Origin of the sequence: Mitsuaria chitosanitabida ATCC BAA-476 = NBRC 102408 (genome assembly GCF_001598255.1) — a bacterium.
Taxonomy (GTDB): Bacteria; Pseudomonadota; Gammaproteobacteria; order Burkholderiales; family Burkholderiaceae_C; genus Roseateles; species Roseateles chitosanitabidus.
This window is the reverse complement of record NZ_BCYP01000014.1, coordinates 1-57,158: the sequence shown is the minus strand read 5'-3', so window position 1 is coordinate 57,158 and position 57,158 is coordinate 1. Positions and strand designations below refer to the sequence as shown.

The 57,158-nt window shown below is 70.2% G+C and carries 46 protein-coding genes and 1 pseudogene (1 of these 47 running past the window's edge); 31 read left to right on the top strand and 16 right to left on the bottom strand.

The window, feature by feature from the left end; translation table 11 throughout:
- The 5 genes from MCHT01_RS09130 to MCHT01_RS09110 form a co-directional block, all read right to left on the bottom strand.
- Positions 1–171 carry the 5' end (the start) of an alpha/beta fold hydrolase gene (locus MCHT01_RS09130; protein WP_067064838.1) on the bottom strand. The gene continues 648 nt to the left of window position 1, outside the view, so the window shows 171 of its 819 coding nt (coding positions 1–171); the start codon lies at positions 169–171; its stop codon lies beyond the left edge, outside the window.
- A 125-nt stretch (positions 172–296) separates the two neighbouring features.
- Positions 297–1,601, bottom strand: coding sequence for a benzoyl-CoA 2,3-epoxidase subunit BoxA (gene boxA / locus MCHT01_RS09125; RefSeq protein WP_067064837.1), 1,305 nt, complete (start codon positions 1,599–1,601; stop codon positions 297–299).
- A gap of 43 nt (positions 1,602–1,644) precedes the next feature.
- Positions 1,645–3,078 carry a benzoyl-CoA 2,3-epoxidase subunit BoxB gene (gene boxB, locus MCHT01_RS09120; RefSeq protein ID WP_067064836.1) on the bottom strand — a complete coding sequence of 478 codons (1,434 nt, stop codon included), beginning with the start codon at positions 3,076–3,078 and terminating at the stop codon, positions 1,645–1,647.
- 70 nt (positions 3,079–3,148) lie between these two features.
- On the bottom strand, positions 3,149–4,831 hold the full coding sequence (gene boxC / locus MCHT01_RS09115) for a 2,3-epoxybenzoyl-CoA dihydrolase (protein ID WP_067064835.1): 1,683 nt from the start codon (positions 4,829–4,831) through the stop codon (positions 3,149–3,151).
- A 218-nt stretch (positions 4,832–5,049) separates the two neighbouring features.
- Positions 5,050–5,982, bottom strand: a complete 933-nt coding sequence (locus tag MCHT01_RS09110) for a helix-turn-helix transcriptional regulator (protein ID WP_067064833.1) — start codon at positions 5,980–5,982, stop codon at positions 5,050–5,052.
- 127 nt (positions 5,983–6,109) lie between these two features.
- Here MCHT01_RS09110 and MCHT01_RS09105 point away from each other — a divergent pair, with 127 nt between their 5' ends.
- The 8 genes from MCHT01_RS09105 (at position 6,110) to tet (ending at position 15,789) form a co-directional block, all read left to right on the top strand.
- Entirely contained in the window at positions 6,110–7,675 is a 1,566-nt protein-coding gene (locus MCHT01_RS09105) for a 3,4-dehydroadipyl-CoA semialdehyde dehydrogenase (RefSeq protein WP_067064832.1), read from the top strand.
- A gap of 1 nt (position 7,676) precedes the next feature.
- Positions 7,677–9,278 carry a benzoate-CoA ligase family protein gene (locus MCHT01_RS09100; protein ID WP_067064830.1) on the top strand — a complete coding sequence of 534 codons (1,602 nt, stop codon included), beginning with the start codon at positions 7,677–7,679 and terminating at the stop codon, positions 9,276–9,278.
- 167 nt (positions 9,279–9,445) lie between these two features.
- Complete coding sequence (locus tag MCHT01_RS09095; protein WP_067064828.1) at positions 9,446–10,606, top strand: ABC transporter substrate-binding protein; 1,161 nt, start codon at positions 9,446–9,448, stop codon at positions 10,604–10,606.
- 76 nt (positions 10,607–10,682) lie between these two features.
- A complete protein-coding gene (locus MCHT01_RS09090; RefSeq protein WP_067064827.1) occupies positions 10,683–11,561 on the top strand; it encodes a branched-chain amino acid ABC transporter permease in 879 nt (292 codons plus the stop codon).
- A 15-nt stretch (positions 11,562–11,576) separates the two neighbouring features.
- Positions 11,577–12,620 (top strand): branched-chain amino acid ABC transporter permease, encoded by a 1,044-nt coding sequence (locus MCHT01_RS09085; RefSeq protein WP_067064857.1) that lies wholly within the window; start codon positions 11,577–11,579, stop codon positions 12,618–12,620.
- Complete coding sequence (locus MCHT01_RS09080; RefSeq protein WP_067064825.1) at positions 12,617–13,366, top strand: ABC transporter ATP-binding protein; 750 nt, start codon at positions 12,617–12,619, stop codon at positions 13,364–13,366. Before MCHT01_RS09085 ends, MCHT01_RS09080 begins: the two co-directional genes overlap by 4 nt.
- 53 nt (positions 13,367–13,419) lie before the next feature.
- Positions 13,420–14,148, top strand: a complete 729-nt coding sequence (locus MCHT01_RS09075) for an ABC transporter ATP-binding protein (protein ID WP_067064856.1) — start codon at positions 13,420–13,422, stop codon at positions 14,146–14,148.
- A gap of 453 nt (positions 14,149–14,601) precedes the next feature.
- Positions 14,602–15,789 (top strand): Tet(A)/Tet(B)/Tet(C) family tetracycline efflux MFS transporter, encoded by a 1,188-nt coding sequence (tet, locus tag MCHT01_RS09070; protein WP_148661456.1) that lies wholly within the window; start codon positions 14,602–14,604, stop codon positions 15,787–15,789.
- A gap of 186 nt (positions 15,790–15,975) precedes the next feature.
- On the opposite strand, the gene MCHT01_RS09065 is transcribed toward tet, so the two are convergent.
- Positions 15,976–16,395 (bottom strand): endonuclease domain-containing protein, encoded by a 420-nt coding sequence (locus MCHT01_RS09065; RefSeq protein ID WP_067064823.1) that lies wholly within the window; start codon positions 16,393–16,395, stop codon positions 15,976–15,978.
- Between the two features lie 226 nt (positions 16,396–16,621).
- Here MCHT01_RS09065 and MCHT01_RS09060 point away from each other — a divergent pair, with 226 nt between their 5' ends.
- From MCHT01_RS09060 to MCHT01_RS09025, 7 genes are all read left to right on the top strand, one after another.
- Positions 16,622–17,626 (top strand): LLM class flavin-dependent oxidoreductase, encoded by a 1,005-nt coding sequence (locus MCHT01_RS09060; RefSeq protein WP_067064821.1) that lies wholly within the window; start codon positions 16,622–16,624, stop codon positions 17,624–17,626.
- A 94-nt stretch (positions 17,627–17,720) separates the two neighbouring features.
- The gene (locus MCHT01_RS09055) at positions 17,721–19,073 is read left to right on the top strand and encodes an LLM class flavin-dependent oxidoreductase (protein WP_067064819.1); all 1,353 of its coding nucleotides are present in this window, start codon (positions 17,721–17,723) and stop codon (positions 19,071–19,073) included.
- Positions 19,073–20,317, top strand: a complete 1,245-nt coding sequence (locus MCHT01_RS09050) for a M20 aminoacylase family protein (protein ID WP_067064817.1) — start codon at positions 19,073–19,075, stop codon at positions 20,315–20,317. Before MCHT01_RS09055 ends, MCHT01_RS09050 begins: the two co-directional genes overlap by 1 nt.
- A 76-nt stretch (positions 20,318–20,393) precedes the next feature.
- A complete protein-coding gene (locus MCHT01_RS09045; protein WP_067064816.1) occupies positions 20,394–21,020 on the top strand; it encodes a GNAT family N-acetyltransferase in 627 nt (208 codons plus the stop codon).
- Positions 21,017–22,957: an amino acid ABC transporter permease/ATP-binding protein gene (locus MCHT01_RS27815; RefSeq protein ID WP_084452252.1), complete on the top strand. Its 1,941-nt coding sequence runs from the start codon at positions 21,017–21,019 to the stop codon at positions 22,955–22,957. Before MCHT01_RS09045 ends, MCHT01_RS27815 begins: the two co-directional genes overlap by 4 nt.
- A complete protein-coding gene (locus MCHT01_RS09030; RefSeq protein WP_084452250.1) occupies positions 22,938–23,978 on the top strand; it encodes an ABC transporter substrate-binding protein in 1,041 nt (346 codons plus the stop codon). The genes MCHT01_RS27815 and MCHT01_RS09030 overlap by 20 nt, the downstream gene beginning before the upstream one ends.
- Before the next feature lie 19 nt (positions 23,979–23,997).
- Positions 23,998–25,047 (top strand): LLM class flavin-dependent oxidoreductase, encoded by a 1,050-nt coding sequence (locus MCHT01_RS09025; protein WP_067064812.1) that lies wholly within the window; start codon positions 23,998–24,000, stop codon positions 25,045–25,047.
- A gap of 193 nt (positions 25,048–25,240) precedes the next feature.
- Here the strand turns inward: MCHT01_RS09025 and MCHT01_RS09020 are convergent, their stop codons facing one another.
- Together MCHT01_RS09020 and MCHT01_RS09015 are read right to left on the bottom strand one after the other, a co-directional pair.
- Complete coding sequence (locus tag MCHT01_RS09020) at positions 25,241–25,660, bottom strand: endonuclease domain-containing protein (RefSeq protein ID WP_067064811.1); 420 nt, start codon at positions 25,658–25,660, stop codon at positions 25,241–25,243.
- 175 nt (positions 25,661–25,835) lie between these two features.
- Positions 25,836–28,436, bottom strand: a complete 2,601-nt coding sequence (locus MCHT01_RS09015) for a TonB-dependent receptor plug domain-containing protein (protein WP_148661455.1) — start codon at positions 28,434–28,436, stop codon at positions 25,836–25,838.
- A 295-nt stretch (positions 28,437–28,731) separates the two neighbouring features.
- Between MCHT01_RS09015 and MCHT01_RS09010 the strand changes: the two genes are divergently transcribed.
- The 3 genes from MCHT01_RS09010 to MCHT01_RS09000 are packed head-to-tail and all read left to right on the top strand — an operon-like array spanning position 28,732 to position 31,111.
- The gene (locus tag MCHT01_RS09010; protein WP_067064851.1) at positions 28,732–29,568 is read left to right on the top strand and encodes an ABC transporter substrate-binding protein; all 837 of its coding nucleotides are present in this window, start codon (positions 28,732–28,734) and stop codon (positions 29,566–29,568) included.
- A gap of 15 nt (positions 29,569–29,583) precedes the next feature.
- Positions 29,584–30,285: an amino acid ABC transporter permease gene (locus MCHT01_RS09005; RefSeq protein WP_067064809.1), complete on the top strand. Its 702-nt coding sequence runs from the start codon at positions 29,584–29,586 to the stop codon at positions 30,283–30,285.
- A gap of 22 nt (positions 30,286–30,307) precedes the next feature.
- Positions 30,308–31,111: an amino acid ABC transporter permease gene (locus MCHT01_RS09000; RefSeq protein ID WP_084452258.1), complete on the top strand. Its 804-nt coding sequence runs from the start codon at positions 30,308–30,310 to the stop codon at positions 31,109–31,111.
- 164 nt (positions 31,112–31,275) lie between these two features.
- On the opposite strand, the pseudogene MCHT01_RS08995 reads toward MCHT01_RS09000, so the two are convergent.
- Positions 31,276–32,214, bottom strand: a pseudogene (locus MCHT01_RS08995) (MFS transporter); the annotation flags it as partial.
- Between the two features lie 98 nt (positions 32,215–32,312).
- On the opposite strand from MCHT01_RS08995, the gene MCHT01_RS08990 reads away from it, so the two are divergent.
- The 4 genes from MCHT01_RS08990 (at position 32,313) to MCHT01_RS08975 (ending at position 37,402) form a co-directional block, all read left to right on the top strand.
- On the top strand, positions 32,313–32,924 hold the full coding sequence (locus MCHT01_RS08990; protein ID WP_067064806.1) for a TetR/AcrR family transcriptional regulator: 612 nt from the start codon (positions 32,313–32,315) through the stop codon (positions 32,922–32,924).
- Between the two features lie 227 nt (positions 32,925–33,151).
- Positions 33,152–33,844 carry a PEP-CTERM sorting domain-containing protein gene (locus tag MCHT01_RS08985; protein WP_067064804.1) on the top strand — a complete coding sequence of 231 codons (693 nt, stop codon included), beginning with the start codon at positions 33,152–33,154 and terminating at the stop codon, positions 33,842–33,844.
- A gap of 16 nt (positions 33,845–33,860) precedes the next feature.
- Positions 33,861–35,774 carry a S8 family serine peptidase gene (locus MCHT01_RS08980; protein ID WP_067064802.1) on the top strand — a complete coding sequence of 638 codons (1,914 nt, stop codon included), beginning with the start codon at positions 33,861–33,863 and terminating at the stop codon, positions 35,772–35,774.
- The gene (locus tag MCHT01_RS08975; protein ID WP_067064801.1) at positions 35,771–37,402 is read left to right on the top strand and encodes a hypothetical protein; all 1,632 of its coding nucleotides are present in this window, start codon (positions 35,771–35,773) and stop codon (positions 37,400–37,402) included. The genes MCHT01_RS08980 and MCHT01_RS08975 overlap by 4 nt, the downstream gene beginning before the upstream one ends.
- On the opposite strand, the gene MCHT01_RS08970 is transcribed toward MCHT01_RS08975, so the two are convergent.
- Positions 37,384–38,517 carry a DMT family transporter gene (locus tag MCHT01_RS08970; RefSeq protein ID WP_369688610.1) on the bottom strand — a complete coding sequence of 378 codons (1,134 nt, stop codon included), beginning with the start codon at positions 38,515–38,517 and terminating at the stop codon, positions 37,384–37,386. The two genes, MCHT01_RS08975 and MCHT01_RS08970, sit on opposite strands and share 19 nt — an antisense overlap.
- Before the next feature lie 183 nt (positions 38,518–38,700).
- Between MCHT01_RS08970 and MCHT01_RS08965 the strand changes: the two genes are divergently transcribed.
- From MCHT01_RS08965 to MCHT01_RS08935, 7 genes are all read left to right on the top strand, one after another.
- Positions 38,701–39,564, top strand: a complete 864-nt coding sequence (locus MCHT01_RS08965) for a LysR family transcriptional regulator (protein ID WP_067064799.1) — start codon at positions 38,701–38,703, stop codon at positions 39,562–39,564.
- A 185-nt stretch (positions 39,565–39,749) separates the two neighbouring features.
- Positions 39,750–40,739, top strand: a complete 990-nt coding sequence (locus MCHT01_RS08960; RefSeq protein ID WP_067064798.1) for a tripartite tricarboxylate transporter substrate-binding protein — start codon at positions 39,750–39,752, stop codon at positions 40,737–40,739.
- A 116-nt stretch (positions 40,740–40,855) separates the two neighbouring features.
- Complete coding sequence (locus MCHT01_RS08955; protein ID WP_067064796.1) at positions 40,856–42,016, top strand: acyl-CoA dehydrogenase family protein; 1,161 nt, start codon at positions 40,856–40,858, stop codon at positions 42,014–42,016.
- 10 nt (positions 42,017–42,026) lie between these two features.
- The gene (locus MCHT01_RS08950) at positions 42,027–43,220 is read left to right on the top strand and encodes a CaiB/BaiF CoA transferase family protein (RefSeq protein WP_067064794.1); all 1,194 of its coding nucleotides are present in this window, start codon (positions 42,027–42,029) and stop codon (positions 43,218–43,220) included.
- Positions 43,217–44,176, top strand: coding sequence for an HpcH/HpaI aldolase/citrate lyase family protein (locus tag MCHT01_RS08945; protein WP_067064792.1), 960 nt, complete (start codon positions 43,217–43,219; stop codon positions 44,174–44,176). Before MCHT01_RS08950 ends, MCHT01_RS08945 begins: the two co-directional genes overlap by 4 nt.
- Positions 44,177–44,301: 125 nt before the next feature.
- Positions 44,302–45,180: an HTD2 family dehydratase gene (locus MCHT01_RS08940; RefSeq protein WP_067064849.1), complete on the top strand. Its 879-nt coding sequence runs from the start codon at positions 44,302–44,304 to the stop codon at positions 45,178–45,180.
- Positions 45,177–46,640 (top strand): MmgE/PrpD family protein, encoded by a 1,464-nt coding sequence (locus MCHT01_RS08935; RefSeq protein WP_084452246.1) that lies wholly within the window; start codon positions 45,177–45,179, stop codon positions 46,638–46,640. Before MCHT01_RS08940 ends, MCHT01_RS08935 begins: the two co-directional genes overlap by 4 nt.
- 24 nt (positions 46,641–46,664) lie before the next feature.
- Here MCHT01_RS08935 and MCHT01_RS08930 read toward each other — a convergent pair whose 3' ends face one another.
- On the bottom strand, positions 46,665–47,579 hold the full coding sequence (locus MCHT01_RS08930; protein WP_067064788.1) for a LysR family transcriptional regulator: 915 nt from the start codon (positions 47,577–47,579) through the stop codon (positions 46,665–46,667).
- Between the two features lie 105 nt (positions 47,580–47,684).
- Entirely contained in the window at positions 47,685–49,907 is a 2,223-nt protein-coding gene (locus tag MCHT01_RS08925) for a bifunctional diguanylate cyclase/phosphodiesterase (protein WP_067064787.1), read from the bottom strand.
- Between the two features lie 114 nt (positions 49,908–50,021).
- On the opposite strand from MCHT01_RS08925, the gene MCHT01_RS08920 reads away from it, so the two are divergent.
- Positions 50,022–51,872 carry a WD40/YVTN/BNR-like repeat-containing protein gene (locus tag MCHT01_RS08920; protein WP_067064785.1) on the top strand — a complete coding sequence of 617 codons (1,851 nt, stop codon included), beginning with the start codon at positions 50,022–50,024 and terminating at the stop codon, positions 51,870–51,872.
- An 84-nt stretch (positions 51,873–51,956) separates the two neighbouring features.
- On the opposite strand, the gene MCHT01_RS08915 is transcribed toward MCHT01_RS08920, so the two are convergent.
- Positions 51,957–52,577, bottom strand: a complete 621-nt coding sequence (locus MCHT01_RS08915; protein ID WP_067064783.1) for an FMN-binding negative transcriptional regulator — start codon at positions 52,575–52,577, stop codon at positions 51,957–51,959.
- 148 nt (positions 52,578–52,725) lie between these two features.
- Positions 52,726–53,502, bottom strand: a complete 777-nt coding sequence (locus tag MCHT01_RS08910; protein ID WP_067064780.1) for a GNAT family N-acetyltransferase — start codon at positions 53,500–53,502, stop codon at positions 52,726–52,728.
- A 237-nt stretch (positions 53,503–53,739) separates the two neighbouring features.
- Between MCHT01_RS08910 and MCHT01_RS08905 the strand changes: the two genes are divergently transcribed.
- Entirely contained in the window at positions 53,740–54,870 is a 1,131-nt protein-coding gene (locus tag MCHT01_RS08905) for a serine hydrolase domain-containing protein (protein WP_067064779.1), read from the top strand.
- Between the two features lie 404 nt (positions 54,871–55,274).
- Here the strand turns inward: MCHT01_RS08905 and MCHT01_RS08900 are convergent, their stop codons facing one another.
- Together MCHT01_RS08900 and MCHT01_RS08895 are read right to left on the bottom strand one after the other, a co-directional pair.
- Positions 55,275–56,027 (bottom strand): arginine N-succinyltransferase, encoded by a 753-nt coding sequence (locus MCHT01_RS08900; RefSeq protein WP_067064777.1) that lies wholly within the window; start codon positions 56,025–56,027, stop codon positions 55,275–55,277.
- Positions 56,024–57,079, bottom strand: coding sequence for an arginine N-succinyltransferase (locus tag MCHT01_RS08895; protein WP_067064775.1), 1,056 nt, complete (start codon positions 57,077–57,079; stop codon positions 56,024–56,026). Before MCHT01_RS08895 ends, MCHT01_RS08900 begins: the two co-directional genes overlap by 4 nt.
- Between the last annotated feature and the right edge of the window lie 79 nt (positions 57,080–57,158).

Below are 57,158 nucleotides of genomic sequence, written 5' to 3'. Positions count from 1 at the left end.
GCTCACCGCGCCCAGCGAGTCATGCAGCAGGACGATCGGCGGCGTGGCCGCGCTCGCGGACGCCGGTGTCCAGCTGCGCGCGTGCAGCGTGCCGCCGTTGTAGGGGAGGGCATGGACGGCGACCTCGCAGGTCGCCTCGGCGGACGGGGCTGGATCGTGGGGCTGTGTCATGTCGCGATTAGAGCTGTTGAGGCCCTCGCTGGGCGTCACCGGGGCGACCGGCGGGCCGTCGAAGACCCTCACCCCAGCCCTCTCCCGCAAGCGGGAGAGGGGGCCATACGAGTCCTCTCCCGCAATCAATACGTCTCCAGATGCAATCGCCCCTCGCGCTTGAGGCTGCCCGAGAGGGCGTCCCAATCCGCGCCCGCTTGCACCGCGATGTCGCGCAACGCCAGCACCACGCCTTCCTCCATCGCCTTCAGGCCACAGACGTAGAAGTGGGCCTGCGGATCGCGCAGCATCTCCGCCAGGTCGGCCGCGCGCTCGCGCATCAGGTCCTGCACGTATCGGCGCGGCTCGCCCGGCACGCGGCTGAATGCCAGGTTCACGTCGATGAAGTCCTTGGGCAGCTTCTGCAAGGGACCGAAGTAGGGCAGCTCCTGCGGGGAGCGCGCGCCGAAGAACAGCATCAGCTTGCCGCCCTCGAACTTGCCGGACTGCCGCAACCGGCGGCGCCACTCGGTCATGGCTCGCATCGGCGCCGAGCCCGTGCCAGTGCAGATCATGACCACGTGGCTGCGCGGATGATTCGGCATCAGGAAGCTGCTGCCGAAAGGCCCCACCACCTGCACCTGCGCGCCCACCTCCAGGTCGCACATGTAGTTGCTGCCGACGCCCCGCACCGGCTTGCCGTCGTAGTCCTCCAGCACGCGCTTGATGGTCAGCGAGACATTGTTGTAGCCGGCCCGCTCGCCGTTGCGCGGGCTTGCGATCGAGTATTGGCGCGGGAAGTGCGCGCGGCCTTGCTCGTCGAGCCCGGGCGGCACGATGCCGATGCTCTGGCCTTCCAGCACCGGGAAGGGCATGGCCCCGAAATCCAGCACCAGATGATGGGTGTCGTAGTCCGAGCCCGTGTCGCCGACCTCGGTCACGCGGACGTTGCCGGTGACCGTGGCCGTCACCGTCTTCTGCGCGGCCTTGGGGCCGTAGAGGTTGGTGTACGCATGCGCGGCCGACCACGGCGGAATCACCGCGCCGTAATCCGCGCTGCGGAAGATCGGCTCGACCGCGGCGCTGGAGGCGCTCGCCACGTCGGCGCCGGACGGCTCGACGGGCGCGGGCACATCGTTCAAGGACACCTCGGCGCCGGCCTCGGCCAATGCGCCGGGCGGAAGCTCCTCGGGCAGGCTGTCCCAGCCCAGCTGCGCCTCGATGCTGTAGGCCAGCGCCTTGGGCATCGTGCGCCAGTTGTCGATGCTGCCGGTCGGGCAGGGCGGCACGCAGGCCATGCACAGATTGCACTTTTCCGCGTCCACCACGTAGTTGCGCGAGTCGTGCGTGATCGCGCCCACCGGACAGGTGGCCTCGCAGGTGTTGCACCGGATGCAGATCTCCGGATCGATCACGTGCTGCTTGATGAGGATCGCTTCCGTCATGTCCATGTCGCCTCCACGGGGGTCGCCTTGTCTCCTGGCTCGCGGGCGTTCAATTGAAGCGAACGTACTCGAAATCGACCGGCTGGCGGTTGATGCCCATGACGGGCGGCGCGATCCAGTTCGCGAACTTGCCAGGCTCGACGACGCGGCCCATCAGGCTCGCGACGAACTGGCGATCGCCCACGGACGGCAGCCACTGGTCGACGCGCGCGGCCCATTCGGCCTCGCTGACGATCTGGCCCTCGGGCGAGACCTTCGCCCCCGACAGCGTGCCGATGCTGCGGTGGAAGGCCTTGTGCGGCGTCTTCAGGCGATGCGGCAGGCCGGCCTTCTCGATGACCTTGTTCCAGCGGTCCACGCCGCCGACGCTGTCGCGGATGAAGTCGTCACGCAGCACCTCGTTGAGCGCGTTGAGCATCGGCACCTGGCGCTCGACGAAGCGGCCGCCCTCGATCGCCAGCACCGGATAGAACTGGCCCTTGAGCACATGATCGTCCTGGCGCTTGCCCTCCTCGTAGCGGCCCTTCAGACCGGTCGAGTAGAAGGTCGCCGCGTTGGAGCTCTCGTCCGCGCCGAAGAGGTCGATGGTGACGCTGAAGTGGAAGTTCAGGTAGCGCTGCAGCGTGGGCAGATCGATCACGCCGGCGGCGCGCAGCTTGGCCGGGTCGTCGGTCTTGAGCTCGTTCATCGCCTGGCAGGTGCGTTGGATCACGCGGCTCACGCCGGACTCGCCGACGAACATGTGATGCGCTTCCTCGGTCAGCATGAACTTGGTCGTGCGGGCCAGGGGATCGAAGCTGCTCTCCGCCAGCGCGCACAGCTGGAACTTGCCGTCACGATCGGTGAAGTAGGTGAACATGAAGAAGGACAGCCAGTCCGGCGTCGGCTCGTTGAAGGCCTGCAGGATGCGGGGGTTGTTCTCCTGGCCGCTGCGGCGCTCCAGCAGCGCGGCGCCTTCCTCGCGGCCGTCACGGCCGAAGTACTTGTGCAGCAGGTAGACCATCGCCCACAGGTGACGGCCTTCCTCGACGTTGACCTGGAAGAGGTTGCGCAGGTCGTACTGGCTGGGGGCGGTCAGGCCGAGATGGCGCTGCTGCTCGACGCTCGCGGGCTCGGTGTCGCCCTGCGTGACGATGATGCGGCGCAGGTTGGCGCGGTACTCGCCGGGGATGTCCTGCCAGGCGTCCTCGCCCTTGTGATCGCCGAAATGGATCTTGCGGTTCTGCTCGGCGGGGTTCAGGAAGATGCCCCAGCGGTAGTCCGGCATCTTCACGTGGCCGAAGGTGGCCCAGCCCTGCGGATCGACGCTGGTGGCCGTGCGCAGGTAGACGTCGAAGTTGTGCGAGCCGTCGGGCCCCATGTCCTCCCACCACGAGAGGAAGTTGGGCTGCCAGCCCTCGAGCGCACGCTGCAGCGTGCGGTCCTCGTTGAGGTTGACGTTGTTGGGGATCTTCTGGCTGTAGTCGATGGTGCTGACGGTCATCGGGGTCTCCTGGGTGTCTTGTCGCCGATGCGATCGGCGCGATGGGGCAGGCAGGCGCTCGGTGGCGCGTTCAGACGCGGTTCCAGTCGAACTGCGCCTTGTCGCCCTTGCCGAAGACCTTCAGCGCGCCCTTCTCGCCGACGGCGTTGGGGCGCTGGAAGATCCAGTTCTGCCAGGCGGTCAGGCGGCCGAAGACGCGCGTGACCATGTTCTCCGGGCCGTTGAAGCGCAGGTTGGCCTCCATGCCGGTGAGGGCGTCCGGGCTCATGGACACGCGCTCCTCGATGGCGATGCGGGTCTCGTCGGCCCAGTCGATGTCGTCGGGGTTGCTGGTCACCAGACCGAGTTGGAACGCGGCATCGGCGTCGAGCGGCATGCCGGCGTTGGCGCGGCATTGCTCGATCTGATCGGCGTCCTCGTAGAAACGGCGCTCGAGCCGGCTCTGCCCCGTGGCCATCGGCAGCAGACCGAAGTTGGTCTCGCCGATGAAGAGCTTGGGCGCGCGTTCCGGCTCGTCGGGCAGCGCGAGCATGTAGCTGCGATCGCAGGCCAGCGCGAGCTCCAGCAGCGAGCCCGCGAAGCAGGAGCCTGGCTCGATCAGCGCGAACAGGCTGCGCGAGGAGACGTCGACGCGGCTGAAGGTGCGGCGCAGATAGCCGATGGTCTCGCGTACCAGCCAGTGATGGGCGTGCTCGGCCAGCACGCCGTCCGAGGCGAGCACCGCGGCCGCGTCGCCCTGCGTGCGGATCAGCCAGGTGCCGATGTCCAGCTCGTTGGTGCGCATCGAGAGGATCGCGTCCTCCAGATCGCGGGCGAGGGCGAGCGGGTACCAGTCGGCGCCGGCGGCCTCGATCTCGGCGATGGTCGAGGGCAGCGCGTTGATCGGACCGCTGGGACCGTTCACGGTGAAGCTGGCGACGCGGCGGGCGCGGTCGATCTCGACGGTCACGTGGCGGTAGCGCAGCGCGTCCGGTTCGATCGTGCGTTGCAGCGGGCCGAAGACGACGCCCTTGCCGTCGGCGGGGCGGTCGCTGCCTTCGGCGAGCGAGAGGGCGCGCTCCTGGACCTTGGCGGAGAACTGGGCCGGCTTGACGATGTCGTCGACCAGGCGCCAGTCCTTGGCCTTCTTGCCGCGCACGCCTTCATTGGTCGTGCAGAAGATGTCTGCGAGGTCGTGGCGGACCTTGCGCTTGTCGGTGACGCGGGTCAGGCCGCCGGTGCCCGGCAGCACGCCCAGCAGCGGCACCTCGGGCAGGCTGACCGCGCTGGAGCGGTCGTCGACCAGCAGCAGCTCGTCGCAGGCGAGGGCGAGCTCATAGCCGCCGCCGGCGCAGGCGCCGTTGATGGCGGCGAGGAACTTCAGACCGCTGTGCTGGCTGGAATCCTCCATGCCGTTGCGGGTCTCGTTGGTGAACTTGCAGAAGTTCACCTTCCAGCCGTGGCTGGAGACGCCCAGCATGTAGATGTTGGCGCCGGAGCAGAAGATCTTGTCCTTGGCGCTGGTCACGACGACGGTGCGGACCTCGGGGTGCTCGAAGCGGATGCGTTGGAGCGCGTCGTTGAGCTCGATGTCGACGCCCAGGTCGTAGCTGTTGAGCTTGAGCTTGTAGCCGGGGCGCAGGCCGCCGTTCTCGTCGAAGTCGGCGGCCAGCGTGGCCACCGGGCCTTCGAAGGACAGCTTCCAGTGGCGGTAGCGCGAAGGATGTGTCTGGTAATCGACGCGGGTGGCGGTGAGGTCGGAGAGATCGCTCATTCGGGGCTCCATCGACATGCAGGAACGTGCAGCGAATGCGCTGCGGGGTTGCATGCAGTATGGTGCTTGTGTTTGGCGATTGCAAGCAGGTTAGTGCATCTATCGATGCGGGTTAACCCGTTTTTCCCCTCGCCCACGGAGTGGGAGAGGGGCCCTCATTCGCCCGCGCAGCGGGGTGATTCGCCCACGAAGCGCGGTGGTTGGCGGCGCATGAAGGATTAGCGCGCGATGAGCTCCCGAACCCGCCGCTCCAAGATCCCAAACGTCTCCGCCAGCGGCTGCGCGCTCGTATCGACATGCAGCTCCGCCTTCGCATAGAACGCCGCGCGCCCATGAAGAATGGACCTCAAATCGTCCATCGCTTCCTTGCTTGCCGCCATCGGCCGCGTGTCGCCTTGCGCGACGACCCGCTGCATGTGGTCCTCCGGATCCGCTTGCAGCCACACGGTGCTGCAATGCGCCAGCAGCAGATTGAAGGTCGCCGGATCCGACACGATCCCACCCGGCGTGGCGATCACCGCTTCCGGATAGATCTGGATCGCCTCCTCCAGCGCCCGCCGCTCGTAGCGCCGATACGCCGCCTGGCCATACAGCGCCTGGATCTCCCCGACGCTGCAACCCGCGAACTTCTCGATCTCCCGGCTCAGCTCGACGAACGGGTAATCCAGCGTCTCCGCCAGCATCGCGCCCAGCGTGGACTTGCCCGCGCCGCGCAAGCCGATCAGCGCCACCCGGTGGCTGCGCGGCTGCCCATGCCCCTGCGCGCCGCCGGTGCCGAGCAACTCGCCCACCGCCACACGCACCCGATGCAAGGTCGCCTCGTCGCGCCCCTCCAGCAGCTCGCGCAGCAGCAGCCACTCCGCGCTGGTCGTCGTGACGTCGCCGAGCAGCTCCGCCATCGGGCATTGCAGCGCCTGCGCGACCTGCAGCAGGATCAGGATGGACGGATTGCCCGCGCCATATTCCAGATTCGCCAGATGCCGTTCGCTCACGTCCGCCACGGTGGCGAGCGCCTTGCGCGTCATCCCCTTGCGCGAGCGCAAGCCGCGGACGCGATCGCCCAGCTGCATCAGGAAGGGGTGTTTCGCCGGTTCCTCCGCCTCCGGGGCGGTAGGGGTTAACCCGTCAACAGGCACTATATTGCTTGACATGATTTTTGACCGGCTCTAGATTGCCTGCATGCACGATACTGCATGGCGTGAGGCGCCGCAAGGCCTGCACTCTACGTCATCGCCGCCAGGAGCCAGTCATGAATCCTCAAGTCATCCGGTGCCCCTCATGAGCCTTGAGCGGCTCCCCAATTACCTCGGCGGCCGCTGGATCTCCGGCACCGGCACGCCGACCTCGCTCTTCGATCCAGTGCTGGGCACCGCCCTGGTCCAGGTCGATGCGACCGGGCTGGATCTGAAGGACGGCTTTCGCTTCGCGCGGGAGCAGGGCGGGGCGGCGCTGCGCGCGCTGACCTACCGCGAGCGGGCCGAGCTGCTCGCCGCGATCGCCCAGCTGCTGCAGAAGCACCGCGACGCCTATTACGAGATCGCGCTCGCCAACAGCGGCACGGTGAAGAACGATTCGGCGATCGACATCGATGGCGCGATCTACACCGTCGGCACCTACGCCAAGCTGGGCGCCTCGCTGCCCGACGCGCATTTCCTCCGCGAGGGCGAGCCCGCCTCGCTCGCCAAGGACGCCGCCTTCCAGTCCCTGCACGTGCAGACGCCGGTCGCCGGGCTGGCGCTCTTCATCAACGCCTTCAACTTCCCGTCCTGGGGCTTGTGGGAGAAGGCCGCCCCCGCGCTGCTGTCCGGCGTGCCCGTCGTCGTGAAGCCGGCGACCGCGACGGCCTGGCTGACGCAGCGCATGGTCAAGGACGTCGTCGACGCCGGCATCCTGCCCGCGGGCGCGCTGTCGGTCGTGTGCGGGAGCTCCGCCGGACTGCTCGATGCCCTCGAGCCCTTCGACGTGCTGTCCTTCACCGGCTCCGCCGAGACGGCCGCGACCCTCCGCTCCCACGCCGCGGTGACGCGCCTGTCCGTCCGCACCAACATCGAGGCCGACAGCATCAACAGCGCGCTGCTGATGCCCGACACCCGCGCCGGCGATGCCACCTTCGACGCCTTCATCAAGGAGGTCGCGCGCGAGATGACCGTGAAGTCCGGTCAGAAGTGCACCGCGATCCGCCGCGCCTTCGTGCCGGCGGCGCTCCATGACGACGTCGCCACCGCGCTGCGCGAGCGCCTGGCCAAGGTGGTCGTCGGCAATCCGCGCAACGAGACGGTCCGCATGGGCGCGCTGGTCAGCCGCGCGCAGCTCTCCGCCGTGCGCGAGGGCCTGTCCCAGCTGCAGCGCCACACGCGCACGCTGCTCGACGGCAACGCCGCCCCCATCGTCGACGCCGATCCCAAGGTCGCCTGCTGCCTCGGGCCGACGCTGCTCGGCCTGGACACGCCCGAGGCGGTCGAGGCCACCGCCGCGGTCCACGACATCGAGGTCTTCGGCCCCGTCGCCGCGCTGCTCCCCTACGCCGACCTGCCGCGCGGCCTCGCCCAGATCCGGCGCGGGCAGGGTTCGCTGGTGGCCTCGGTCTACGGCGCCGACGATGCCGCGCTCGCCCGCGCGGCGCTCGCGCTGGCGCCTGGTCACGGCCGGGTCCACGTGGTCACGCCGCAGACCGCCGCCCTCCACACCGGCCACGGCAACGTGATGCCGCAATCGCTGCACGGCGGGCCCGGCCGCGCCGGCGGCGGCGAGGAACTCGGCGGCCTGCGCGCGCTGAACTTCTATCACCGGAGAACCGCCATCCAGAGCGGGCCATCCGTCCTCACGCAGCTCCAGGAGACATGACATGAGCCCCTCGACCGTCGACAGCCCGCCCGATGTCGCGGCGCTTCCGGACCCGTTCAACTTCGCCGGCCATCTGCTCGCGCTCAACCAGTCGCGGCCGGACCGCCTGGCCTATGTCGACGACCTGGGCTCGCTGACCTACGGGGAACTGGACGAGCGCGTGCGCCGCGTGGCCGCCGCGCTGCGCGCCAGCGGCGTCAAGCGCGAGGAGCGTGTGCTGCTGATGATGCAGGACACGCTGGACTGGCCCGCCAGCTTCCTCGGCGCGATGTACATCGGCGCGGTGCCCGTGGCCGTCAACACGCTGCTGACCGAGGAGGACTACGCCTACATGCTGGAGCACTCGCGCGCGCAGGTGGTGCTGGTTTCCGGCGCGCTGCTGCCGGCGCTCCAGGGCGCGCTGCGCAAGTGCCCGGCGCACGAGGTGCAGCGCGTGGTCGTCTCGCGGCCGGTGGACGCGCTGGCGTTCGGTCACACCGATTTCGACGCCTTCGTCGCCGCGCACGCGCCGCTGGCCGCGCCGGCGGGCACGCATGCGGACGATCCGGGCTTCTGGCTGTATTCGTCGGGCTCGACAGGCCGCCCCAAGGGCACGGTGCATTCGCACGGCAATCCGTACTGGACCGCCGAGCTCTACGGCAAGCGCGTCCTGAACCTGCGCGAGGACGACGTCTGCTTCTCCGCCGCCAAGCTGTTCTTCGCCTATGGGCTGGGCAACGCGCTGACCTTCCCGCTGTGCGTCGGCGCCTGCACCGTGCTGATGGCGGAGCGCCCCACGCCGGCCGCCAGCTTCAAGCGGTTGCGCGGGGAGAGCCGCGGCGTGAGGCCCACCGTGTTCTTCGGCGCGCCCACGGGCTTCGCGGCGATGCTGGCGTCGGCGGATCTGCCGCCCGCGTCCGCCACCGCGCTGCGCCTGGTGTCCAGCGCCGGCGAGGCCCTGCCGGCCGAGCTCGGTCATCGCTTCAAGGCGCACTTCGGCGTGGACATCGTGGACGGGATCGGCTCGACCGAGATGCTGCACATCTTCCTGTCCAACCGGCCCGACGCGGTGGCCTACGGCACCACGGGCTGGCCGGTGCCCGGCTACCGCATCGAGCTGCGCGGCGAGGACGGCCAGGCGGTCAAGGACGGCGAACCCGGCGACCTGTTCATCGCCGGCCCCAGCGCCGCCATCATGTACTGGGGCAATCGCGAGAAGAGCCGCGAGACCTTCCAGGGCGGCTGGACCAAGAGCGGCGACAAGTACATCCGCAACGCCGATGGGACCTACACCTATTGCGGCCGCAGCGACGACATGCTGAAGGTCAGCGGCATCTACGTCAGCCCCTTCGAGGTCGAGGCCACGCTGGTGCAGCATCCCAGCGTGCTGGAGGCCGCCGTCATCGGGGTCGCCGACGAAGACGGCCTCATGAAGACCAAGGCCTACGTCGTGGTGCGGGAGGGACGGACGGTCACCGACGACGAGCTCAAGGCCTTCGTCAAGGAGCGGCTGGCTCCGTATAAATACCCACGCCAGATCGAGTTCATCGCCGAGTTGCCGAAGACGGCGACTGGCAAGATCCAGCGCTTCAAGCTGCGCCAGCTCGGCGCCGTCGCGGCTTGATCGCGGAATGACCCCGCGCTGACCTGTCTCCCTCGCGGCCCGGCCTTGGCCGGCGCGCGGGAACGGTCGGCGACGTGGACGACCCGAACGAGGCCGCCGGCGGTATCGCGGCCACAGCAGCAGATCCAAAACAGCGCGGCACGCATCGCGCATCCAGGAGACAAACCATGAACTGCTTCGCCCACGCCGCCATCGCCGTCGCCCTGACGACGGCGATCGCCACGCCCGCCTTCGCGCAGGCCAAGCTCAAGGTCGGCTTCATGCTGCCGGCCACCGGCACCTACGCCCAGCTGGGCACGGCCATCGACAACGGCTTCCGGCTCTACGTGGCCGAGCAGGGCGGCAAGATCGCCGGGCGCGAGGTCGAGTACGTCCGCGTGGACGACGAGTCCGATCCCGCCAAGGCCACCGACAACGTCAACAAGCTGATCAAGCGCGACAACGTCGACGTGCTGATCGGCACGGTGCACAGCGGCGTCGCGATGGCCATGGCCAAGGCGGCCAAGGAATCGGGCACGCTGCTGATCGTCCCCAACGCGGGCTCGGACCCGATCACCGGCCCGATGTGCGCGCCCAACATCTTCCGCTCCAGCTTCAGCAACTGGCAGCCGGGCTACGCGATGGGCGAGGTCATGGCCAAGCGCGGCCTGAAGAAGGTCGTGACCATCACCTGGAAGTACGCGGCCGGCGACGAGTCGGTGAAGGCCTTCAAGGAGGCCTTCGAGAAGAACGGCGGCAACGTGGTCAAGGAGCTGTCGCTGCCGTTCCCCAACGTCGAGTTCCAGGCGCTGCTGACCGAGATCGCCGCCACCAAGCCCGACGCGGTCTACACCTTCTTCGCCGGCGCGGGCGCGGTGAAGTTCGTCAAGGACTACGCCGCCGCGGGCCTCAAGAAGAACATCCCGCTGTACGGCGCGGGCTTCCTCACCGACGGGACGCTGGAGGCGCAGGGCGCCGACGCCGACGGCCTCATGACCACGCTGCACTACGCCGACGGCCTGAACACGCCGCGCGACAACGCCTTCCGGCTGGCCTACGCCAAGGCCTACAAGCTGCAGCCGGACGTGTACGCGATCCAGGGCTACGACGCGGCGCAGATGCTGGGCATCGGCCTGACGGCGACCAAGGGCGACGCTAAAAACGCGGCTGTCTTCGCCGAGGCGCTGCGCAAGGCCAGGATCGACAGCCCGCGCGGGACTTTCACGCTCTCGCGCGCCCACAACCCGGTGCAGGACATCTACCTGCGCCAGGTCTCCGCCAAGGAGAACAAGCTGACCAGCGTGGCCGCCAAGGCCCTGGCGGATCCGGGCCGCGGCTGCCGCATGTGATGACCGGGCTCGCGGAGCCCATCGCCTCGACAGCGCCGGTCCGCGCGGCCGGCGCGCTCGCGCAAGGAGGGTCCCGATGGACCTGACGACGTTCCTCATCCAGTGCCTGAACGCGCTGCAGTACGGGCTGCTGCTGTTCCTCGTGGCCTCGGGGCTCACGCTGATCTTCGGGATCATGGGCGTGATCAACCTGGCCCACGGCAGCTTCTACATGATCGGCGCCTACATGGCCTTCGCGCTGGCCCCCTGGGTCGGCGCGGTGCTGGGCGGCGGCTTCTTCACGACGCTGCTGGTGGGGGTCGTCGTGGCGGTGCTGCTGGGCTACGTGCTCGAGTGGGCCTTCTTCAGCTTCCTCTACGAGCGCGACCACCTGCAGCAGGTGCTCATGACCTACGGGCTGATCCTGATCTTCGAGGAATGCCGCAGCCTGCTGGTCGGCGACGACGTGCATGCGGTCGACGCGCCCGCGCTGCTGGCCGGGTCCATTCCCCTGGGCGACCTGATGACCTATCCGGTCTACCGGCTCTTCGTCAGCGCGGTGTGCCTGGCGCTGGCCGCGGGCATGTGGTGGGTCTTCGCCCGGACGCGGCTGGGGATGATGATCCGCGCCGGCAGCGTCAACCGCGAGATGGTCCAGAGCCTGGGCATCGACGTGCAGCGGCTGATGCGGCTGGTCTTCGCGGGCGGCGTGGCGCTGGCGGCGCTCGCGGGCATGGTGGCCGCGCCGGTGTCCAGCGTCTATCCGGGCATGGGCGGCCACGTGCTGATCATCTGCTTCGTGGTCGTGGTGATCGGGGGCATCGGGTCGGTGAAGGGGGCGCTGCTGGCGGCGCTGCTGATCGGCGTGGTGGACACCTTCGGCAAGGTCTTCCTGCCGCAGGCCTCGGGCGTGCTGATCTACGTGCTGATGGCGGCGATCCTGCTGTGGAAGCCCGCCGGGCTGTTCAAGGCCTGAGGCCGGGGAATGGTGATGCTCAATCTCTTGTCCGGACGCGCGGCCTTCGTCGGCCTCGGGTTCGCGGTGCTGGCGGCGGTGCCCGTCTTCAGCGGCGGCTACGTGGTGGACCTGATCACCAAGATCATGGTCTACGCGATGCTGGCGCTCAGCCTGGAGCTGCTGGTCGGCGGCACCGGCCTGGTGTGCTTCGGCCAGGCCGCCTTCTTCGGCATCGGCGCCTACGCGGCGGTCAAGCTCGCGCCCGAGAGCGGGGAGCCGGCGTCCCTCGCGCTGGCGCTGCCGGCGGCCGTGCTGCTGGCCGGCGGATATGCGCTGTTGACGGGCGCGCTGTCGCTGCGCACGCGCGGGGTCTACTTCATCATGGTCACGCTGGCCTTCGCGCAGATGGCCTACTACGTGGTCCACGACACGCCGCTGGGCGGCGGGTCGGACGGGATCTACCTCTACGCCAAGCCGGTGCTGGGCCGCTGGATCGACCTGGACCAGCCGCTGCACCTGTACGCCTTCACCTGGGGCAGCCTGCTGGCGATGTTCGTGCTGCTGGCCGTGCTGGGGCGCTCGCACTTCGGCCGCGCGCTGGCCGGCATCCGCGTCAACGAGCAGCGCATGCGCGCGACCGGCTTCTCGACCTACCCGTACAAGCTCGCGGCCTTCACCTTGTCGGGCGCGCTGGCGGGCTGGGCGGGCTTCCTCTTCGCGGTGAAGGACGGCGCCGTCAACCCGGAGCTCATGAGCTGGCACCTCAGCGGCGCGGTGCTGATCATGATCATCCTGGGCGGCCTGGGGCATCTGCGCGGCGCGGTGGTGGGGGCGTTCGCGTTCACGCTGCTGCAGGAGCTGTTCAAGAGCGAGGCGATCTTCGGAGCCTTCGCCAAGCATTGGCAGCTGGGGCTGGGCGTCGTGATTATCCTGAGCGTGGCGTGGATGCCGCGCGGGCTGGTGGGCGTCCCCGGTCAGCTGCGGGACGCATGGGCGATGCGCGGGCAGCCGCGAGCGACGAGGGCCCGGCCACGCTCGGCGCTGGCGGCCGCCCTCAAGCGGGAGCGCAACGCATGAGCGAGATCCTTCTGCGCGCCGAGCGGCTGACGCGACGCTGGGGCGGCCTGGTGGCGGTGGACGAGGTCTCGCTGGACCTGCGCCGCGGCGAAGTCCATGCGGTGATCGGCACCAACGGCGCCGGCAAGAGCACCTTGATCAACCTGCTGTCGGGGGAGTTTCCGCCCAGCGCCGGCAAGGTGGAACTGCTGGGCGAGGACATCTCGCGCTGGCCGCAACCGCGCCGCGCGCGGGCGGGCTTGGGTCGCAGTTATCAGCGCAACACGATCTATCCGGAGTTCAGCGTCGAGGAGAACTGCCGCCTCGCGGCGCAGGCGCGGCTGCAGGATCCGTGGCGCTGGTGGCGCGCGGCGCATCGACAGGCGGCGGTCGTCGATCGGGCGCGGGACAGCGCCCGGCGGGCGGGGCTGGGGGAGGCGCTCGGGGCGAGCGCGGGCGCGCTCAGCCATGGGCAGAAGCGGCAGCTCGAGATTGCGATGTGCCTGGCGACGACGCCGCAGGTGCTGCTGCTGGACGAGCCGCTGGCGGGCATGGGCGCGGACGAGACGGAGCGGATGCTCGCGCTGCTGGCCGAGCTCAAGCGGGAGCACGCGATCCTGCTGGTCGAGCACGACATGGAGGCCGTGTTCCGCATCGCCGATCGCATCACGGTGATGGTCAACGGGAAGGTGATCTGCTGCGGCGATCCGGCGGCGGTGCGCGCGGATCCGCAAGTGCAGACGGCCTATCTGGGAGAGCACGCATGAGCGCGACCCACACCCCGACGCGGTCGGCCGGGGACGCGTCGCGCGCGTCCGGCATGGCGACCTCGACCAGTCTGGCGGCCCCGTTGCTGGAGGCGCGCGGCGTGCAGGCCTGGTACGGCAGCAGCCACGTGCTGCACGGGATCGACATCACGGTGGGCAAGGGCGAGACGGTGGGGCTGCTGGGCCGCAACGGGATGGGGAAGAGCACGCTGATCCGCAGCCTGCTCGGGCATGTCGCGCGCCGGGAAGGGGAGATCCTGATCGGCGGACGCGACGTGTCGCGGGCGAGGCCGCATGAGGTCTCGCGGCTGGGAATCGCGTATGTGCCGGAAGGGCGGGGCGTGTTTCCGAACCTGTCGGTGAAGGAGAACCTGGTGATGGCCGCGAGGCCGTCGCTCGACGGTCGCAAGGATTGGACCCTGGAGCGGGTGCTGAGCGTGTTCCCGCGCCTGGCCGAGCGCCTCCACCATCAGGGGGGACAGCTGTCCGGCGGCGAGCAGCAGATGGTGTCCATCGGCCGCGCGCTGATGACGCATCCGGAGCTGGTCATCCTGGACGAGGCGACCGAGGGCCTGGCCCCGCTGGTGGTGGCGGAGATCTGGCGCGTGATCGCGCAGATCAGGGAAGCGGGGCTGGCGACGGTCATCGTCGATCGCGACTACCGGAAGGTGCTGGCGCACAGCAATCGGGCGGTCGTGCTGCAGAAGGGGCGGGTGGCGTTGGCCGGATCGGCCGAGGCGGTGGCCGCCGATCCGGGGTTGAGCGGGTTGCTCGGGGTGTAGCGCCCGAAGACCCTCACCCCAACCCTCTCCCGCAAGCGGGCGAGGGAGATCCAGGCTCGCTGACTTCACCGGCCCTCACCCCAAACCCCTCTCCCACTCCGTGGGCGAGGGGCAACGATGCGCTCAGCCTTCTGGTCGAAAGCGGCAGACAGGATGGATGCCACTTTCTCTGGTTGACGCCGCGTCAGGCACTACCTGTCTCACCAAGCATCGACGAACTCGACATCTCTCTTTGGTGTCAGGTGCTGCCCAGCCCTCTCCGCCGCGCAAGTGCCTGAGCGCTGGCGGCCCCCTCGCCCGCTTGCGGGAGAGGGCAGGGGTGAGGGTCTTCGGGGTCCGTCGCCCCCCCCGATCCCAGACCTCGCTCCCGTGACTTGCGGGACGCCCGCGATGCCTTTTGGCATCGAGGTTCCCGGCGATCAGAATCCCGCCTCCAAAGTTGAGAGGTCGTGAGTGAATCGAGCCCTGATCGTCATCCTGATGACGCTGCTGCTGGACGCCGTGGGCATGAGCCTGGTGTTCCCCATCCTGCCCGGCCTGCTGCGCGAGCTGGGCGGCGAGGCCTCGGCCACCACCCACTATGGCGCCTTGCTCGCGGTCTACGCGGCGATGCAGTTCCTGTTCGCGCCCGTGCTCGGCGCCTTGAGCGACCGCTTCGGGCGTCGGCCCGTGCTGCTGGTCTCGCTGGCCGGCGCGGCCGCGGACTACGTGCTGATGGCGATGGCACCCAGCCTGACCTGGCTCTACATCGGCCGCGTGCTGTCCGGCATCACCGGCGCGAGCATGGCCGTCGGCACGGCCTACCTGACCGACGTCACGCCCGAGCCCGACCGCGCCAAGCGCTACGGCCAGATGGGCGCGGCGCTCGGGCTGGGCTTCGTCGTCGGACCGCTCATCGGCGGTGCGTTGGGCGAGTGGTCCCTGCGCGCGCCCTTCGTCGGCGCGGCGGTGATGAACGCCATCAACCTGGCGATGGCCTGGTTCATGCTGCCCGAGTCCAACCAGCACCGCACACCGCGGATCGACCTGGCCAAGCTCAACGCCTTCTCCGCGCTGCATCGCCTGAGCGGCAAGCCGCCGCTGCTGCCGCTGGTCGGCGTCTTCGCGGTGGTGATGCTGGTGTCGCAGGTGCCCGGCGCGCTGTGGATCCTGTACGGCCAGGACCGCTACGGCTGGACGGCGTGGATCGCGGGCCTGTCGCTCGCCTGCTATGGCGGGCTGCACGCGATCTCGCAGGCCTTCGTGACCGGCGCCATGGTGGGCCGGCTGGGCGAGCGGCGGTCCCTGCTCGTCGGCATGGCCGCGGACGGACTGGGCTTCGTCCTGATGGGCGTCGCCACGGCGGGCTGGATGCCGTTCGCCTTCCTGCCGTTCTTCGCGATCGGCGGGCTGGCATTGCCCGCGCTGCAGGCGATGCTCGCCAAGCAGGTCGACGCCGCGCATCAAGGCGAGCTGCAAGGCACGCTGGCCAGCATCGGCAGCCTGATCGGCATCGCCGGCCCGCTGGTCGCGACAGCGGCATTCGCGGCGACGCATCACACCTGGCCGGGCCTCACCTGGCTGGTCGCGGCGGCGCTGTACCTGCTCGCCGTGCCCTTGCTGTTCAGCAGTAGGGCAAGGGAGGGCGGCGAGGGCTCGTGATCTGGCGCGAGGGCTGAGCCCGAAGACCCTCTCCCCAACCCTCTCCCGCAAGCGGGAGAGGGAGAACCCCTGATCGACGCGCGCGGGCCGCGCCAGCGCCTCGACCTCGCGCCAAGGTGCGCTCGATGTCTAGGACCATTCAAGTTCCCTCTCGCTCAAGTTCCTTCGCGCTCAAGCGCTCGGTGTCTAGGACTCCCTCTCCCGCCCAGCGGGAGAGGGCAGGGGAGAGGGTCTTCCGCGCGCTCTCGCAGTCAGCCACTCCAGGATGGTCGAGACAACCGCTTCCCTCTGTCGCATCACCTCAAGATTGGTGAAACGCATGACGTGGAACCCCAGCTTCTCCAGCTTGGCGGTCCGCGCCGCATCCGCCGCCGCGGTGCCTGGCTCGAAGTGCTGTCCTCCATCGAGTTCGATGATCAATCGCGTCTCCATGCAGATGAAGTCCACGATGTATCGGTTCACCGGATGCTGACGCCTGAACTTGTGGCCATCGAGGCGTTTGGCTCGTAGGCAATGCCAGAGGGCGAGCTCCGCCGCGGTGGTCGCGCTTCGCAGCCTCCGGGCGTTGATCTTGGGATCTTGTGAGGGGGTGTCGGGGTCGTTCATGAGGACTTAGTGAGCGTTCGAAGACCCTCTCCCCAACCCTCTCCCGCAAGCGGGCGAGGGAGCCATCGGCACCGAGCGCCTTCGCGCGAGGCACCTGGGGGGAGCAACGACCACCGAGCGCCTTGGCGCGAGGCACTCGACCACCGGCATATCGTCATGTGCAGAACGAGCTTGGGCCGGACGGGTCAGGCTTCCAGAATCGGCGCGTCCCCCACAGGCCGCCGCCATGACCTACAAGCTCTCGCTGCTCGAAAAGAGCCTGATCCCCGCCGGATCGACCGCCGCCGAGGCGCTGCATCGCACCACCTTGCTGGCCCAGCGCGCCGAGGCCCTCGGCTATCACCGCTTCTGGCTGAACGAGCACCACGGCAACGACCAGCTCGCCGGCTCCGCGCCCGAGGTGCTCATCGCCTACCTGCTGGCCCGCACCAGCAGCATCCGCGTGGGCTCGGGCGGCGTCATGCTGCAGCACTACAGCCCGTTCAAGGTCGCCGAGGTCTTCAAGGTGCTGGCCGCGCTCGCGCCGGGACGCGTCGACCTGGGCATCGGCAAGGCGCCCGGCGGGCTGCCCGCCACGACGAAAGCCCTGCAGGCCCTGCATGACCGGGCCCACCCCGCGTCCTTCGACCAGCAACTCGCCGACCTGGACGCCTTCATCGACGACAAGCTGCCCGCCGATCACCCGCTCGCGGGCGCGCTCGCGCGGCCCGTGCCACCGGTGCCGCCGTCGCGGATCCTCCTGGGCGGCAGCCCGGGCAGCGCGAAGTCGGCGGCCGATCGCGGTTGGGGCTTCTGCTACGCGGGCCACTTCAACGGCGATCCGCTGAATGTCGAACGATCGCTGACGGCCTACCGGGAGGCCAGCGGCCGCGCGCCGCTGCTGGCGCTGTTCGCCTTCGTCGCCGAGACCCGCGAGGAGGCCCAGCGCCTGGCCGGTGCCAAGCAGATGATCAAGCTGCATCTGTCGACCGGCAAGAGCGTCAACCTGCCCACGCTCGAGGCCGCGGCCGACTTCGCCCGCGCGGCCGGCGACACCGACTACCGCACCGAGGTGCTGACGCCGCATGTCGTCGCCGGCACCGCCGCGGAGGTGCGCGCCGAGCTCGACGCGCTGCACGAGCGCCACGGCGTCGACGAGTTCCTCGTCGAGATGCCGGTCTCCGACTACGCCGCGCGGCTCAGGTCCATCGAGCTGCTCGCCAGCGTGCTCGCGCCCGCGCGCGTGAGCTGACAACACCCGACCCCGCGCGCGGCCGAGACGCCGCCCGAGCTCATCCCATCCGACCCGACGACTCTCCACGACCCCGATCCAAGAGGCCCGACCCATGACCCAACCGCTCATCTCCTTCGGCATCATGTTGCACGGCGCCGGCGGCCACATGAACTCGTGGCGCCATCCCGGCGGCCCCGCCGATGCCAGCGTCAACCTCGGCTTCATCGTCGAGACCACGCGCAAGGCCGAGGCCGCCGGCATCGCCTTCGCCTTCGTCGCCGACGGGCTCTACATCAACGAGAAGTCCATCCCGCACTTCCTCAACCGGTTCGAACCCCTGACCATCCTCTCGGCGCTGGCGACCTCGACGGCCCGCATCGGCCTGGCGGGGACCGTCAGCACCAGCTACAGCGACCCCTTCACGGTCGCGCGTCAGTTCGCGTCGCTGGACCTGATCAGCGGCGGCCGCGCCGGCTGGAACGTGGTGACGACGCCGCTCGAGGGCTCGGCGAAGAACTACAACCGCGAGCATCCCGACCACGCGCTGCGCTACGAGATCGCCGACGAGTACCTGCAGGTCACGCAGGGGCTGTGGGACAGCTGGGACGAGGACGCCATCGTCCGCGACCGCGTGACGGGCAAGTTCTTCGAGGCCGGCAAGCTGCACACGCTCGACCACAAGGGCCGCTTCTTCGAGGTCGCCGGGCCGCTCAACATCGGCCGCTCGCCGCAGGGTCAGCCGGTGATCTTCCAGGCCGGATCGTCGGAGGCGGGCATCGCGCTGGCCGGCAAGTTCGCCGACGCCGTCTTCACCCACTCGCCCAATCTGGAGGAGACACGCAAGTTCCGCCAGCAGGTGCGCAACAGCGCCGTCGCGCATCGCCGCCCGGCCGACGCGGTGAAGATCTATCCCGGCATCGGGCCCGTCGTCGGCGCGACCGAGGCGGAGGCGCAGGCCAAGCTGCAGGTCATCCGCGAGCTGCTCAGCGTCGAGGACGCGCTGGCCTACCTGGGCCGCTTCTTCGATCACCACGACTTCAGCCAGTACCCGATCGACGGACCGTTCCCCGACCTGGGCGACATCGGCAAGAACAGCTTCCAGTCGACGACCGACCGCATCAAGGCCGACGCCAAGGCGAAGGGACTGACGCTGCGCGAGGTCGCGCTGCAATCGGCCACGCCGTCCTCCAACTTCGTCGGCAGCGGGGAGCGCGTGGCCGACGAGATCATCCGGTGGATCGACGCCGGCGCGGCCGACGGCTTCATCCTCGGCTTCCCGGTGCAGGCCGAGGGGCTGCAGGACTTCATCACCCATGTGATCCCGGTGCTGGAGGCGCGGGGTCGCTACCAGCGCGAGCTCACCGGATCGACGTTGCGAGACCACCTGGGCCTGCCGCGCAAGGAGAGCCGCTACGCCGCCGGCGCCGACGTTCAAGCCGACGCCGACCGCGCGGCCGCCGCGTGATGGGCGTCGACGACAGCCAGGCGCTGCAACGCGCCCCCTCGCTCGCGCAGACCCTGGCTCGCGAGGCGTCCGAGCGCATCGGCGCCCGCATCGCCGCCGACATCGAGCCCTTCATCGCGCTGCGGCGCGATATCCACCGGCATCCGGAACTCGCCTTCCAGGAGCACCGCACCTCGGCGCTCGTCGCGGAGCGGCTGCGCGACTGGGGGTACGAGGTCACCACGGGCATCGCCGGGACCGGCGTCGTCGGCACGCTGCGCCGGGGAAGCGGTGGGGCCGGGGGCTCGGGCGGCAAGCGCCTGGGCCTGCGCGCCGACATGGACGCGCTGCCCATCACCGAGGCGACCGGTCTGCCCTACGCCAGCGTCCACGGCGGCGTCATGCACGCCTGCGGCCATGACGGCCATACGACGGCGCTGCTGACGGCCGCGCACTACCTGGCCCGGCACGGCGACTTCGACGGCACGCTGCAGCTGATCTTCCAGCCCGCGGAGGAGATGGGCGGCGGCGCGCAGCGCATGATCGACGACGGCCTGTTCGAGCGGTTCCCGGTGGACGCGGTCTTCGGCCTGCACAACTGGCCCTGCGTGAGCGCCGGGCACCTGGGGTGCGTCTCGGGGCCAGCGATGGCCTCGGTGGACCAGGCCCAGATCATCGTGCGAGGGAAGGGCGGTCACGGCGCGCAGCCGCATGAGACCGTCGACCCCATCGTCGTCAGCGCGCAGCTGATCTCGGCGCTGCAGACCGTGGTGGCGCGCAACGTCGATCCGCTGGACATGGGCGTGGTCACCGTGGGCTCGATCCATGGCGGCTTCGCGGCCAACGTGATCCCGGACAGCGTGGAGCTGCAGCTGACCGCGCGCGCCTTCCGGCCGGAGGTCCGCGAGGTCCTGCGCCAGCGCGTGCCGGCCCTGGCCCGCGCGCAGGCCGAGAGCTTCGGCGCGACCGCCGAGGTGAACTACCGGCTCGGCTATCCGGCCGTCCTCAACCACGAGGGGGAGACCGCCTTCGCCCGCGAGGTCGCGCTGGAGGCGCTGGGCGCCGACAAGGTCGAGGCCGGGTTCCGGCCCCGCACGGCGAGCGAGGACTTCGCCTACATGTTGCAGGCGCGGCCGGGCAGCTACCTGTTCATCGGGAACGGCGACAGCGCGCCGCTGCACAGCCCGCGCTACGACTTCAACGATGCGGTGCTCGCGCCCGCCGCCACCTACTGGTCGCGGCTGGTCGAGCGCTACCTCGCCTGACCGGGCCCGCGATGCGGCGACGGTCCGGCCCGCAACGGCGCAGAGCGCCTTCCACGTGGACGCGAAGGAGTCTGTCATGCCCGAGACCTTCATCCAGACCAGCCCGGCCGATCCCCGCGCGCAACCCTTGATCGCCGCGCTCGCGGTCGAGTACCAGACCCGTTACGAGGACCTGTACCGGATCGACGGGGAGTCCGCGGAGATCGAGCTCAAGCGCTATGCGCCGGCGCTGTTCACGCCGGCCGGCGGCGGGCAGTTCCTGCTCCTGCTGCGTGACGGCGAGGCCATCGCGGGCGGCGCCTTCAAGCGACATCCCGATCCGCGCACGGCGGAGTTCAAGCGCATCTGGACGGACCGCCGGTTCCGCCGCCAGGGCTTGGCCGGCCGCGTCCTCGCGGAGCTCGAGGCCCACGCCGTCCGCCAGGGCTATGAGCGCATCTTCCTGACCACCGGCTGCCGCCAGCCCGAGGCAGTCGGCCTCTACCTGCGGCACGGCTACACGCCGCGCTTCGACCTCGACGGCGATCACGAGGCGCTGCGCACCTTGCCCTTCGACAAGCTGCTCCGGCCGCGCCACGCTGCGCCGACCGGTCCCGAGCCCATCAGCGCCGCATCGCCGGCCACCTCGTCGCTCCCGCAGTCCGCCGCTTCGTCGGCCGCGACCTCGCTCCACCTCTCTCCGGCCCACTCCCACCCGGCATGAACACCACCGTCCTTCCCTTCGGCGCCGAGTCCTCCCACGCCGGCGCCAACGCCGCGCCGCCGGCCGTCGCCTCGCCCACGCGGCTCGCGGCCGCCGGCCCGCATCGCTACGCCCACCTGCGCGTGGTGCCCGCGCGCTACCCGGCGCGGACCGTGGGAACGGTGCTCGCGCTCCTGCTGCTGGGGCTGATCGCGCATTCGGTGATCACCAACGAGAAGTGGGGCTGGCGTGTCTTCGCCGAATGGTTCTTCGACGAGGCGGTGCTGGTCGGGCTGGGCCGCACGCTGCTGCTGACGGTGCTCAGCGCGGCGCTGGGCTTCTCGCTGGGGACGCTGCTGGCCTTGGCGCGGGTGTCGGGGTCGACGATCCTGTCGAGCTTCTCGTTCGGCTACGTCTGGCTGTTCCGGTCCATTCCGCCACTGGTGCTGCTGCTGCTCATCAACAACCTCGGCTACCTCTACGAGACCGTCACCATCGGCGTTCCGCTCACCCACTGGGTCTGGTTCTCCGTGCCGACGACGCAGTTGCTGAGCCCGTTCGCCGCGGCGATCGTGGGCCTGACGCTGAACCAGTCCGCCTACGCCGCCGAGATCATCCGCGGCGGCATCCTGTCCGTCGACCCCGGCCAGCACGAGGCCGCGGCCGCGCTGGGCCTGTCCAGACCGCGCCAGGCCTGGCGCATCGTGCTGCCGCAGGCGATGCGGTCCATCCTGCCCAACGGCTTCAACGCGATCATCGGGCTCACGAAGGGCACCTCGGTCGTCTACGTGCTGGCGCTGCCGGAGCTCTTCTACACGATCCAGGTCATCTATCGCCGCAACCTGGAGGTGATCCCGCTGCTGATGGTCGCCACCGCCTGGTACCTGGTGATCCTCACCGTGCTGTCGCTGATCCAGCGCCAGATCGAGCGCCATTTCGCGCGCGGCGCATTGCGCGAAGGAGGGCGATCGACCCGGTCGCTCCGTTCGATCCGTTCCAGGGCCAAGGTCGCCGCGACGAGAGAGGCGGCGCCTTCCGTCGCCTCGGTGGCGGTGACGACACGCGAGGCGGTGCCGGCATCGGGCGACGTCCGGACGGCCACCCCCGCGGCCGATGGCGTCGCCGTGGCGGCCTGGGGCGCTTCTCCGGTCCCGGGCGGCGAGATCATGGTGCACGGCGTGAGCAAGCAGTACGGCGCGCTGCGCGTGCTGGACGAGGTGTCGCTGACGATCCCCGCCGGCGCGGTGACGGTGATCCTGGGCCCGTCGGGCTCGGGCAAGTCGACGCTGCTGCGCAGCATCAACCACCTGGAGCGCGTCGACGAGGGCTTCATCGCGCTGGATGGCGAGCTCATCGGCTACCGCCAGATCGGCGACACGCTCCACGAGCTGCGCGAGAGCGAGATCCTGCGCCGCCGCGCCGACATCGGCATGGTCTTCCAGGGCTTCCACCTGTTCCCGCACATGACCGTGCTGCAGAACCTCGTCGAGGCGCCGGTGTCGGTGCGCGGCGTGCTCCCCGCGGAGGCCGAGGCCCGGGCACGTCTGCTGCTGGCGCGCGTCGGCCTGGCCGACAAGGCCGACGCCTATCCGCGCCAGCTGTCCGGCGGCCAGCAGCAACGCGTCGCGATCGCGCGCGCGATGGCCCTCCAGCCCAAGGTGCTGCTCTTCGACGAGCCGACCTCGGCGCTCGACCCGGAACTGGTCGGCGAGGTGCTGGCCGTCATCCGCGAGCTGGCCCGCTCCGGCACGACGCTGGTCGTCGTCACCCATGAACTCGCATTCGCCCGGGAGGTCGCCGACCAGGTGGTCTTCATGGAGCAGGGGCGCGTCGTCGAGATCGGCCATCCCGATCAGCTCTTCGACCGCCCCACGCAGGCACGCACCGCGACCTTCCTCGCGTCGTCGGGCGTCTCACTCCCCCTCCAAGGTAGCTCTCATGATTCAACAACGCCATGACGCCGCTCGGCACGGGTGGGCATCGGTCGCCGTCGCGGCCGCCGCCGCGCTCGCAGTGACGGCCCCGGTCTGGGCCGGTCCGCAAGGCCAGGCGCAGGCCTCGACCGCTTCCGTCGCCGCGCCGATCACCGCTCCCACGCCGACCGTGCCGACCGTGCCGACCTCCTGGACGATCGACCTCACCCCGGCGCAGCTGGGCCGCATCCATGCCGAGCGCGATCCCGCGGCGATCCAGGCCTTGCCCAAGGACTTCAAGTTCGTGACGCCCGGCGTGTTCACCGTGGCCATCACGGCGGCGGTGGCACCGGCGTCCACCTACGCGACCGATGCCCGGACCATCGTCGGCTCCGACGCCGACCACGCCCATCAGCTCGCCGAGGCGCTGGGGCTGAAGCTCAACCTGGTGTCGGTCGCCTGGCCGGACTGGCCGCTGGGCCTGGCTTCCGGCAAGTACGACGCCGTGATCTCCAACGTCGGCGTGACCGAGGAGCGCAAGCAGAAATTCGACTTCTCGACCTACCGCCTGGGCCTGCACGGCTTCTTCGTCCGGAAGGACAGCGCGATCCAGTCGATCAGGGAGCCCAAGGACATCGCCGGGCTGCGCATCATCACGGGCTCCGGCACGATCCAGGAGCGCATCCTGCTGGAGTGGAACCGGCTCAACGAGGCGCAGCATCTGAAGCCCGTCCAGCTGCTGTACTTCGACGACATCGTGGCGGCCAAGCTCGCCCTGGAGACGGGGCGCGCCGATGCGCACTTCAATCCGTTCGGACCGCTCGCCTACCTCGCGGCCAAGGAGGGCAAGACCCGGCTCGTGGGCACGGTCAATGCGGGCTGGCCGTTGAAGGCCGACGTCGCGGTGGCCACCCGCAAGGGCAACGGCCTGGCGCAGGCGCTGACGGTGGCGACCAACACCTTGATCCGCAACGGCAAGTACGGCCAGACGCTGGCCCGCTGGGGCACCGGCGAGGAGGCGGTCGCGCAGTCGCAGACGAACCCGCCGGGCCTGCCCAAGTTCTGACGCACGAGGCGCCCACCGCATGAGCATCGACCACCTGGCCCTGTTGATTCCGGGCAACTTCGTCGCGTCCGATCCCTTCGCCGGGCTGGACGCGACGCTGAATCTCTTCACCCGCGCGGAGGCGCTCGGCTTCGACAGCGCCTGGGTGCGGCAACGCCACCTGGAGCGCGGCGTGTCCTCGGCCTCGACCTTCCTCGCCGCCGCGAGCCAGCGCACCCGCCGCATCGAGCTGGGCGCCGCGGTCATCCAGATGGGCTACGAGAACCCGTTCCGGCTCGCCGAGGATCTGGCCACCGCGGACACGCTGAGCCGCTCGCGGCTGCAGGTCGGACTGAGCGCCGGCGCGCCGCTGTATGGCGCGCTGCTGGGTGATCGTTTCCACGACGGGGATCCGAGCGGGGTCGACTACTCGCATGCGCGCGTGCTGCGGCTGCGGGACAACCTCCGTGACGAGCGCTTCGGCGACGAGGAGGCCTGGATCGAGTCCCCCGCCGGTCGCCAGCGCCCGCGGCTGCACCCGGTGGCGCCAGGTCTTGCCGACCGGCTCTGGTATGGCGGAGGCTCGCTGTACTCGGCGCAGTGGGCGGGGCAGCACGGCTTTAACCTGCTGATCGGCAACATCAGCCGGGGGGAGCAGAGCGATGACCTCTTCACCGCGCAGGCTCAGCAGCTGGACCGCTATCTGACGCATTGGGGCGCGGCAGGACATGCCCGCGTGCCTCGGGTCGCGCTGGGCCGGGTGATCGTCCCGACGGACGGCGCGGACGCGGCCTCGCGCCGGCGATACCGCGAGTTCGCGGAGAGCCGGCAGGCGCGGACACTGGCACCGCAAGGGGAGCGGCGGACGCTGTTCGCCTCCGACCTGATCGGCAGCGCGGACGAGATCCTGTCCGCGCTTGCCCGCGATCCGATCCTGCCGCGGGTCAGCGAGTTCCGGCTTGAGCTGCCGTATGACCTCGAGCCGGAGCAGTACCTGCAGATCATCGAGGACGCGGCGCGGTTGATCGCGCCGTCGCTGAAGACCCTCACCCCAACCCTCTCCCGCAAGCGGGAGAGGGAGAACGTCTGAACAAGGCGCGTTGACGGCGGTAGGCCCATCGAAGTGCCTCGCGGCAAGCCGCTCGGTGCCTATGGCTCCCTCTCCCGCCCAGCGGGAGAGGGCTGGGGTGAGGGTCTTCCGCGCTCCCCCGCCCATCACCACCCCGGTGCATTCGTCCGCACGCCCGAACGGTTCAACAGTCCTCGCCCCAAGCGCTCGGTGGTTACGGCTCCCTCTCCCGCTCTGCGGGAGAGGGCTGGGGTGAGGGTCTTCCGCGATCTCCCGAAGTCAGCCATCCCAGAATGACTGAAACCACCGCCTCCCGCTGATGCAACACCTCAAGATTGCTGAAGCGCATGACGTGAAATCCCAGCGCCTCCATCTTTGCCGTTCGAGCCGCATCGGCCGCGGCGCCGGCAGGGTCGAAGTGCTGCCCGCCATCAAGCTCCACGATCAAGCGCGCCTCCAAGCAGACGAAGTCCGCGATGTAGCGGTTCACCGGATGCTGTCGCCTGAACTTGTGGCCGTCGAGTCGCCGATCTCGCAGGCAGCTCCAGAGGGACCGCTCAGCGTCGGTGGCGGCGCTGCGGAGGCGCCGGGCGTTGATCTTCGGGTCTTGGGAGGGCCGGTTGGGGGCGTTCATGGGGACTGAGTGAGCGCTCGAAGACCCTCACCCCAACCCTCTCCCGCGAGCGGGAGAGGGAGAACGTTTGAACAAGGTGCGTTGACGGCGGGAGTCGGTCGACGGGTGCTGCTCAGATCCTCTCCCGCGCGGCGGGAGAGGATTCAACGACTCCGAGCGCCTTGGCGCGAGGCACTTAGAACGTCACACCCACCCGCGCGTAGTAGTACGCGCCATAGATCCCGAACGGCGAGATGCTCGAATACGGCGGGAAGCCGTTGGTATCGGGCACCGTGTTCTTGCTGGGGTAGATGTTGAACAGGTTGTTGGCGCCTACCGCGACCGTCGTGCGGGCGTTGAGGCGGTAGCCGACGTCCAGATCGGTCACCCACCTGGCCGCATAGGCCTGATCGAACTGCGGGTTCACGTTGAGCAGCCGGTTCTTGTCGTAGCGCGTGGTGCGCAGCGTCAGGTCCCAGTCCGCGACGCGCCAGGCCGCGCCGAGGATGAGCTTGGACCTGGGCGTCGAGTCGGTGATCGCGCCTTGCGCGGCACGGTCGAACAGCGTGAGGCCCAGCCCCGCCAGCTGGCTCGGGTTGTCGGCGATCCGCGTGATCCTGGTCTTGTTGAGATTGAACCCCAGCGTCCATCGCAAGGTGCCCCGCGACCTCAGGTCCTGCGTGTAGTCGCCGACCAGATCGAGGCCGCTGGTGCGGGTGTCGATGGCGTTGGCGAAGTACTTGATCGATTGCCCCGACTGGAAGCCGCTCGCGATCAGCAGCTGGTTCACCGCCGCCCCCGCCAGGAATCCGGTCTGCGCGATCCGGTCTTTCAGGTCGATGCGGTAGGCGTCGAGCGTCACGTTGAGCTCCCGGCTCGGCGACCAGGTCAGCCCGGCGCTGAAGTTGGTCGACTTCTCCGGCTTGAGCGTCCTCGCGCCCAGTGCCTGGCCGATCGCCGAGTTCACCTGCACCGACTTGGACTGCACGAACTGGCTGACGCCGTTGACGATGTTGTACTGGTTGGAGGTCTGGGCGAAGCCCGATTGCGGCAGGGCCGGCGCACGGAAGCCGTTGCTGACCGTCGCCCGCAGCGCGAGCGCCGAGCTCAGCTCATAGCGCGCGCTGAGCTTGCCGCTGGCCGTGTTGCCCGATCCGTCGTCGTAATGCTCGGCCCGCGCGGCCAGGCCGATGAACAGGGCCTTCACCGGCGTCAGGCCGAAGTCGACATAGGCCGCGACGCTGTTGCGCCGCAGGTCGGCCTCGTCGGCCGGCGTGACGGTGATCGCCCCTTGCGCGCCGGTCGTCGCCAGGCTGCCCGCCAGCGGACCGCTGGGGAAGACGTAGCCGCCGAAGGCATAGGACAACGGATCGCCGGACCGGGTGCGGTACGTCTCCTGCCGATGCTCGAGGCCCCAGGAGGCCTGCAGCGGCTTGGCCAGGCCGACGTCGAAGGCGCGCGTGGCGTCGAGGTTGTTGGTCCACTGCGTGAAGCGCGAGGAGAAGGTGTCGAAGCGCGTCGGGCTGGTCGGTCCCAGCGAGGCGTTGAGCGTGTGGTCCGAGCCGTTGTCCACGTGATTCAGCCCGTAGCTGCTGCTCAGGTCCCAGTTCCAGCCGCCGCGCTCGATCAGCACGCCGGCGGTGAACTGGAAGTCGCGCTCGTCCAGCGTGTAGACCGGCGCGGTGCCGTCCGGATAGAGGGAGGGAATGATGTTCAGCGAGTTGGGCCGGCGGAAGTTCTGCCCGACGCGGCCCTTGCGCACGCTGACCGTGCCGAAGGAGTAGCCGCTGATCGTGTCGTCGAAGGACCGCTCCGCGTTGTAGGACAGGTTCAGCGCCTTGATCTCCGGCAGCCCGCCGGCGTAGACCTTCTTGTTGACGGTGGACTCGCGCGGATCGGGCTGGCCGTTGACCGGGAAGTAGAAGTTGCCCGTGGCGTCGGTGTTGCGCACGGCCGCCTCCTGGAGCTTCCCGTCGAGCGCGACACGCAGGAAGCCCTGGCCGGGCAGCGCGAAGCCGACGTCGAAGGCCTCCTGCACGGTCGTGCCGTTGTCGTGGCCGCCGTTGTCGTAGTGGTGGCGGGTCCCCAGCGTCGTGGTGCTGCCGCCGCCCTGGTCGCCGCGCTTCAGGATGATGTTGAGCACCCCCGCGATCGCGTCCGAGCCGTACTGGGCCGCGGCGCCGTCACGCAGCACCTCGATGTGGTCGATCGCGCTGACCGGGATCAGGTCGATGTCGACCGGGTTGGAGCCGTTGCTCTGGTTGTTGGGCGCCAGGCTGATGATCGAGCTGTTGTGCCGGCGCTTGCCGTTCACCAGCACCAGCACATGCGCACCGCTCAGGCCGCGCAGCCCGGCCGGTCGGGCGATGCTGTCCGCCGACAGGCTGGATTGCGTCGTCGTCAGGAAGGACGGCAACAGCTGGGACAAGGCGTCGCGCAGCGCCGTGTTGCCGCCCAGCTTCTGCAGCTGCTCGCCGCCGATCACGTCGATGGGCGCCGGGCTGTCGGCGACGGTGCGGGGCGCGCCGCGGGTGCCGGTCGTCAGCACGACGTCCAGCACGCGGGTCGGCGCGTCGTCGCTGGCGGCGGCAGGGGAGGCCGCGTCGGTCGCGGCGCCCTGCGCCATCGCGGCGACGGGCAGGGCCGCCAGCGCGGTGGCGACAGCGCTCGCGATCGCGTGCCGGCGCAAGCGGCTGGCGGCGTGGTCGGCGGCGTGGTCGGCGGTGGGACGAGGCGTGGCGTCGGTGGTGGTGGCGATGGTGCCGATGAACCCGAGGGACCTTGGAGAGGTAGGCATTGTTGGTGTTGGGCAAGGAGAACCGGGGAGGCTCGTGGGGATCGAGCGGTCCGGCGCCGGGGAGGTGTCCGGCGCACGGCGTCGAGGTCGCGGCTTGTGGCGCAGCCGGACCATATCGACGGCCTCGCCGCGACCCAACTGCGCAAAGCGCGATTGCTTATGTCGCCCTGTTCATCGTGGTTTCGGCGCACCGCGCATGCATATGCGCTCTGCTTCGTTGGGCAATGGTCGCGCGCTGCCTACGCTGCGCTTCCACATCCACTTCCTGTCCGGCGCTCGCCGCCGGCCCGATGCCATGACGCAGAGCCTGACCCGACGCGCCCTCCTGATCCTCGCCACCACGGCCTCGATGCTGGGCGTGGCCCATGCCGACCAGCTCGCCGACGTGAAGCAACGGGGCGAGCTCGTCGTCGGCGTGCTCGGCACCGACGAGCCCAACAGCTTCATCGATCCCAAGACCCGCGAGATCGTGGGCTACGAGGTGGACCTGGCCAAGGCCATCGCCGACAAGCTGGGCGTGAAACTGCGCCTGAAGCAGCTGGCCGTCGCCGCCCGCATCCCCGAGCTGCAGCAGGGCCAGGTCGACCTCCTGGCCGCCAGCCTCACCCACAACAAGGAACGCGAGGCGGTCATCGACTTCTCGCTGACCACCTTCGTCACCGGCCAGAAGGTGCTGGTGAAGAAGGACAGCGGCATCCAGTCGCTGGGCCAGCTCGCCGGCAAGAAGGTCGTCACGGTCAAGGGCGGCACGCAGGAGCCCAACGTGCGCCGTGCCGTGCCCAGCGTCGAGGTCGTCACCTTCGACACGGGCCCCCAGGCCTTCCAGGCGCTGCAGCAGGGCAAGGGCATCGCGTTCGTCAACGACGAGGTGTCGCTGCTGGATCAGTTCGCCAAGCTCGGGCCGGCCGCGTCGCAGTACCGCATCCTGCCCACCAACCTGAGCGTGGAGCCGCTCGCGCTGGGCATCCGAAAAGGGGAGAAGGGCCTCAAGGCCCAGATCGACGCCGCGCTGCGCGAGCTCGAGGCCAGCGGCGCCGCGCACCAGCTCTTCGTCAAGTGGTACGGCCCGAACACGCGGCTGAAGTTCCCCACTCGCGACTTCAAGTTCGACAGCGATCAGGTGCAGAGCTGATCCCGGCGCCGGACGATGCCGACGCTCGACCTGGCCGCGATCCTGCACGGCCAGTTCCTGGACTGGCTGGTCGCCGGGGTGGGGCTGTCCCTGCGGCTCACCGCGGCGGCGCTGCTGCTGTCGCTGCCGCTGGGCCTGGGCGTGGCGCTGATGCGGCTGTCGCCCTGGCGGCCGCTGTCCGCGCTGGCCTGGACCTACGTCGAGGCGGTGCGCAACATCCCGCTGCTGGCACACCTGCTGTTCTGGTACTTCGCCGTGCCGGAGCTGCTGCCCGACGCGCTCAAGACCTGGCTCTACGAGGGCCACATCGAGGCCGCCGCCGCCGTGGCGGGACTGGTGGTCTACACCGCCGCCTACCTGGCCGAGGACATCCGCTCGGGCCTGCGCTCGGTGCCGGAGGGGCAGTGGCTGGCGGCGCGCTCGCTGGGCATGAGCGGGTCCGCGGCGCTGCGCTGGGTCGTGCTGCCGCAGGCGCTGCGGGCCACCGTGCCGCCGCTGATCTCGCAGACCCTGAACCTGTGGAAGAACACCAGCATCGCCAGCGTCATCGGCACCGCGGAGCTCATGACCCAGGCGCAGCGCGTGGAGTCGGCCAGCTTCCGCGGCTTCGAGACTTTCCTCGTGGCGACCTGCGTCTATCTGGGCGTGTCGCTGCTGATCACGGCCGCCGGGGCGCTCTACCAATGGCGATTCCCGGTCCGGGCCGCGACGCGATGACGCCCGGGACCTTCTCATGAACCTGGCCGAGATGCTCGATGTCTACTGGCTCTACGCGCTCGTGGGCCAGTATCCGAAGGGACCGCTGGGCGGCCTCGCGCTGACGGTGCTGCTGGCGCTGGCGGGCATGGGGCTCGCGCTGCCGCTGGGCGTGGCGCTGGGCATCGCCCGCGTCAGCCCGCGCGCCTGGCTGCGCTGGCCGGTGACCGCCTGGGTCTTCGTGGTGCGCGGCACGCCCTTGCTGATGGTGGTCTTCTGGGCCTACTTCTTCCTGCCCAGCGTCACCGGCCAGAAGACCGGGCAGTTCGCGACCATGCTGGCGGCACTGGTGATCTTCGATGCCGCCTACCTGGCGGAGATCGTCCGCGCCGGCCTGAGCGCGCTGCCCGAGGGTCAGCTGCAGGCGGCGAGGGCGCTGGGCATGACCCAGGGTCAGGCCTTGCGCTTCGTGCTGCTGCCGCAGGCGCTGCGGCGCATGCTGCCCTCGCTGGTGAACCAGCTCGCGTCGACGATCAAGCAGACCTCGCTGGGCACCATCATCGGCCTGAGCGAGCTCTCCTTCATCGCCAACCAGATCAACGCCCAGGTGCTGGTGCAGCCGGTGGCGGTCTACGGCACGCTGGCGGCCAGCTACTTCGTGCTGTGCTTCGGTCTGTCGCGCCTGGCTCACGGGCTGGAGCGACGCGGCGCGGCCCGCGAGATCGCCCAGAGCGCGCCGGCGCAGAGCAGCAGCAGGACCACGGCGAAGCCCAGGGCGGTCGGTTCCAGCCCGAAGCGTCCGACCGCCAGGCCCGCGAGCAGCGCCGGCATGCTGAACGCCAGGTAGCTGAACACGAAAAAGGCGGCCATCATCGCGCCGCGCTGATGGTCGGGCGCCAGCGGCACCAGGCTGCGCACCGAGGCGTTGAAGCCCGCGCCGAAGCCGATGCCCGCGATCGCGCTGCCCACGTAGAGCAGCGCCACGCCGTGCGCCCGAACGCCCCAGAGCGTCAGCAGCAGCCCCAGCACCGAGGCCACCGCGGCCAGGCGCAGGGCCTGCAACGGCGGGCGGCCGCGCATCGCCATCACGCTGACGGCGCCGCTGAGCACCAGCGTGGCGATCAGGCTCGCGCCGATCAGCGGCGCGTGCAGGCCGGTCACGCTGCGCGCCAGGCTGGGCCCCAGGGACAGGAAGAAGCCGCCCAGCGCCCACTGCGCCGAGTTCATCGGCAGGATCAGGCGCATCGTCGACCAGGCCTGCGCCGGCACCGCGAGCCGCGGCTTCAGCGACTGCCAGGCGCCATCCCGGCGCGGCGCGGTCTCCGACAGCGCCAGCGAGGGCAGCAGCTGCAATCCCAGCAGCACGAAGAGCAGATCGAAGATCGGTCCCGCCGGCTGGTCGGCGTACTGCGCGATCGCGCCCGCGCCCAGCGCGCCGAGGGCCATCCCCAGCATGGGCGCGACGCTGTTGACGAGCGCGCCGCGCTCGCGGTTCAGGTCGAGCAGGGCGGCGCTCAGCGTCGCGGTCGCGATGCCGGTGGCCAGGCCTTGCAGCGAGCGCGCGGCCAGCAGCCAGGACACGTCCGTGGCGAAGCGGAACAGCAGCACCGAACCGAGCTCCAGCAGCAAGGCCGTCACCAGGACCGGACGCCGGCCGATGTGGTCGGACAGCCCGCCGAAGACGAGCAGGCCGGCCAGCAGCGCGAAGGCGTACACGGCGAAGATCAGCGTGAGCATCAGCGCGGAGAAGCCCCAGGCCTCGCGATACAGCGCATAGAGCGGCGAGGGCGCGCTCGAGGCCGCGAGGAAGGCCACCACGATGGACGCGAGCAGCACCAGCGACTGGCTTGGGGAGAGCCCGCGTGTGCCGGCGGCGGCGCGGGACGCGTGAGGGGATCCACTGGCGGGCAGGGCGGCCGGGGCGGCGATCGGCGGGTCGGTGAGGGCCATGGGATCTCCAGGAGGGGGAACAAACGCAAAGAGTTTGCTTTTGGCCATCCTAGGCCCTGGTCTCGACTAAAGCAAATTCATTGCTTTAATATCCCCGCATGCTTGTCACCTCCTCGCGATCGGGCCCCCGACCGGGCGGCCGCGCCGCCCGCGTGCAGGCCGCCGTGCATGCGGCCGTCAAGGCGCTGCAGGCGGAGATGCCGACCTCCGACCTCACCGTGCCGCTGGTCGCGGCGCGGGCGGGCGTCACCCCCTCCACCATCTATCGGCGCTGGGGCGATCTGTCGGCCCTGCTGGCCGACGTGGCCGTCGAGCTGCTGCGGCCGGACGGGGATCCGCCGGACACGGGGACCCTGCTGGGCGACCTCGCGGCCTGGTCGGAGCTGTACCTGGAGGAGATGTCGTCCGAGATCGGACAGGCGATGGTGCGCGATGTGCTGGGCGGCAGCACGCCGCCCTCGGCCGACGATCCGGCCTCCTGCCGCTGCCACGCGTTCACCGAGTCGCAGCTGGAGACCATCCTCGAGCGGGCCCGCCAGCGTGGCGAGCGCGGCCTGCCGACGGCCGACGCGCTGATGGACGACCTGATCGCGCCCATTCTCTACCGCCTGCTCTTCGCGCCGCGGCCGCCGACGCTCGAGTGGCTGCGGGCCCGTTTGCCGACGCTGTTGCGCGGCCCCGGGCAATCGGCGTTCCAGCGGAAACCCTGAGTCGGTCCGCTTTACACCCGGACGGCGTCCGCGCCGTGACAAGGTCCACCGTACATCCGACGGCAAGTGACCGATCGCCGCAAGCCCCGTGTTCATGGGGTGTTCCGGCCATCCCCCTAGACCTTGGGATCTCGCTGGCACACGTCATGCAACTTGATGACGCGTGCCGTACCGCACCGTGCGCCGAAGCCGGTGGGGCGAGCCCGCACCATCCTGGGAGATCCTGCATGTCCACGAGATTCAAGCGCTTCAAGAACATTTGGCTGCCGGTCGCGATGCTGGCCCTCGGCGCGGCGACGTCCGCGCAGGCCGCCGCGGTCTACAACGAAGGCGGCAGCGACGTGGGGGAACTGATCACCACCGCCGCGCCGGTCTCCGGCGCCGGCACCATCGATGCCATCCGCGGCACCCTCGGCGGTGGCGTCGACGCCGCCGACCTGTTCGCGATCTACCTGACCGCGGGCACCGCGTTCAGCGCGACGACCACGGCCTCCGGCTTCACCTACAACGCCTTCGACACGGTGCTCTTCCTGTTCGACGCCGCGGGCAAGGGCCTGTTCGCCAACGACGACGACGGTGACTTCGGCGGCTCGCAGTCGACCATCGCCAACTTCATCCCGTCCGTCAGCGGCCTCTACTACCTGGCCATCACCGGCGCCGGCTACACCCCGGTGAGCGGCGGCGCGGGCATCTTCCCGTCGCTGCTGGGCACGACCGGCAACGTCGCGGCCAACGCGGGCGCGGGTCCGCTGACCGGCTGGAACAGCGTCACCAGCGAGTTCGGCGATTACGAGATCGTCCTCACCGGCGCCCAGGCCGCGGTGCCGGAACCGGGCAGCCTGCTGCTGGTCGGCGCGGCGCTCGGCGCCGCCGGCCTGATCCGCCGTCGCAAGGCCGCCCCGGCCGCCGTCAACGCCTGACCCCGAGGAGCCGCCCATGACGACTTCCATTCGCCATCCCTTCCCCCGCCTGCGCGTGCTGAGCGCGCTGGTGGCGCTCGCCGCCTGCGGCGCCGCGCAGGCCCAGCACGCCCGTCTCGACGGCGCGCTGTCCGACCTGGTCGACCAGCAGCAGGTGCGCCGCACCGCGCGCCTGGCCGTGGCCAACACCCTCCGCGCCGACCAGGGCGCGATGACCGACGCGCAAGGCCGCGTGCTGGTCGACATCTACGTCCGGCCGGGCGCCTCGCTGCCCGGCGTGCAGGCCGCGCTGGCGGCCGCCGGCGCCGACATCACCGGCGTCAACCCCGCCTTCGCCGGCGGCGCGATCTCGGCCTACGTGCCGACGTCCGCGCTCAGCACCGTGGCCGGCATCGGCGGCCTGAACGTCGTGAAGATGGCGCACCGCCCGCAGCGCAACGTCGGTGCCGTGACCTCGCAGGGCACGACCGTGCTGCGCAGCACCGCGGTCAACGCGGCCGGCTGGACCGGCGCGGGCATCACCGTGGGCGTGCTGTCCGACTCCTACAACGCCTCGCCGCTGAGCTTCACCACCGTCCGCGCGGCCAACGACATCGCCTCCGGCGATCTGCGTCCGCCCAAGTTCGTCATCGACCTGGCCCCGTCGTCCAGCGCCACCGACGAGGGACGCGCGATGATGCAGATCGTCCAGGACGTGGCGCCGCAGGCCGACCAGTGCTTCGCGACCGCGTTCGCGGGCGCTTCGGCCTTCGCCAACTTCATCCGCGTGCTGCGCACCGACTCGCGCTGCAACGCGGACGTCATCGTCGACGACGTCTTCTACTTCGACGAGCCCATCTTCTCGGACGGCCAGATCGCGCAGGCGGTCACCGACGTCGTCAACAGCACCACGCTGGCCGGCAAGCCGGTGTCCTACTTCTCGTCGGCGGGCAACCAGGGCGCCTCGGGCGGTGGCGGCTCCATCGACATCCCGGTGGCCACCTTCTCCACCACGCCCACCAACCTGGGCAACGTCAACCTGGCCTCGGTGACGGCCTGCGAGGGCTCGCCCTCGACCGGTGGCACGGCGTCCGACGTGGGCGGCGGCTTTCTGGACTTCGGCGGCGGCGTGTACGCGCTGCCGGTGACCTATGACGCCAACCTGTCGCGCATGCTGGTGCAGTGGGACGACCCGTTCTATCAGGGCAAGGTCACGACCGACCTGAACTTCTACCTGATCGACAGCACCGGCGAATGCGTGTTCACGTTCGCCAACGACAACTTCGCGGTGGACAACGGCACCGAGATCGTCGGTCTGAGCGGCGGCCCGTCGGGGACCTACCGGATCATGATCGCCCGCACGAGCGCGGGTTCGAAACTGGCCTCGCGCGTGCGCCTGGTCAACGTGGAAGGGTGGGGCGGCCCGGCCTTCCAGACGCGCACCAGCCCGACCACCTTCGGCCACAGCGCGGCGGCGGCGGCCAACAGCGTGGCGGCCTACCGCTACACCTACACCGCGTCGCAGCAGAACCCGTTCATCCCCGGTTTCGAGTCCTTCAGCAGCCCCGGCCCGGTCACCATCGCCTTCGATGCGAGCGGCAACCGCCTGGCCGTGCCGGAGACCCGCAAGAAGCCCGACTTCGCGGCGCCGGACGGCGGCAACACGACCTTCTTCTACAAGAACTCGGACTGGGAAGGCGACGGCTTCAACAACTTCTTCGGCACCAGCGCGGCCGCGCCGCATGCGGCGGGGGTCGCGGCGCTGATGCTGCAGAAGGCCGGCGGTCCGACCCGGCTGACGCCCAAGCAGGTCAAGAGCATCCTGCAGACCACGCCGGCGGCGCGCGTGCCCCCGTACTCGCCCGCGGGCTCGGCGGCGGTGAAGAGCTGGAGCGTGTATGACGGCTTCGGTCTGATCGACGCGCAGAACGCGATCAACAAGCTGCCTTGAGCACGCCACGCCTGCTCGCGCTCGCCCTGTCGGCGGGCGTGGGACTGGCCCATGCGGGGGCCGATGCCGGGAATCCGGCCGCGGACCCCGCCGCCATGAATCAACTGGTCGAGGCGGTCAGCCTGGACGTGGTGTCCGAGGCCGCGCTCGGCGCCTGCGACGACCTGGGCGCCAGCAGCGCCGCGCGCTTGCGCGAGGCCTGGGTGGCGTGGCGCACGCGCCATCAGATCGCCCCGATGCGGGTGGTGCTGACCCGCGCGATGCAGCGTCGCAGCGGCGACCCGCCTTGGGACAGGATCGCGACGCCCACCCGCCAGAAGCTGCTCGACGCCCCCGATCCCGAGCGCGCCTGCGCCGCGCTCCCGCAGGAACTGCAGGACCCCGGGATGGACATCGGCGCGCGCTTCCCGCGGGCGCCAGGGGTCGCGCGCGCGCTGGTCCAGGCCAAGCTGGTGATGCCGCCCACGCCGCTGCCCGTGGCCACCGAGCCCGCGCGGGGCCAGGTCTTGCTCCCCACGCAAGTGATCGCGCTCACGGAGCGGCATGGGAACTGGCTGGTCATCTCGGAGGAGGCCGCGCGGCGCCGGCTGGGACCGGTCTACGTGAAGGGCCTGGTGGCCCGGGACCTGAGCCGGCCGGAGAACTTCCACCTCGTGCTGGCGCAGGGCGATCGTCGCTCGCCGCAGCGGATCGACCTGAAGTTCAACGCCGAGCCCTGGGTCGGTCGCGAGATCGTGCTGCGGGGCATGGTGACCTCGCTGAATCGGCTCTCGATGGACCTGGCGGGCGCCGCGCTGGTGAGCGATCCGTCGGGGCTGAGCCTGTCCCCGCTGCCGCAGACACCGCTGGCACGCCAGGCGGTCCCGATCCAGCGCGTGACGACCGCGCCCGGCCAGGGGCTGGGCGACCGGGACCTGGCGGCCGTCGTCGTCCACGGCGAGGCCAATTCCGTGCAAGGCACCCGCTGGGACGAGGACGTGCGATTCCTGCTGAGGGACGGCAGCGTCTATCGGCGCACGGAGATGCCGCCGGACCAGCTCGACGTGGCCGCCTCGCGCCGGCTGGAGCCGCAACGCTGGGGCCGATGGCGGGCCGCCGGCAAGGGCTACGAGATGCAGGCGCAGGACGACGACGGGCATCCCGCCGGCGACTGGAAGCCAGAGCGCCACGAGGCCGTGCGGCCGTGGCCCGCCGATGCGCGGCTGGCGGGCAGCTTCACCCGCTCGGCCTTCACCGGCAGCATGGTCACGGGTGGCACCTCGTCCACGCGCGGGATCCGCTTCACCCAGGACGGGCGCTTCGAGCGCAGCTTCACCGCCTTGTCGAGCACCGGCAGCCTGCAGGCCATCACCGGGACGGTGGTGGCAGGCTCGTCGCAGGGCGACGGGACGGGGAGCAGCCGCACCGGCACCGCGACCGTGGGGACGGGCACCGGCACGGTGGGCGTCAGCAGCGGGACGCGCGCGAGGGACGACGGGGCGAGCCGCCGCGGCCGCTATCGACTCGGCGGCTACGCGATCACGCTCGAGTACGACGACGGCCACAAGGAGCGGCTGCTGAGCTTCCCGGTCGACGACGCCAGGCAATCGGTCTACATCGGGACCGGGAGCTACGACCGGGAGAAGTAGCGCGGAGCGCTCACCATCAGGATCCCGGCGAGCACCAGGGCCCCACCGAGGAGGAAGGTCGGTTGCAGCCGCTCGCCGAGCAGCCAGACGCCCAGCAGCACGCCGAGCAGGGGCGTCAGAAAGGTCAGCACGCCCAGCGGCGAGGCCAGATAGCGCCGCAGCATCCAGAACCAGGTCAGGAAACTGGCGAAGGACACGACCACGGTCTGGAAGGCCAGATGGCTCCAGGCGAGCGCGGAGCCGTCGAAATGGGCCTCGCCGAGCAGATGGCTGGCCGGCAGCAGGATCGCGGCGGCGCAGAGCAGCTGATAGAGCAGCGTCTCGCTGGCCGGCGCCCGCGACAGCGCGCTGCAGCGGATGGTCACCGTGGTCGCGCCCCAGCAGACGCTGGCCAGCAGCGCGAGCGCGTCTCCGAGGATCGCGGCGCGACCGCCCGCCAGCGTGGTCAGCCAGACGGTCGCCGCGGGGGCGGACCGCGCGGCGCCGGCGTGCTGAGCGAGCTGCGCGCCACCGCCGTCATTGAAGAGGAAGGCCGTGGCGATGCCGCCGAAGGCGATCAGGATGCCCCCCCACTGGACCGGGCTGAGCCGCTCGGCCGGGATCCTCGCCTGCAGACCCAAGGCGGCGAAGATCGGCGCCGCATAGAGAAAGATCACCACGTGCGAGGCCTGCGTCAGCTGAAGCGCCTGGGACACGAGCAGGAACTCGAGCGCGAACAAGGTGCCGGCGCCCAGGCCCGCCCGCCAGCGCGATCGGGACGGACGCTCGCCACGACGCCACATCAGCAGGGCCAGCAGGGCGGCGGCGATCAGCGATCGCACCGCCACCAGGCCCATCGGGCTGGCCGATGCCGCGGCCGCCTTCAGCGAGATCTGCTGCAGGCTCCAGGTCAGGCAGAGCACCAGCATGATTCCGATCGCGCGCAGGTCCAGCGGACCGGGCGTGGCGGTGTCGCCTGGCGCGAGGGCGTCGCTCGCGGCCGGCGCGGGATGCCCGGGCGTCCCGGCCAGCACACCGGCGGAAGCGACCGGCGCGGCGCACGCAGCGGCACCGGGGCGGGCGGCGGACACGGAGGCCGAGACGGGCGTGACCGCGGGGGTGGACGTACTGCTCATGGGGCGCAGTCTGTCTCCGGAGAATTCTCCCGAAAATCGCATAATTCTCACGCCTGTCATTCGATGATCGAATGCATGCTTCGATCCCGATCCCGATCCCGATCCCGGCCGGCCGGCCTCTGGCCGATCGATCGGCGCTCCGGCGCGGACATCGGGGAACCACCCGCTTGAAACGGCAACGCGATGAACAACCTGCAACTGGATTGGCTGAAGTGCTTCGTGGCGACGGTGGACGCGGGCTCGCTGTCGGGCGCGGCGGCGGAGGTCCACCGCTCGCAATCGGCGGTGAGCATGCAGATCAAGAAGCTGGAGGAGGCGGTCGGGCACCGCTTGCTGGACCGCGGTCCCCGCGCGCTCGCGCTGACGGTCGAGGGGCAGACGCTGCTCGGCTACGCGCGGCGGATGCTGGATCTGGAGAGCGAGGCCCAGTCCGCGCTCAGCCAGGAGGCGGTGTCGGGCGTGGTCCGCATGGGCGTGCCCGACGACTATGCCCGGCGCTACCTGACGCCCGTGCTCAAGCGCTACGCGCCGCGGCATGGCGGCGTGGAGATCCAGCTCAGCTGCGAGCAGTCGACCTCGCTGATCCCGCGAGTCGCTGCCGGGGACCTGGACCTGGTGCTGGTCTCGCGCGACCACGCGCGTCGCGGCACGCTGCTGTTCCATGAACCGATGGTATGGGTCGGCTCGCCGCAATTCGACATCTGGTCCCGCGATCCCCTGCCCATCGCGGTCTACGAGGCGACCAGCCTGGGCCGCCGCAGCGCGATGGAATCGCTCGCCCAGCAGGGCCGGGCCTTCAAGATCGTCTACAACAGCTCCAGCCTCGCGGGCCAGATCGCGGCGGTGGAGAGCGGCCTGGCGGTGGCCGCGCTGACGCAGTGCAGCGCGCCGTCCCACCTGCAGCTGCTTGGCGCCGAGCACGGCCTCGGGCCGATGGCGCCGATGCAGGTGGCGGTGGTCCGCAGCACCGCGTCGCGCGGCTCCAAGGCGGTCGACAGCCTGCATCGGATGTTGCTGTCGACGCTGCGCGAGGGACGCGCGAGCTGATCCTCTCCCGGCCGGATCGCGCGCGCCGGGCGAGACCACCGGGCGAGGGACGCCCCGGGCGGCGGTGTCCGGTTTCATCCGCCTGAAGACCGCCTTCCAGAAACTGAAATTGCCGGCGGGGGCCGGCGCCATGAACATCTCGCCCCACGGGTCGGCACCTTCACGACCGCCCGACAGGAGACTTCATGAGCGTGTTCCGATCCCTGACGGCCGGCGCGATGTTGGCCGTGTCCACCCTGGCCGCCACGGCCCCGGCGCTGGCGGCCGACGCCTACCCCAGCCGCCCCATCACCCTGGTCGTGCCCTTCGCCGCCGGCGGTCCCACCGACGTGGTGGCGCGGGCCGTCGGCCTGGCCATGAGCAAGCAGCTCGGGCAGCCCATCGTGGTCGAGAACAAGCTCGGCGCCGGCGGCACGCTGGCCGCGGGCTCGGTCGCCCGGGCGCAGCCGGACGGCTACACGCTGTTCATCCACCACAACGGCATGGCCACCGCGCCGGCCCTGTACCGCAAGCTCCAGTTCAATCCGCTGACCGACTTCGAGTACGTCGGCCAGGTCGTCGACGTGCCGATGACGCTGCTGGGCCGCAAGGACCTGCCGCCGAAGAACCTCCCCGAGCTCATCCCCTACATCAAGGCCAACGCTAGCAAGCTCACGCTGGCGCACGCGGGCCTGGGCGCGGTGTCGCAGCTGTGCGGCGTGATCTTCCAGCAGGCCATCGGCGTGCAGCTCCAGACCGTGCCCTACAAGGGCACGGCGCCGGCCATGACGGACCTGCTCGGCGGTCAGGTCGACCTGCTGTGCGACCAGACCACCCAGACCACCGCCTACATCAAGGCCGGCAGCGTGAAGCTCTACGGCGTGACCACGCTGCAGCGCCTCAAGGCGATGCCCGAGACGCCGACGCTGGACGAGCAGGGTCTCAAGGGCTTCCAGGTGGTCGTCTGGCACGGCATCTACGCGCCCAAGGGCACGCCCAGGCCGGTGCTCGACCGCGTGAACGCGGCGTTGAAGGTGGCGCTCAAGGACGCCACGGTGCGCCAGCGCATGGCCGACCTCGGCGCCGAGATCGTCCCCGAGTCCAAGCAGACGCCCGAGGGCCTGCGCACCTGGCTCAAGAGCGAGACCGACCGCTGGGGCACGGTGATCCGCGCCGCGGGTGAATTCGCCGATTGAGCGCCGACCGAGCCACCGATCCCCGCATCGGTCCGGGTGCCCGCGGGCGCGCGGCCCGCGAGCCCGACCGATGCCGTCGCCCCCGGGCGACATCCCCCCGTTCTCAGGAGTGATGCATGTTCAATGAGCCTGATGCCCATCAGGAAATCCGGGACGCGATCCGCGCGCTGTGCAAGCAGTTCCCCGACGAGTACCACCGCCAGATCGACGAGGCGCGCGGTTATCCCGAGCAGTTCGTCGATGCGCTGATGGCGGCCGGCTGGCTGGCCGCGATGATCCCGGAGGCCTACGGTGGCACGGGACTGGGCCTGACCGCGGCGTCGGTGATCATGGAGGAGATCAACCGCTCGGGCGGCAACTCCGGCGCGGTGCACGGCCAGATGTACAACATGGGCACGCTGCTGCGCAACGGCAGCCCGGCGCAGAAGGACAAGTACCTGCCCGACATCGCCGCGGGGCGGCTGCGCATCCAGTCCATGGCGGTGACGGAGCCCACCACCGGCACCGACACCACCCAGCTCAAGACCACCGCCGTGAAGAAGGACGGCCGCTACGTCGTCAACGGGCAGAAGGTATGGATCTCCCGGGTGCAGCACTCGGACCTGATGATCTTGCTGGCGCGCACCACGCCGCTGTCGGAGGTGAAGAAGAAGTCCGAGGGCATGTCCACCTTCATCGTCGACCTGCGGCAGGCGATCGGGAAGGGGCTGACGGTGCGGCCCATCCCCAACATGGTCAACCACGAGACCAACGAGCTGTTCTTCGACAACCTCGAGATCCCCGAGGAGAACCTGATCGGCGTGGAAGGGCAGGGCTTCCGCTACATCCTCGACGGCCTCAATGCCGAGCGCACCCTGATCGCCGCCGAATGCATCGGCGACGGCTACTGGTTCATCGACCGCGCCACGCGGTACGCCAACGAGCGCGTCGTGTTCGGCCGACCCATCGGCAAGAACCAGGGCGTGCAGTTCCCGATCGCGGACGCCTTCATCGAGCTGGAGGCCGCCAACCTGATGCGCTTCCAGGCGGCGGAGCGCTTCGACGCCGGCCAGCCCTGCGGCGCGCAGGCCAACATGGCCAAGTACCTGGCGGCCAAGGCCTCCTGGGAGGCGGCCAACGTCTGCCTGCAGACCCACGGGGGGTTCGGTTTCGCGCACGAGTACGACATCGAGCGCAAGTTCCGCGAGACGCGCCTCTACCAGGTCGCGCCGATCTCGACCAACCTCATCTACTCCTACGTGGCCGAGCACCTGCTGGGCCTGCCGCGGTCGTTCTGAGGAGGCGGCGATGAGCACCCCGAATCCCCGTCCGCTGGACGGCATCAAGGTCGTCACGCTGGAACACGCGATCGCCGCGCCGTTCTGCACCCGCCAGCTCGCGGACCTGGGCGCCCGCGTGATCAAGGTCGAGCGTCCCGGCGTGGGCGACTTCGCGCGCGCCTACGACAGCCGCGTCAAGGGTCAGGCCTCCCACTTCGTCTGGACCAACCGGTCCAAGGAGAGCCTCAGCCTGGACGTCAAGCATCCGGCCGCGAAGGGCATCCTCGACGCGCTGCTGGCCGACGCCGACGTGCTGGTGCAAAACCTGGCCCCCGGGGCGGCGGCGCGACTGGGCTTGAGCTTCGAGACGCTGCACGAGACCCACCCGCGGCTGATCGTCTGCGACATCTCGGGCTACGGCGCGGACGGGCCGCACCGGGATCGCAAGGCCTACGACCTGCTGATCCAGAGCGAGTCCGGCTTCCTCTCCGTCACCGGGGAGGGGGAGGGCATGGCCAAGGCCGGCTGCTCGATCGCGGACATCGCCGCCGGCATGTACGCCTACAGCCAGGTGCTGGCGGCGCTGCTGCAGCGCGGCCGCACCGGGCAGGGCTGCCGCATCGACGTGTCCATGCTGGAGAGCATGGTCGAGTGGATGGGCTACCCGATGTACTACGCCTTCGACGGGGCGGCGCCTCCGCCGCGCGCGGGCGCGTCGCACGCGACCATCTATCCGTACGGGCCGTTCCCGGCGGGCGATGGCGGGACGGTGATGCTGGGGCTCCAGAACGAGCGCGAGTGGCTGGCCTTCTGCCGCGTGGTGCTGCGCGAGGAGGCGCTGGCCGGCGACGAGCGCTTCGCGTCCAACGCGGCGCGCAGCCAGCACCGCGAGGCGCTGCGGGCGCTGATCGTGGCGCGCTTCGCGACGCTGAGCACGGCCCAGGTCCTGGAGCGTCTGGAGGAGGCGCAGATCGCCAACGCACGGGTCAACACCATGCGCGAGGTCTGGTCGCATGAGCAGCTCCAGGCGCGCGGACGGTGGACCGAGGTCGGATCGCCCGGCGGCGCCATCGGCGCCTTGCTGCCGCCCGGCCGCACCGACAGCTGGACGCCGCGCATGGATGCGATTCCGGCGCTGGGCGAGCACACCGACGCGATCCTGGCCGAGCTCGGTCATTCGACCGCGCAGATCGCCCGGTGGCGGCAGGAGGGGGCGGTATGAGCGCGGCCTCGAACGCCATGGTCGGCGCGGCCGCCGCGCGCGCCGCGATCGCGCAAGCGCGCAGCTTCCTGTTCGTGCCGGGCAACCGCCCCGAGCGCTTCGAGAAGGCCCTGGCCAGCGGCGCCGACGCCGTGGTGCTGGACCTGGAGGACGCGGTGGGGCCGGATCAGAAGGTCGCGGCCCGTGAGGCGATCGCCGCCTTCGCGGCCATGCGCCACGAAAGCCGGACGCCTGAGCACGATGGCCACGAGGGCGATCGCGCGCTTCGCGGTCATTCGAGCCTCCCGAGCCGGAGCACCGCCGGCCTGCTGGTGCGCATCAACGCCTCGACGACGGACCTGGGCCGCGCCGACCTGGACTGGCTCGCACGCACCCCCGGCATCGTCGGGATCCTCGCGCCGAAGGCCGAGTCGGCCTGCGCGATCGAGACGATCGCGAACCGGCTGCCGTCGCTGGCGATCGTGCCCATCATCGAATCGGCCCGCGGCTACTGGCAGGTCCGCGATGTGGCGCAGGCGCCCGGCGTGGTCCGGCTCGCCTTCGGACACCTGGACTTCATCGCGGACACGGGGCTCCGCCCGGGCGACGACGAGCGCGAACTCGACCCGGCCCGCTTCGCCATCGCGATGGCCAGCCGGGAGGCGGATCTGCCGCCACCGATCGACGGCGTGACCGTCGAGATCCAGGAGGAGGCGCTGCTGGCCCGGGACGTCGCGCGGTCCTTGCGCTTCGGCTTCCTGGGGAAGCTGTGCATCCATCCGCGCCAGATCGACGGCGTGCACCGGGGCTTCGCGCCGGACGCCGACGAGGTGGACTGGTCCCGGCGCGTGGTCGCGGCGGACCAGGCCTCGGCCGGCGGCGCGGTGCGGCTCGACGGACGAATGATCGACGCGCCCGTGGTCCTGCGGGCGCGCAAGACGCTGGACCTGTACGCCCGCCTGCGCGGCGCCACCTGACCTGGGAGCCCCACACGATGACCACCTCCATGAGCCGCTCTGCCGCCGCCCACGACCATGATCACGACCGCGCGCACGCCAACGCCAACAACCACGATGCCGCCAGCCAAGGTGCCGCCGGCGGCATGACCGACGGTGTCGGTGCGGCTGATCTCGCCGCCGAGCTGCGGGTGTGGCAGCAATGGGTCGGCCGCACCGAACGTCGCGACGACCAGGCGAGCGCCGCGCCGCTGGCGGGCCTGTCGGCGACCCTGGACCGCGACGACCCGGAGCCGCTGCCCGGCACCGACATCGCGCCGCTCGCCCACTGGATGTACTTCCTTCCCCGCGTGCCGCAGCACGCGATCGGCCCCGACGGGCACGCCAGGCGCGGCGACTTCCTGCCGCCGGTCCCCTTGCCGCGACGCATGTGGGCCGGGGGACGCCTGGAATTCCGCCATCCGCTGCAGGTCGGCGAGGACATCTCCCGCAGCTCGCGCATCCTCAAGGTCGATGCCAAGCGGGGGCGCAGCGGGCCGCTGGTCTTCGTCACCGTCCGGCATGAGGTCGCCAACGGTCGCGGCGTCGCGATCGTCGAGGACCACGACATCGTCTACCGCGAGGCCGCCCGCCCGGGCGACGTCGCCCCGACGCCGGAGACGGCGCCGACGGACAGCAGCTTCGAGCGGCGCATTGTGCCCGACCCGGTGATGCTGTTCCGCTACTCGGCGCTGACCTTCAACGGCCACCGCATCCATTACGACCGCAGCTACGTGACGCAGGAGGAGGGCTACCCCGGCCTGATCGTGCACGGCCCGCTGATCGCGACGCTGCTGCTGGACCTGCTGCGACGCGAGCGCCCCGGCGCGCGGGTGAAGCGCTTCAGCTTCACCGCGCTCAAGCCCGTCTTCGACCTGCATGCCTTCGAGGTCTGCGGCCGGGACGAGGGCGGATCGAGATTCCCGCTCTGGACGCGGGATCACGAAGGACACCTGACCATGCGCGCGGAGGCGATCACCGAATGACCCAAGCTCGAGCCCACTGCCCATCCCCGACCGGCCTCCCGCAGGGGGCCTCGACCAGCGATCCCTCGGTGGCACGCCATGGCGCGCAGCCCGGACATCCGCCCAATCTCGCGCCCAGCGCCCAGCTCGCGGCCTTCGCGTCGAGCCTGCGCCACGCCGACATTCCGGCGGCCGTGCTCCGGCGCACCGAGGACCTGTTCCTGGACTGGATCGCCTCGGCGCTGGCCGGTCGCGGCGCCCGCCCCGTGGAGACCCTGGCGAGCTTCTGGTTGTCGCAAGGGCCGGCGACCGGTCCCTGCGACGTCCTCATCCATCGCCGCACCAGCAGCCCGATGGTCGCCGCGGCGATCAACGCCGCGTCCTCGCACCACGCGGAGCAGGACGATGTCCACAACGGCTCGGTCTTCCATCCCGCGACCGTCGTCTTCCCGGTGGCGCTGGCGATGGCGCAATCGCTGGGCCGCAGCGGACGCGAGCTGCTCGTGGCCGCGGTCGCGGGCTACGAGGTCGGCATCCGCGTCGGGGAGTTCCTCGGCCGCTCGCACTACCGCATCTTCCACACCACCGGCACGGCGGGATCGCTGGCGGCCGCGGCCACCGCGGGGCATCTGCTGGGGCTGGACGCGACGACCATGCTGCACGCCTTCGGATCGGCGGGCACCCAGGCGGCCGGCCTCTGGGAGTTCCTGCGCGATGCGGCCGACTCCAAGCAACTGCACACGGCGCACGCGGCGTCGACCGGACTGACCGCGGCCTGCCTGGCCGCCTCCGGCTTCACGGGCGCCCGCCACATCCTGGAAGGGCCGCAAGGCCTGGCGGCCGGCATGTCGACCGATGCCGATCCGCGTCGATTGACGGACCGGCTCGGCCAGCGCTGGGCCACGGCGGAGACCTCCTTCAAGTACCACGCGTCCTGCCGCCACACGCATCCCGCCGCGGACGCGCTGGTGCAGGTGATGCGCGACCACGCGCTGGGCCTCGACGACATCGAATCGGTCGTCGCCCGGGTGCATCAGGGCGCCATCGACGTGCTCGGGCCGGTGACGGATCCACGGACCGTGCACCAGGCCAAGTTCTCCATGGGGACGGTGCTCGCGCTCGCGGGCCGGCATGGCCACGCCGGACTCGGCGAGTTCGATGCCGAGCATCAGGCCACGGCCGTGCGGGCCTTCCGGGAGCGCGTCTCCATGGCGCTGGACGAGGAGGTCGACCAGGCCTACCCGGCGCGCTGGATCGGCAAGGTGGAGGTGCTCACGCGTGATGGCCGGCGCTTGCACGGGCGCGTCGATGTGCCCAAGGGCGATCCGGAGAACACGCTGAGCCGGGATGAGCTGGAAGAGAAGGCCTTGAAGCTCGGCGGCTACCGCGACGGGGCCACCGAGGCCGAGATGCGCGCGCTCATCGCCCGTGTCTGGGCGCTGGACGCGGACGCGCCCATCGGCCGCTGGCCCCAGGCCTGAGGTCCTCACGCGGCGACGCAGGCCCTATCGGGTCGCGTCGCCGCTGGCGTCGCGGGCGTCCGCGACCAGCAGCTCGACGAGGTCGCGTCCGAAGCTGGGCAGGCCCTCGAGGTCCCGCACGAGGATGTACTGCTGGCGCAGCGCCCACTCGTCCTCGAGGTCGACGATCTGGACGGCGAGATTGGCCGCGTGCCGCTTCGCGGAGGACAGCGGCACCACGCCCACGCCGACGTTGGCGTCGATCATGCGGCACACCGTCTCGAAGTTGCTGACCTCGATCCGCATGCGCAGCGTGCGGTTGAGCTGGGTGCTCACCTCGCGCAGGAAGGCGTGGATGGCGCTGCTCTTGTGCAGGCCGACGTGGTTGCAGTCCAGCGTGCTGCGGAAGGGCACGCGGGTCTCCGCGGCCAGCGCGTGTTCCTTGCTGACCACCAGCACCAGCCGGTCCGACCGGTAGGGGATGGCCTGCAGCGACTCCGTCCGCACCGGCCCCGCGACCAGGCCGATGTCGGTCTGGCTCTCGCAGACCGCGCGGACGATCTCCTGGCTGGGGCGCTCGTGCAGGTCGACGTCGACATCGGGATGCGCCTGCAGGAACAGGCGCAGCACCGGCGGCAGGTATTCGCTCAGGGCGGTGGTGGTGCTGGCGATGCGCAGATGGCCTTTGACGCCGTGCGCGTACTCCTGCATGTCGCCGGCCAGGTGCTCCAGCTGCGCCAGCACCGTGCGCGCGTGATGCACGAAGGCCTGGCCCGGCGGCGTCAGCGTCACGCCCTGGCTGGTGCGGTAGAGCAGCTTCGCGCCGATCTTCTCCTCGAGGTTCTTGATCCGCGTGCTGGCCGCGGGCAGCGACAAGAAGGCGGCCTCCGCGCCGCGCGTCAGGCTGTTGGCTTCGGCGATGCGGACCATGAGCCGCAGATCGGCAAGATCGAAATGCATGCGGGGAGGGCGCTGGGAGTGCTCGATGGCGCCGATTCTCACGCGGGGCGGCCGTTCGCGGGCGAGGCCGGCGTCGCGATCCGCCCAGTCGGGGCGGCGCCGCGTTCAGCCGACCTGACGCCGGCGCTTGCCGCTGCGCTTGGCCCGCAGCATGAGGTGGTCGGCCTGGCCGATCAGCTCGTCGGGCGTGGCGGCCTCGCCCTCGCGGGTCATCGCCACGCCGACGGTCACGCCCACGCGCACCTGCACGCCGGAGTCGAGCCGGATGGTCTCGCGGATGGACTGGACGACCCGGTCCAGGATCGGCTGCCAGCCGTCGGCGTCGACGGGAGCGAGCACCAGCACGAACTCGTCGCCGCCCACGCGGGCCGCGGTGTCGGAGGGGCGGATCGCGTCGCGCATGCGCTGCGCGATGACCTTGAGGAGCTGGTCGCCGGCTTCGTGCCCATGCTCGTCGTTGACGGGCTTGAAGCCGTCGAGGTCCAGGTAGCAGACGGCGACCTCCCGCCCGTCGCGACGGGCGGCGGCCTGCGCCTGGCCGATCCGGTCGAGCAGCAGCAGGCGGTTGGGCAGCTGGGTCAACGGATCGTGGAAGGCGGCGTGGGCCAGGCTGTCGTTGGCGGACTTCATGGCCGTGATGTCGACCAGCACGACGAAGAGCTCCGTCGGCGAGAGCGGCACCGCGCCGAAGTCCACCCAGACCATCTCGCCGGACTTCCTGCGCATGCGCAGCTGCGCGCGGTAGTAGCCCTCCTTGCGCAGCGCCTCGTAGCCTTCGCTGCCCACGCGCTGGTACTCGGCGTCGTCCCAGTAGACCTCGCGCACGGGGCGTCCCTCGAGCTCCCCCGGCCCGTAGCCGAGCAGGCGCTCGGCGGCACGATTGCGCCAGGTGATGACGCGGTCCCGGACCTTGGCCATCCCCACGAGATCGCTCTCCAGCATGGCGGCCTGGTCGCGCAGGACACGGCGCTGCTCCGTCACGTCGCGCGAGGACGAGAAGACGAAGAGGCTGCCGGCGATCTCCGCGATGCTCAGCTGCATCTCCACGTCGATGATCTGACCGTCGTCGCGGCGGTGCTGCACGTCGACCCGCTGCCGGTCGCCGGCCTTGATCTTGGCGAGCCAGGCGCGGATGGCGGTCTCGTCCTGATTCACGTCCCAGCTGGCGATGTGCCGCCCCAGCAGCCGGTCCCGCGTGGACTTGAGCATCTCCGCGAAGGAGTCGCTCATCTCGACGAGGTGCCCGTTGCCGTCGGTGATGTGGATGCCGTCGCCCGCGGTGCGCAGCAGCGCCTGGAAGCGCTTGCCCTGGGCGAGCAGGGCCGCCATCACCTCGGCCTCGCGGCGATTGGCGCGATGCACCAGCCAGGCCGCGCCGGCGGCCAGCAGCCAGACGCAGACGACCAGGGCCACGACCACGCGCACCTGCTGTCGCCAGGGATCGAAGAAGCGGTCGTTGCTGATGCCCACGAAGACGGTGAAGGGCCAGGGCTGCAGCGAGCGATAGGCGGCGGTGCGTTCCTCGCCGTCCAGCCGCACGCGCGCCACGAAATGCCCGCCCTGGGGCTGAGTCGCCATCGCCGTGGCCAGCTCCGGCGACACGGCGGCATCGCCCGGCTCCCCCTGGGTCGCGCTGCCCGGGGAGTAGCGCGCGACCAGCCGGCGGTCACTGCGCCGCAGGGACACGGAGTCGAGCGGCTCCAGGTCGTAGGCCTCGAAGTTGCGCTGGAAATGGGCCGCGTTCATGGTGATGTAGAGCACGCCGGCGAAGCGCCCCTGCTGGCGCAGCGGATGGACGAAGGCGATGCCCCAGTGACGCGAGACCCGCGAGGTATGCGGGCCGCCGATGATCGTCGTCGGCTCGGCGCTCTGCCGGGCTTCGCGGAAGTAGTCGCGGTCGGAGATGTCGATGGGCGGCCCCGCGGGCAGGTCGGTCCCCCAGCGCACGCGGCCCGCCGCGTCGGTGAGGCGGAAGCCCTCGATGCCGTCGAGCAGCGCGAAGCGGGCGCGCAGGACCTCGTTGAGCGTGGCGTCGGGCGGGGGAGTCGCGCTCGCCGTCAGCCGCTCGATCTCGGACGCGGTGGCGCGGATCACGCCGTCGACGCGCTCGATCTCCGCCCGGACATTGAGCTGGGCGAGGGCGGCCAGGCTCTCGGCGCGATTGGTGGCCTGGAGCTCGAAGGCGCGATGGGACTTGTCCAGCACCAGCCAGGCGAGGGCGGACAGGACCAGGGCGATGGCCACATTGATGCCGATCAGCCATGCCGCCGCCCGCCGCCGCCGGTGGGCGTGCGCGTCCATCAGATGCTGTTGATCGCTGAGCGGCATGGTCCGGGAGACGGAGGGTGAGGAAAGCTGGGCTGAATTTGAAGATACTTCGACTATTCGCGCCAGGGAGGGCGCCGCGAGGTGCGGTGACCCAGGACGCGACGATGATCTGTCATGCCATTTCCCACTCTGGATCGGCGCGCCCGCGAGGCGCGCCCTCATGCCTCGCCGCGCCTGTGGCTGGCCGCCTGCATCGTCGGCTCGACGGTCCTGCTGACCGGCTGCGGTGGGGGATCATCCGGTCCCGACACCCAACCTGAAGGAACGCCTGGCACGGCCAAGGCCACGCTGGTCCGCGTCGCCGTGGAGGCCGCGGGCACGCATTGCCCCGCAGGCGGTACCCGCATCGAATCGGGCCCTGACACGGATGCCAACGGGGTGCTCGCCGACGGGGAAGTGTCCGCGACCCAGTACGTCTGCAACGGTGTGAACGGGGCGGCGGGCAGCGACGGCAGGCCCTTGCTGGTGCGCGTGCGCGCCGAGGCCGCCGGCGCGAACTGCGCGCAAGGCGGCTCGGCGGTGTTGGCCGGGCAGGACGTCAACGGCAACGGGGTGCTCGACGCGGACGAGGCCGGCAGCGTGGCCTACGTCTGCCATGGCGCCACCGGGTCCGCGGGCCTCGATGCGCTGGTGGCGCTCGCTGCGGAGCCGGTCGGCACGAACTGCCCCTATGGCGGCCAGCGTGTGCAGTCCGGCGGCGATGCCAATCGCAATGGCGTGCTCGACGCTGGCGAAGTCACCAGCACGGCCTATCTCTGCAGCGCGGCGCCGGCGGACACGCGCTGGCTGAACGTCACCGGTCCTTCCGTCCAGGCGGAGTCGAACACGGGCTACCTGGCCAATGCGGCGGCCAGCGTGGCCATCACACTGCCGCTCTCGCCGGTCATCGGCGACTGGATCAAGGTCACCGGCGTCGGCAGTGGCGGATGGACCATCGCCCAGAACGCCGGACAGCGCATCTCGACGGTCGGGCTGCCCGGCGGCAACACCATCGACTGGACGACGGCGGGCTCGCCGACCGCGACCTGGTCCGCCGTGAGCCTGTCGACGGACGGCGCCAGCCAAGTGGCGGTAGGGGCGTCGGGCGAGCTCTACACCTCCGGCGACCGCGGCGCGCATTGGACGCTGCGTCTGACGGGACAGCCGTGGTCGGGCGTGGCCATGTCGGCCGCCGGCAATCGCCTCCTGGCCGCGAGCAATGGCGGGGCGCTGTTCACGTCGTCCGACGGCGGCGGGTCCTGGGTCAACGATGGCAGCAGTCGTGCCTGGAGCGCGGTGGCCAGTTCGGCAGACGGTCTGCGGCTGGTCGCCACGGCCTACCTGGGGCAGATCTGGACCTCCTCGGACGGTGGCGGCAGTTGGGTCGCCCGTGAGTCGAGCCGGGCCTGGCGCACGGTCAGCGCTTCGGCCGATGGTCGGGTCCTGGTCGCGGGGACGAACGGCGGCCAGCTGTATGTCTCCAGCGATTACGGCGCCTCCTGGACGCCGCGGGCCAGCGCGGCCTTCTGGTGGGGCACCGCCGTGTCGTCGGACGGCAAGCGCCAGTACGCGACGGTGGACACCGGGGCGATCTGGCGTTCCGACGACTTCGGCGTCACCTGGGAAGCGGTCTCCGCGAACCGCGACTGGCGCGGCATCGCCACGTCTTCGGACGGTCGCTATGTCGTGGCGACCACGAGTGGTGGCCTGATGTACGAGTCGGTCGACGGCGGCCTGACCTGGCGGGCCACGGCCGACGGCGGAGCCTGGTCGGCCGTGGCCAGCAGCGCCGATGGCCAGACCCTGCTGGCGAGCAAGTCCGGCGCGGGACTCTACGCCGGGCTTCGCCGCCCGACGACCACGCCGGGAGTGGCCGGCTCACTGTCCGGGGGGCAGGGCGACACCTTGCACCTGCAGTACGTCGGCGGCGGCCTGTTCCTTCCCATCAGCTTCGTGTCGGCGAGCCCGACCTTCACGGCGCGCTGAGGCCGGGCGCGCCTTTCAGCCCCGCGCGTCCACTCGTGCGCAGGGCTCGGTGGATTCCTCCACGAAGGCGTCCCCCGGGCCACCTCAACCGCCTTTCATGGCTCTGGCCAGCGCCGGATTGCCGCAGCGCTCCAGCCCGGAGATCGCGCCTTCGCGATCTCCGGGCTCTTGATGCTGATCGAGCTTGCGCTTGCCCTCGAGTCGCGTGATGCGGACTTCGATGCCGACGATCTGCCGGAGTTCATCGGCGATGAAGTCGGCGGGCGCGTCGCCCATCTTCCAGGGCGTCGGCTGACGCGATTCGTGCTCGCGCGTGAGGCGGGCGACGAGACCGCGGACGAACTTTTCGTCGTCTCGCACATGCACCGTCCCGTGGGCGTGCACCACCTCGTAATTCCAGGTCGGCACCTGGCGATGCGTCTCCTGCTTGCTGGGATACCAGTTCGGCGAGATGTAGCCCTGAGCTCCTCGAAACACCACGAGCACCGAGGCCCCCTCGGCGATCTCGCGCCAGACCGGATTGGCCCGGGCCACGTGCGCGGTCAGCGTGCCGAAAGGGCCGCCGTCGCTGTCCAGGAGGCAGGGGAGGTGGTTGGCGTCGAGGCCGTGATGGCCGTGCGTGACGAGCATGCCGAGCGGATGCTCACGCATCAGGCGGTGGAGCTCGGAGACACGGGATTCGGCGAATGGCGAGGGCAGGTACATCGCTGTACTCTCGCATTCTTTTCGGGGGTGGGTTTGAAGTCATGTCGGACATCGACAACGACGACCACTCAGGTGCCGCAGTGAACGGCGCGTCCAGGGTGAAGTCAGTCAGTTCTCCTAACCGACTCCTCGGGCAATTGGTGCCACCTCAGCCACCGACAAAGACCCGCCATTCCTCCACGACCTCGAATCCGAGAGATTCATAGACTCGACGACCGGCCGGCGTGCAGTGCAGGAGCGCGGTGTGGGCGCCATTCAGATAGGCGTCGCGCAGTACCGCTTGAGTCGCGAGACGCGCGTAGCCGCGCAGGCGATGAGTCGGGCGCGTCGAGATGTTGAAGACGCCGACGTGGCGATCCCGCATCACGCCGAACGAGGTCGAGACCGGGAGGCCATCCTCGTACACCAGATAGGCCGTCATCCCCGGCGCCGACAGCACGCCCGGCGTGCAGAACCGTTCGAAGACACCCGCGGGCGCCTCGTAACCGGCGGCCAGCGCGTCCCTGTAGATCGGTCCATCGTCCGAGGGGACGGCTCGAATCTCGATGGCGGTCGATGCGGGTATGTGGAGATCCTGCTCGCCAAGCGTCCTGGTCATGAACGGCAGCGGGAAGGACTTCGTCAGACCGCGGCCAGCGGCGAGTTGCTCGACCGCGGGATTGCTGCCTGAGCGCCGCAACTGAAGGCTCCACGGCACATCGGCGGCGCGGTAATCGGCCACCATCGCAGCCAGTTCCTCCAGGTGCGGCTCGGGCGTGGTCGCGATCAGGCCGTTGAGAACGGCCACGGGCGTGCCGGTCCGGTAGACCTTCGTCCCATGCGGGGCGACGTACACGCTGCCGTCAGGCTGAAGAAGACAGAATGCATTGATGGCGGCATGCCAGGCGGCGACCGCGTGATCGATGGGGGAGAGTTCAGGCGACATGGCGCGGAAGCGTAGCCGGCACGGCGCGTGGCCGTCTGTCGTTCCTGGGGATGAGGGCCCCCCAACGGAGGTATGAGAAGAATGAAGGCTGACACCAAGCCGTACGGGTTCCTGGAGTCGGCGAGACGCGATCCGCTTTAGCGACTCTTCATGTTCCGCTGCGCACACTGCCCGGCCTGAAGCAGCGGATCACCCTCTGAAGTCGACCACGTTCCTCATCGACCCAAGCGCTTGCCCATGACCCCCTTCCCACACCGCTTCGCCGTCGCGAGTCTTGTCCTGACGCTGCTCTCGGCCTGCGCCTCCTCCCGGGAGGAGGACTCGTCGACGCGCTCGTCCCCACAGCCGCTGCAGCAGCTGGTGGTGCAGTCCAAAGTCTGCGGCGCGGCCGTCGCCGTCATCCGCCAGCATGCGTTGCGGTCCGTGACGACGGCCTCGGGTTGCCCTGGCTGGGCGACACCCTCGCCGGACAGCCTGTTCCAGGCGGCATCGCTGGGCAAGCCGCTGTTCGCGTATGCGGTCTTGAAGCTGGCGCGGGAGGGTGTCCTGGACCTCGACGCGCCCGTGATGCGCTACCTGCCGCACGGATACCGGCATGCCTTCGATCCCCTCCGACCGGATCGCGACGGCAAGACCGACGACGTCGCCGATCCCCGGCTCGAAGCGGTCACGATCCGCATGCTGCTCCAGCACACCGCGGGCTTGCCCAACTGGTCGTCCGGACCGCTGCGCTTCGAAGGGACGCCCGGGCTGCGTTGGTCCTATTCCGGAGAGGGCTACGTGCTGCTGCAACGCGCAGTCGAGGCGATCATGAGCCAGCCCCTGGAGGCGATCATGCGGGACCGGGTCTTCCGCCCCTTGGGCATGACTCGCAGCAGCTGCGTCTGGACGCCATCCGTCCAAGAAGCGCTGATCCCCGGCGCGAAGGTCAATGGCGCCCCGCGGGAGGCATGGCCCTTGAAGCAGGGCGTCGCGGCCTTCAGCCTCTACACGACCGCCGAGGACTACGCGCACTTCGTCCTGGCGGTCCTGACTGACCGGGAGCTGCTGCAGACGATCGAGCTGGCGCCGATCGACGTGGATGCGGACTTGAACCTGGCCTGGGGCATGGGATGGGGCATCGAGCGGACGTCCTCGGGCCGGTATCTTTGGCAGTGGGGCAACAACCCGGGCTATCGCGCCTTCGTCATGCTGCGTCCGGCCTCGGGCGACGCGGTGATTCTGCTGAGCAGCGGCGAGGGCGGCTTGTCGATCGCGAAACCTGTCGTTCAGAACGCTCTGCCGGACGAGCACCGTGTCTTCCAGTGGTCAATGCTGCAACCCGATGGACTTGATCTGATGTGCAGATACGTCCTTCTGTGCTTGTGAGGTCGCGACCTCAAGGCGGAGCTCGGCTGGCTGCTGGCAATGCCGGCTGCGGCAGTGGAGACACATAATCCACATTGTCAGTCTTTCAGATGGAGGCTGAACGCACATCGCTGAGGTAGCCACCGATGACGAGCCGAATGTTCCGGACGGAATGCACCGAATGTTCCAAGCCCCCACCGCTCACGGCTGCTGAGCGACTGTCGGCGCAACCGCCGCAAGCGACCGACCTTGCGGGGTGCGGACAGTAGTCGCCATAGAACGGCCAGAAGAAGGTAACGCGCAATTTCGCATTGCCGCTGCCCGGCACGACCTTGGCGCCGCCCTTCGTCCACGTGCTTCAGCGCGCAACAAGTCGGCCTGGTCTGGCCGCCGAGGGCCTGCATCGAGCTTCGTCGTCCCTGCGATCAAAGCTGCCAGATCGGCCCGGCATCGTCGATCTTGACGTGCGCGCCCGGACGGAACCCGGCCGCCTGCAGTGCTTCTCTCGCCAGGCGAGCCGCCGGCCCCACCCTGCCGATGCAGGCGCGCGACGCGTCGTCCATCAGCGACGCATAGAGCGGCAAGGCAGGCAACAGCTCGGCGAAGTCACGGCGCCATTGCGGGCCGACGCCTGGGGCGTCGGGCTGCTCAGGCAGGAAGCGCGCGCCCAGGCCCCGCCAGAAAGGCGACAGGCCCTGTTCGTCGCGATGGCCTTGCAGATCCACGACCAAGCGCCCCTCGCCGTCGTGCGACTTCACGATGCTCGTGAGCACCTGTCGGAGCTTGAGCGTGCCCTCCTGCGCGTGCGGATCGACCGCCAGATCGGTGATCTCGCCCGCATCGCACAGGTCGTTGCCCAGCAGCAGGATCTGCTGCGGGTTGAACAGGCGCAGTTCGTCGGACAGATGCACCAGCTTGCCCACATGGAAGTGGAAGCGCAGCGCATCGCCTGACATCGTCCCGGCGGGCCCGCTCTCCCCGTGCGTGGCGGTCGCCGACATCGGCGGCACCCACCGCGCGCAGGCCAGGAGACGCTGCTCGTGCATCAACACGAACAGCGTGTGACCCGGCGCGAGCGACCGCTGCAAGGGCTCGCCCAGCTGATTGACCCAGGTGGCCATCGCCTCGCGCCAGTCGGCCGGCAGCAGGCCCGGGGTGTCGACACGTTCGACCTTCATTGCGCGCCCTCCTCGTCGTCGGTCGCCACGACGAGCGGCGCCACGTCCACCTCCTCGCCGGACTGCAGGCCCAGCCGCCGCGCGACCTCGGCGCCGGACCGCAGCGTGGTCGTCGACGGCCCCACCAGGCCCAGCGTGGCGCGGAACGAGGCCCGGCCCCCCGCCGCGACCAGATGCCACGCCGCCGCTGGGCCCGGCTCGCCGGACGTCACCGCCAAGCGGCGCGCCGCCCGCACCGTCGCCAGCTGGTCGAGGTGCGCGACCACCGTCGGCCCGGCGTCGAAGACGTCGACATAGGTGTCCGTCTCGAAGCCCTCGCGGAACAGGATCTGGAACGGCAGCTCGCCCACCGGATGCAACTGGCCGATGCTCACCTGCGCCGGCGGCGGCAGCAGGCCGACGTAGATCGGCGTGCGCGGCATCAGGTCGGCGATCAGGGACTTGCTGCGGCCCTCGCTCACTCGCTCCGCCTCCGGATAGCTCATCCTGAAGAAGCGCTCCCCCACCGCCGACCAGAACGGCGAATGCCCTTGTTCATCGGACACGCCGGGCATCTCCGCCGCGATGCGGGCACCCGCGAATCGATCCGCGAAGCGACGGATGAACAGCAGCCGCGCGCGCGACAGCAGCTCCGGCGCGACCGTGGCTTCGTATTCGGGCTCGATGTAGAAGGAGGTCAGCAGCGTCGCCCCCGTCAGGTCATGGCACAGATGCAGCGTATGCATGCGCCGCGTGACGCGCAGGCCGCGCGACCCATGGACCATGAACTCGTTGCGATAGCTGTAGAAGCGGTCATGGAAGCCGGCGCTGGCGGCGATGCCACTGCAGCCGACGACCCGGCCCGCATGCTCCAGCAGGAAGAGGTAGGACTCCTCGCCGCTGGCGACGTCCTCGGACTGGAAGGACTGCTCGGCATGCGCGAGCCGACGGCTCAGCTTGGCCGGGTCCTGCGGCAGCGAGCCGATGCCGTGGACGCTGCGCGCGGCAATGCGCTCCAGCGCGGGCAGGTCGGCGGACGTGGCCGGACGCAGCAGCAGTTCGGTGGGGTTCAAGCGCCCTCTCCTCGATCTTGGGGACGAGCGCCAGGCTCGCACGGGGTCATGGCGGACAAGACAGGATCGGCGGGCCGGA

Coding starts and splice junctions, on each gene's coding strand:
- boxA (WP_067064837.1), bottom strand. CDS start 1,601: ATGGACATGACGGAAGCGATCCTCATCAAGCAGCACGTGATCGATCCG.
- boxB (WP_067064836.1), bottom strand. CDS start 3,078: ATGACCGTCAGCACCATCGACTACAGCCAGAAGATCCCCAACAACGTC.
- boxC (WP_067064835.1), bottom strand. CDS start 4,831: ATGAGCGATCTCTCCGACCTCACCGCCACCCGCGTCGATTACCAGACA.
- MCHT01_RS09110 (WP_067064833.1), bottom strand. CDS start 5,982: ATGTCAAGCAATATAGTGCCTGTTGACGGGTTAACCCCTACCGCCCCG.
- MCHT01_RS09105 (WP_067064832.1), top strand. CDS start 6,110: ATGAGCCTTGAGCGGCTCCCCAATTACCTCGGCGGCCGCTGGATCTCC.
- MCHT01_RS09100 (WP_067064830.1), top strand. CDS start 7,677: ATGAGCCCCTCGACCGTCGACAGCCCGCCCGATGTCGCGGCGCTTCCG.
- MCHT01_RS09095 (WP_067064828.1), top strand. CDS start 9,446: ATGAACTGCTTCGCCCACGCCGCCATCGCCGTCGCCCTGACGACGGCG.
- MCHT01_RS09090 (WP_067064827.1), top strand. CDS start 10,683: ATGGACCTGACGACGTTCCTCATCCAGTGCCTGAACGCGCTGCAGTAC.
- MCHT01_RS09085 (WP_067064857.1), top strand. CDS start 11,577: ATGCTCAATCTCTTGTCCGGACGCGCGGCCTTCGTCGGCCTCGGGTTC.
- MCHT01_RS09080 (WP_067064825.1), top strand. CDS start 12,617: ATGAGCGAGATCCTTCTGCGCGCCGAGCGGCTGACGCGACGCTGGGGC.
- MCHT01_RS09075 (WP_067064856.1), top strand. CDS start 13,420: ATGGCGACCTCGACCAGTCTGGCGGCCCCGTTGCTGGAGGCGCGCGGC.
- MCHT01_RS09065 (WP_067064823.1), bottom strand. CDS start 16,395: ATGAACGACCCCGACACCCCCTCACAAGATCCCAAGATCAACGCCCGG.
- MCHT01_RS09060 (WP_067064821.1), top strand. CDS start 16,622: ATGACCTACAAGCTCTCGCTGCTCGAAAAGAGCCTGATCCCCGCCGGA.
- MCHT01_RS09055 (WP_067064819.1), top strand. CDS start 17,721: ATGACCCAACCGCTCATCTCCTTCGGCATCATGTTGCACGGCGCCGGC.
- MCHT01_RS09050 (WP_067064817.1), top strand. CDS start 19,073: ATGGGCGTCGACGACAGCCAGGCGCTGCAACGCGCCCCCTCGCTCGCG.
- MCHT01_RS09045 (WP_067064816.1), top strand. CDS start 20,394: ATGCCCGAGACCTTCATCCAGACCAGCCCGGCCGATCCCCGCGCGCAA.
- MCHT01_RS27815 (WP_084452252.1), top strand. CDS start 21,017: ATGAACACCACCGTCCTTCCCTTCGGCGCCGAGTCCTCCCACGCCGGC.
- MCHT01_RS09030 (WP_084452250.1), top strand. CDS start 22,938: ATGATTCAACAACGCCATGACGCCGCTCGGCACGGGTGGGCATCGGTC.
- MCHT01_RS09025 (WP_067064812.1), top strand. CDS start 23,998: ATGAGCATCGACCACCTGGCCCTGTTGATTCCGGGCAACTTCGTCGCG.
- MCHT01_RS09020 (WP_067064811.1), bottom strand. CDS start 25,660: ATGAACGCCCCCAACCGGCCCTCCCAAGACCCGAAGATCAACGCCCGG.
- MCHT01_RS09015 (WP_148661455.1), bottom strand. CDS start 28,436: ATGCCTACCTCTCCAAGGTCCCTCGGGTTCATCGGCACCATCGCCACC.
- MCHT01_RS09010 (WP_067064851.1), top strand. CDS start 28,732: ATGACGCAGAGCCTGACCCGACGCGCCCTCCTGATCCTCGCCACCACG.
- MCHT01_RS09005 (WP_067064809.1), top strand. CDS start 29,584: ATGCCGACGCTCGACCTGGCCGCGATCCTGCACGGCCAGTTCCTGGAC.
- MCHT01_RS08990 (WP_067064806.1), top strand. CDS start 32,313: ATGCTTGTCACCTCCTCGCGATCGGGCCCCCGACCGGGCGGCCGCGCC.
- MCHT01_RS08985 (WP_067064804.1), top strand. CDS start 33,152: ATGTCCACGAGATTCAAGCGCTTCAAGAACATTTGGCTGCCGGTCGCG.
- MCHT01_RS08980 (WP_067064802.1), top strand. CDS start 33,861: ATGACGACTTCCATTCGCCATCCCTTCCCCCGCCTGCGCGTGCTGAGC.
- MCHT01_RS08970 (WP_369688610.1), bottom strand. CDS start 38,517: ATGAGCAGTACGTCCACCCCCGCGGTCACGCCCGTCTCGGCCTCCGTG.
- MCHT01_RS08965 (WP_067064799.1), top strand. CDS start 38,701: ATGAACAACCTGCAACTGGATTGGCTGAAGTGCTTCGTGGCGACGGTG.
- MCHT01_RS08960 (WP_067064798.1), top strand. CDS start 39,750: ATGAGCGTGTTCCGATCCCTGACGGCCGGCGCGATGTTGGCCGTGTCC.
- MCHT01_RS08955 (WP_067064796.1), top strand. CDS start 40,856: ATGTTCAATGAGCCTGATGCCCATCAGGAAATCCGGGACGCGATCCGC.
- MCHT01_RS08950 (WP_067064794.1), top strand. CDS start 42,027: ATGAGCACCCCGAATCCCCGTCCGCTGGACGGCATCAAGGTCGTCACG.
- MCHT01_RS08945 (WP_067064792.1), top strand. CDS start 43,217: ATGAGCGCGGCCTCGAACGCCATGGTCGGCGCGGCCGCCGCGCGCGCC.
- MCHT01_RS08940 (WP_067064849.1), top strand. CDS start 44,302: ATGACCGACGGTGTCGGTGCGGCTGATCTCGCCGCCGAGCTGCGGGTG.
- MCHT01_RS08935 (WP_084452246.1), top strand. CDS start 45,177: ATGACCCAAGCTCGAGCCCACTGCCCATCCCCGACCGGCCTCCCGCAG.
- MCHT01_RS08930 (WP_067064788.1), bottom strand. CDS start 47,579: ATGCATTTCGATCTTGCCGATCTGCGGCTCATGGTCCGCATCGCCGAA.
- MCHT01_RS08925 (WP_067064787.1), bottom strand. CDS start 49,907: ATGCCGCTCAGCGATCAACAGCATCTGATGGACGCGCACGCCCACCGG.
- MCHT01_RS08920 (WP_067064785.1), top strand. CDS start 50,022: ATGCCATTTCCCACTCTGGATCGGCGCGCCCGCGAGGCGCGCCCTCAT.
- MCHT01_RS08915 (WP_067064783.1), bottom strand. CDS start 52,577: ATGTACCTGCCCTCGCCATTCGCCGAATCCCGTGTCTCCGAGCTCCAC.
- MCHT01_RS08910 (WP_067064780.1), bottom strand. CDS start 53,502: ATGTCGCCTGAACTCTCCCCCATCGATCACGCGGTCGCCGCCTGGCAT.
- MCHT01_RS08905 (WP_067064779.1), top strand. CDS start 53,740: ATGACCCCCTTCCCACACCGCTTCGCCGTCGCGAGTCTTGTCCTGACG.
- MCHT01_RS08900 (WP_067064777.1), bottom strand. CDS start 56,027: ATGAAGGTCGAACGTGTCGACACCCCGGGCCTGCTGCCGGCCGACTGG.